This is a genomic window from Vibrio sp. 1402, assembly GCF_033340275.1.
Genome location: NZ_JAWOWE010000013.1, coordinates 1 through 56,286, shown reverse-complemented (window position 1 = coordinate 56,286; position 56,286 = coordinate 1). Strand labels below are relative to the sequence as shown.

The window sequence follows — 56,286 nt, the reverse complement described above, 5'->3', positions numbered from 1 at the left end:
CTCAATCCCCTCACGATACAGTGTTTGAATGTAATTGAGGACTTTCGTGTAGTAATACGAGAACGTGTGACACACAAACGCGGTCGCTATCAGGGTCAGCATCAATCTCCGCTCTATGATTTCTGTGGCTGTTGGCAGTCGATCTAAAAAAGCGACCCCAAAAAAGATCAGTAAAATGTAGGTGCCACTGAACAACAGACCGACCTTAAACTCATTAATTAACACCAGAGTGGCGACAATAGGATATAGCCATAACATTTTGCCTGACGGAGCGTCGTTATACAGAAGTAACAATAACCCTTCGAACATTAAGACAGCACTTAGCCATAAGTCGGCGTATTGATGGTGCCGCTGGACTTTTATTACATAACTGATTGCTAAGCATGCCAAGGCACACAAAGCATGGAAAAAGCTTAAACCCCAGTTATTCTCAAGTGATTGAGCAATGGAACCATAAGTTAAACAGGCAGCGGCGATACTGGAGCATAAAAAGACAATTTTCTTTTTTCTTGTTGAGCGGATGTCCGCCATTTCTTCTAAGCGCGCCCCAGCCAATGTCGACATTATGTATCCTTGCTTAATTAACGTGTACGCTTATTCTAGGCGGTATTTTCGCGATAAATAGAACAACAAAGTTTCCAAATGTGATATCAGTCATTTTTAGTGCAAAGCCATCAGTGTGATTTGGTGCGAGTGTTCAAAGAGGAATGGTGGCGCATGCAGGTTTTCATGACGGTTCTTCATGGCTCTATATGGTTGGACTGATAACTCAAAGTAATGTATCTAGTTAGACACATTTCTATTGATTATCCTGATTCTGTTCGGTGCTCGTTGATTGAGAGTATTGTTCACCAATCTCTGCTCTACGTATCGTCAAGGCATATGTCGTTTCGAAAATGCATTAGAAATATTTTTCCGAAACAGGGCGAAATATTGTTGTCGTTATGACCAATATGCGACTAGAATCCGCGCTAAATCACAACCTCATATCGAGCTTCGTTCGAGTCACTATTTTTAAACTGCTTCACAAAATTGTGAGGCAGTTTTTAGTTGTAGGAAAGGTTACAAGCATGCCTAAAAGCCAAAACATCAACCAACGAATGTCCATCGTGGCATTAGCTTGGCCAATTCTTGTCGAAATTTTGCTACGGACGGCTTTAGGAACCAGTGACGTGTTCATGCTGAGTGGCTACTCAGACAAAGCCGTATCCGCTGTTGGTGTGATCACGCAGATTACCTTCTTTTTAATCATCGTTTCGACGTTTGTCAGTAGCGGTACGGGGATTTTGATTGCCCAATACAATGGCGCTGGACGCGAGCAAGAGTCAGTGAGCGTTGGTGTTGCGAGTATTGCGTTGTCTGTGCTCGTCGGTGTGCTATTGAGTGTGATTGCCGTGCTTGGTGCGATATATCTACTCCCGTATTACGGCTTGGAAGCGCAAGTCGAGCAGTACGCTCATGAATATCTGCTGATAAGCGGTGCGATGACGTTTAACGTTACGATTGGCGTTGTTTTTACAACTATTCTGCGTAGTCATGGTTATTCACGTTCCCCAATGGTGGTGAATTTGATCTCGGGTGTGTTCAACATCATTGGTAACTATATTGCGCTTTACCAGCCATTCGGTTTACCTGTGTATGGTGTGCAAGGCGTGGCAATAGCAACCGTCGTCAGCCAAGTCATCGGTACGTTAATGTTATGGTTTATTCTCGCTCGCAGTAGCATTGAACTACCAATGTCGACTATGAAACAAGTACCGGCAGAGATTTACAAAAAAATCTTAAAAATCGGCGGTATGAACGCGGGTGAAGTGCTGTCTTACAACGTGGCGCAAATCTGCATTGTGTACTTTGTGGTGCAAATGGGGACGGCATCGTTAGCGGCTTTCACTTATGCGCAAAACATTGCCCGTTTCTCGTTTGCTTTCGCGCTGGCAATTGGTCAGGCTGCGCAAATTCAGACCGGTTACTACATCGGTAAAGGTTGGGTGAGTAGCATTTTAAAACGCGTACAAATCTACTTCTTAGTGGGGTTTGTGGCATCAACGGCGGCAACCACACTGATTTACCTGTTTAGAGAAGAGATTCTACGCGTGTTTACCGATCAACCGGAAATACTCGCATTGGCAAGCTCGTTAGTCATGGGCTCAATTTTGCTCGAAGCCGGACGTGTGTTTAACCTGATTTTTATCGCGGGGCTCAAAGGCGCGGGTGACATCAAGTTCCCAGTGCAAATGGGGATTTTGAGTATGTGGGGATTAGGCGTGCTTTTCTCTTACATCTTTGGCATCCACTTGGGTTATGGCGTTTTAGGGGCTTGGATGGCAATCGCACTCGATGAATGGGTACGTGGTATCATCATGGCAAGACGTTGGCGCTCTCAGGTGTGGACCAAGTTTAAGGTGAGCTAACGGTTTTCGGTATTGCGCATCACGCTTATTCTGTTGTTAGAAAACAAAAAAGGCACTGTTAGTCAGTGCCTTTTTGTTATTTAAAATCGGGAAGACGTTAGAATTCGCACTCAGCTTTGAACACCATGCGCTCTTTGCTGTATGGATGATCCAGCTCTAGCATCTCAGCATGCAGGTGCAAGCGATTCGCTTTTTCGCCGTATAAACCATCACCAACCATCGGCATGTTTAACCCCATGTGATGAGCACTGTGTACACGTAGTTGGTGAGTTCTCCCTGTTTTCGGATACATGTATACCTTGCTGCGTCCATCTTTGACTTCAATCAGTTGCCAGTAGGTTTCTGCATGTTTCCCGTGTTCAAAACACACCAGTTGACGTGGGCGGTCGTCGGGGTCACCACGCATTGGCAGTGAAATTTCCCCTTCAGGCTCGTTTAATACGCCTTCGAGCAGTGCCATATAACGTTTTTTTACGTCGCGAGCCATAAACTGTTTCTGCAGACTTTTGTTCGCGCGCTTGGTTAAGGCAAACACTAAGATGCCAGAGGTCGCCATGTCGAGGCGATGAATCACAAACGGCCCTTCCACATCAGGGTACATCGCTTGTAGGCGCGTATAAGCAGAGTCCTTGATAGTTTTACCAGGCACTGAAAGTAAGCCCGAGGGCTTGTTGACGACGACCATAGCGTCGTCTTGGTAGATTATCTCTAGTTCTTTGTCTTCTGCCCAATTCTCCGCCAATGGATTAGGTTCGACATCCAGCCCTTGCATCATATGGCCCAAAATCGGCTGACATTTGCTGTTGCACGATGGGTAGAATTTTTTGTGTTGGCGAACTTCAGACTTTGGCGACACACCCCACCAAAATTCTGCCAGCGCCAGCGGTTTGAATCCGTGTTTAAACGCGTATTGAAGCAGTTTTGGCGCAGCACATTCCCCCGCACCTGCTGGTGGAACTGGGTTTGTGGTGTCCGCAAAAATGTCCACCAAGTCGCGTGTTTTGCCATGGTTGTTTAGGAAGCGGTATTGTTTATGCAATTTGTGCTGCAAAGCGTTGGAGAGCGTTTTGCGCTGTTCTTTCAGATGAGCAAGTTGCTGCTCTAACTCAGCCAAGCGCGCTTCTTTGATTGCAAGCTTTTCATCCCACGCTTGCTTTAAGTATTTGAGAACATTTTTCTCGGCGACACTTTGCTTACCCAACTCATCCAACAAGATTTTGAGATCATCGGCATTGAGCGTTTGCTCGCCCTGTTGGCGCTGTCGTTTGCGTGCGGCGCGGCCGTCAATCATCACTTGGCGCTGTGTTTGCTCCTCTTGCTGATAAGCGGCTCGGTCGGCTTGGATTTGCGCTTTAAGATCCGCCAATTCCGGATTCGCAGCACAGGTTTTGTACTCCGCATTGGCGGCGTTGATGGCATCCGTTTCTGCGCGGAAGAATCCTTCATCGGTCAGCATGTCGTACACAGGAGGGACAAATCCTGGAATCAAGTTTTGGTCAGCAATTTTGCCAGAAAATGCACTTAAAAAGCCGAGCTCGCCTTGAGGGCTTTTTACCAGCAATACGCCAAACATTTTGCCTCGCCCCGTTTCTTCATTAACCAAACCAAAATCGTGTTCGAAGTCGGTTTGCGCTAATAAATGCTGTTCCAATTGCTTTGCGGCTATAACGCAAAGAGGATGCGGCGTGTAGTAGAACGGAAACGTAAACTGCGTTGGCAATTCATAGCCAGAAATATCAGCAGTAAAACGAGTAAAATAATGTTCAGGCGAGTGCATGGTGGGTATCCGCGAGAGTAAAAAATCGAGCGAGGATTGTACCTGTTTGAGTCAGGATTGCCATGTCGGTGTTGGCACTCGCTCTTGGATTAAGAACAAGAGCGAGTGGGGAAGAGCTTATTGCAGTTTTTGTAATGCAAGCTTCCACTGTGCCGGTTTGTCGTAGTAGGTCGAGTGCGGCAAGGTCAAGTACTCGCCATTTACTTCTGCAATCATGGTTGGATAACCACCAACGTGTAACTGGCGCATCAACTGTCGGCTAGAGTGAATTCTCTCGTTTAGCTCGGCTTCGCTTAACGTCATGTTTTGCTCCCACGCATCACTTGCTAAACCTAGCGATTCTGCAATGGCTTTGAGTGTCGATGCTTCATTCACTTTTAACCCGAGTTGATAATGCGCAGATTGGATGGTCTTTAGCATGTGCCATGGATTCAGCCCCATTTTCTCCGCACTCAAGATCGCTTGTGTGGGTAGATAAGAATCAAGAACAAACGCATCTTCGCTTTTCACGCGTTGTAGATATGCTTCACCAAACGTTGCTCCGGTTTCGGTTGCGATACGAGCGTCACTGTTGATGATGTGCTGACGAAATTCAGGCTCAATTGCGCGCTTCTCAATCATGCCGCCGGGATGAAGCTCCACCTTAAATTGAGAGGTGTCCATCAAGGCTTCGATGAGTGGTGATGCCCCGTAGCACCAACCACACATGGGATCGAAGAAGTAATGCACGGTTACCATGACATTTCACCAGTATGCACTTTTGCACCGATTTCTAGCGCGATTGGCAATTGAGCTTCTGGGTATTTCGCTGACATGGTGTCAATGAGTTGAGCGCTGTTATTGCTGTGTTTTTTCGCTTGCTGAAAATCCTGCAAGTATTGTTGCGAGTAGCGAATGGTGTCTGCGTTCAGCTTTGTGCCTGCTTTCATGTGACCAGGAATGACCACTTGAGGTTTAAGCGCAAGCATCTCGCTAAGTTGCTGCTCCCAAGCATTGATGGCGGTTTGGTCTGCGGCATCTGCCATCCACAAATGTACGTTTGAGTACACGGCTACGTTACCTAGAATCGCTTTGTTATCTGGAATCCATAGGTAAGGGCGGTGTGCTGATGTGCCATGGTTACCACGGATTTCAATCTTATGACCTTCTAGCTCTAATGATGCTTTATCGTACGCGACAGGGATCACTGGTTTTACCGGTGCGTTTGCGCCAAGCTTTGGTCCCCAGTACGCCAGCTTTCCAGCCAATTTCTCTTTAATAATTTTTTGAACCGCAGGCGTTGTGATGATCTGCGCATCAGGGAACTGTTGGTGTAAGGCCTCTGCGCCAAAGTAGTAATCTGGGTCCGCTTGACTGATAAAAATGGTTTTAAGTGTTTTGCCTGAGTCCAGAACTTTAGCGGCAATGCGCATCGCGTCAGCTTTGGTGAATCCAGTGTCGATAACCATGGCGTCAGTCTCACCGTATACCAAGGTTGAGTTTACGTGGAAGCTGTTACCGTCGGCGTTGTAAACCTCAAGAGTAAGGGGAGAGTGGTTTGCCGCTAGGACAGGGTTTGCCATTAAAACGGATGCAGCAATCAAAGTGAATTTTTTCATAATAAGCTCCTAAAGAATTTGGGGCCAAGCGACGATGGCTTGGGAACGGGAGCTATATTAGGAAATTGATACGCTCGGAAAAATACACAATAATGTGCATCACTATTTCTTATTTCGAGCAAATGTATGGACAGAGTAACGGCAGCAAAAGTGTTTGTGGATGTGGTGTATTCTGGCAGTTTTACCGCGACCGCAGAGCGGTTAGACATGTCTCGGCCAATGGTAACTCGTTATGTAGAGGCGATGGAGAACTGGCTGCAAACTCGTTTGTTACACCGCACCACGCGCAAGGTGTCCCTCACCACCGCAGGGGAGCGCAGCTTGCCTCAGATTGAGCGCTGGTTAAAACAGGCCGATACATTAACGTCGAACATTGCCGTTGATGGTGAGCTGTCCGGAAAAATCCGTCTTGCGTCTAGTACTTCATTTGGATTCTCACAGTTGATCCCAGCAGTAAACAGTTTTATGCAAAAGCACCCCAAAGTGCATATCGACATAGATCTGCAAGACTCAGTGAGTGATCTAACCGAGCAACGCATCGATCTGGCAATCCGAATTGCGTCAGATCCCGATCCTTCTTTGATTGGTAAGCCGATTGCGGTGTGTGAATCGGTGTTGGTGGCATCGCCACAATACTTGCAAACTCACCACGCGATCGCGCATCCGCGAGATTTATCTTCACACGACTGTTTGGGTTACAAAAACTTTGAGCGTCACGTGTGGCATTTGTCTCAGGGCGACCAGTTCGAATCGGTGGGAATTGAGTGTCGCCTAACCAGCAATGAGGCCACGGCGTTATTGCATGGCGCGTTACAAGGCATGGGTATTTCGATGCTGCCAACCTATTTGAGCAATATCTATCTGCAATCGGGTCAGCTTGAGTCGGTGTTGCCGAATTGGAAGCCAAATGATCTCAACATTTACGCGCTGTATTCATCACGTAAACACTTGTCTCCTGCGGTGAGAGCCTTCATCGATCACAGTGAAGATTACTTTAAACTGCACCCTTGGTAATCGCGAAGGCGTCGTTGTCCCGACTTGAGATTCATACAAGATCCTGTACCTTACATGGATATATTTTTCGCAGCGTCATTTAGAGTTTTAGTTAATGTCACAAGTTCGCATCAAATTTATTGCTTCCGATATGGATGGCACTTTGCTTGACCAATACGGTCGTTTGGATCCAGAGTTTTTCGACCTGTTTTTGCAACTGGAAGAGCAAGGTATTTTGTTCTCCGCTGCGTCTGGTCGTCAGTATTACAGCCTGCGAGACACGTTCGCGCCAATCAAAGATAGAGTGTTGTATGTGGCCGAAAATGGCACCTTGGTGATGTACCAAGACAAAGAGCTCTACAGTTGCGCCATTCCTAAAGCGGAAGTGGCGGAGATTGTGAAAGCGGCTCGTGAAATTGATGGAGCGAACATCGTATTGTGTGGCAAGCGCTCGGCGTACATCGAAACGCATGATCAGCAATCACTGGAAGAGTTTCAAAAGTACTACCATCGCTGTGAAACGGTGACGGATTTGCTTGAGGTCGAAGACGAGTTCATCAAGGTAGCGATTTGTCACTTTGACGGTTCGGAAGAGCTCCTGTTCCCGACCATGAACGCGAAGTTTGGTGCAACGCATAAAGTTGTAGTGAGCGCAAAAATTTGGCTGGATGTGATGAATGCCGAGGCATCTAAAGGCGCGGCCATTAAGCATCTTCAAGATACAATGAATTTTACTCCGGCCGAAACCATGACGTTTGGTGATTACCTCAACGACCTCGAAATGCTGCAAGTCAGTGAGCATTCGTACGCGGTTGCCAATGCGCATGAAGAGATTAAGAAAATCGCTCGTTATTCTGCGCCAAGCAACCAAGAGGCTGGGGTACTCAAAGTGATTAAAGAGAAAGTGTTAGCGAAGTAACGCCCTCCTTTCGATGTTACTTTCTTGTTAACGTAAAAAGCCCCGCAGTACATGCGGGGCTTTGTTTTTTTTGTGTGTGATGGGAGGGGGGAGTAATGTTCCCGTTTTTTAGCGCACGTAGTTGGCAGTTGCGCTGACTAAAAAGTGCTGCAACTTTCCATCCGATTTTGGTACCCACAAGTCGTTGTGGTATTGGTAGATACGGCCATTGACGGTCACAGACAAGGTGTTATCACCCGTTTGTTCCATGCGAATAAACTGATCCGAAGTGACCAAAAACGGCTCTTGTTCTTCAATGCTCTGACCCGTTGCCAATACGAAGTAACCGAATCGGTTACCAGCATCCGGATCGGTTGAGTAGATTCGATGGCCAACGAGGCTGTAGTCGTCGTTGAGTGCCTGCTCAAGCGTTTTTTGCCCGATGGTTTCGTGCGATGGAATAAATACCCAAGCCAACACACCTGCCGCAATGACTGCCAGTAGAAGCAGTACTTGCATGAACTTTCTCATCATATATACCGTTTAACGTTGAAATTTCATTTTGTACATGCGCTTATCCGCTATGCTGATAAGAAAGTCAACATTGTCACTGTCTTTAGGGTATTGCGCTAAGCCCATGCTTGTTGAAAGTGTTGAGACTTTATCGGAGTTTAATATTTGTGCATCAAAGACGGTATTTATCTGCTCACGTACGTTCTCTTCATTGAGATGTTCACCTTCAAGGATAACCGCGAACTCATCTCCTCCCATGCGATAAACAGTAAAATCATTGAGTGCCATAGAATTAAGCCGCCTAGCGATTTCCCGCAGTACAGTGTCGCCAACTTGGTGTCCGTGTGTGTCGTTGACTTCTTTAAAACCATTTAAATCTAGAATCCAGAGAGAAAAGGGCCTTTTTTCTTGAGTAAATTTGTTTAGGGTAATGAATAGTGCATTGCGGTTCCCTAGGTTCGTTAAAGGGTCGCTGAGCGCCAATTTTCTATGAAAATGGGATTCACGATAAAAGAAATAAGTTAGAGAGATAATCGACAAAACGAACGTCGCAAACAACATATATTGTGCTTGCATTAAGCGCTGGGTTTGACCTTTTTGTGCTTCATAAGCTTTACTGCTTAGGCGGAAGTTTTGATTAACGAAGTCTATTAAGCCTAAATATAGTGTTTGAGTTGAACGATAAAATGCAGCAGCAGCTTGGCTGTCACCTGTTCTAGCTTCTACTAGTTGTTTTTCTAGCTCTTTGAACTCTTCAAAAAGATTAATGAAGTAAAGGTGCATGTTGTTCCGAGAAAAGAACTTATTGGCTTTCGTGCTACTGGTCAATAAGTCAAAGCGGCTCCACGCTAACTCGTATTGAAGCTCTGCACCATCAATATTCAATACGTTTTCATCTAACCGTCTGGCCTCGCCGACAAGTTCTGATAGTTCTTTGGAGAGTTGGAATAAAAACCAAGTCGCTTGTTTTTGTTCGTTATTAAAATTTTGTGAGAGTGAACGTGTTTGCTGTAAAAGCACGACATTCGCGAGAAGCAAAGAAACGGCAAACACCACCAGCAGCATTTTGCTGGTGGTAGAATATTGCAATATTCTTTGTTTCTTAGAATAGGGTTCTGATAACTTCATTCTTATTATTTTTCTTTTATTTCATTTACTTGCCATACCATTTGCGCATGATATTTATTGTAGTTTAGCTCTGGATAGAGATTGAGTGGATATATCACCCAGAAAGGGCCTTTATTCCTGACTTTTATGTAATTCTGATCTTGTTGATAAGCCAGTATTGGTTGATATCGAAGAATATCTTGTCGGGACAATGTCGAGTGATAGTCGTTTAAGCTGCTGATATCAACCTGCTCTGGTACCTTTCCGTAGACGTGTGTAAGAAGCGTGCTGAGTTTAACGCCTAAAAACTCTGACGAAGCAGGAAGCCAAGGCAATGTCATCGTGTAGCTAGTGGTAGGTAAAGCTTGGATCTCTTCCAGTTCCAGTATGACACTAGGCTGCTGGCTACTACTAAATACGATCGTATTTGCAGACAAGAATGGCGCAACAAAAAACAGACCTAGCGCGACTATCTTTTTCATCATATGCCCTTTTGAGTTTTATTCTTTTTTCTTAGCTAGGACAAAGGTGCTAGCGGTAATTTATTTATAATTATAGAGCCAACCGGATGAGATTTTATAATACGTTATGTTTCAAAAATAACTGTCGGTTTACGTCACGTCAAGGTTATTAAGTTGCTTCTTAATTAAAAGCTCAGAGTATTGGGATGATGGTAGAGTTTCGTAATGATTTCGCGGTATTTAATTGGTTTTTAGTGCAACTTTGTTTCATTTTTAATAAAGATACTGTGTCGGAAATGAGAATTTAATAAGGCGAGAAATGGACGTCGAATTTGTTCTTAAGTTACATTATTTTACATATTTAAATCATCGATATTCAGATATGTATTTGTTAGTACGTAAAGAAAATAAAGTCACCTAGTTTTGGTGACTTTATTTTTTATTTCATGAGCTTACTTAAATTAACTATGCAAACAAATATTTTGCATGGAAGTTGAGGTGCTCTTCAATAAAGCTTGAGATGAAGTAATAGCTATGGTCATAGCCTGGTTGCATTCTCAAGGTTAGGTTTGAATCGTGTATTTTTGCCGCAGCAATCAGCGCTTCCGGTCTAAGCTGCTCATTTAAGAAGCCATCAGCATCACCTTGATCAACCAAAATTGGTAATGGTGATTGTTGTTGTTTTAGAAGTTCACTTGCATCGTATTGCTTCCAGCTTTCAAGCTCCTTGCCTAAGTAAGCAGTAAAGGCTTTTTGTCCCCAAGGGCATTGCATTGGGTTACTGATTGGACTGAACGCTGAAATAGAACGGTACTGTTCTGAATTTTTCAGACCAATGGTGAGCGCTCCGTGGCCGCCCATACTGTGACCGGAAATTGACTTCACGTCAGAGACTGGGAAGTTACTTTCGATGATCGCAGGCAACTCCTCAGTCACATAGTCGTACATACAGTAATGCAGTGACCAAGGTGCTTGCGTCGCATTAAGGTAAAAGCCAGCTCCTTTTCCTAGGTCATAGCTTTCGTCGTCAGCGATACCTTCGCCTCTCGGACTTGTGTCTGGTGCAATGATCGCAATGCCAAGCTCGGCCGCCATACGAAATGCGCCCGCTTTCTGCATAAAGTTCTCATCGGTACACGTTAAACCAGAGAGCCAGTATAGCGCGGGTACGGGATTTGATTTCGTTGCGTTAGGTGGCAAGAATATCGCGAAGCGCATGGTGCAGTTTAGGGCATTGGATTCGTGTGTATATTGCTTGTGCCAACCGCCAAACACTTTGGCTTGGCTTACATTTTCAATGGTCATGAATAAACTCTCTAATTAGCAGAAGGAATTCAGGCTCCCCAAAAGGAGAGCCTGAGGCAGCATTATTGATCCATATGGATAACTGTTCGGATGCTCTTACCTTCATGCATCAGATCAAACGCTTTGTTGACGTCTGCTAATCCCATTGTGTGGGTAATGAACTCCTGTAAGCCGAATTCACCAGCCATGTAACGGTTTACGATTTCTGGAAGCTCAGAGCGACCTTTAACGCCACCGAAAGCGCTGCCACGCCATACACGACCAGTTACCAGTTGGAATGGACGAGTTGAGATCTCTTGACCTGCACCAGCAACACCAATGATGACTGACTCACCCCAACCTTTGTGACAGCACTCAAGTGCTTGGCGCATCACGTTTACGTTACCGATACATTCGAATGAGTAGTCAACACCACCGTCTGTCATTTCAACAATCACTTCTTGAATTGGCTTGTCGAATTTTTGTGGGTTGATTACGTCAGTTGCACCAAGTTGTTTCGCTAGGTCGAATTTGCTTTCGTTGATGTCTACACCGATGATGCGGCTGGCACCAGCCATGCGAGCACCGATGATTGCAGAAAGACCGATACCGCCGAGACCAAAGATTGCCACTGTGTCGCCTTTTTCAACTTTAGCTGTGTTTAATACCGCACCCATACCAGTGGTTACGCCACAACCTAGAAGACAAACTTCTTCAAGTGGTGCTTCTTTGTTTACTTTCGCTAGTGAGATTTCTGGAAGAACCGTGTACTCAGAGAAAGTAGAACAACCCATGTAGTGGAAGATAGTTTCGCCGTTGATAGAGAATCGGCTTGTGCCATCTGGCATTAGGCCTTTACCTTGCGTTTCACGAACGGCCTGACATAGGTTCGTTTTGCCAGATTTACAGAACTTACACTCACCACATTCAGCAGTGTAAAGTGGGATAACGTGGTCGCCAACTTCAACGCTTGTTACGCCTTCGCCAACCATTTCAACGATACCGCCACCTTCGTGACCAAGGATTGAAGGGAAGATACCTTCTGGATCGTCACCTGATAGTGTGAATGCGTCAGTGTGACAAACACCAGTTGCTACGATGCGTACTAGCACTTCGCCGGCTTTTGGAAGTTGTACATCAACTTCTTCCATTTTAAGCGGCTCACCTGCAGCCCAAGCGACCATTGCTTTTGATTTTATGTGAGTTTGACCAGGTTTGATTTCAAGCGACATTGGATGTTTCCTTTATATTTTCAGTATATGGAGTGACGTAATAAGCGTAGTTAAGGTTTGCTTACCGCGCTTCGTCGTTTTGTTGGTGCTCATTTTAGGTGTTTCAGTAAAAATGATAATCCGTCCATTTTGAAAATGATTTTTACATATGCGTAATAATGATAAGGTGAGCGTGTAAAAAGAGTGCGATGCCTCCTTAAAGCGGAAGGGAAATGGAAAAGGTGATTGACCTGAAGTTAGATAGAGGGGCTAAAGTAGAAAACTGTCAAACCATCAGCTAAGTAAGAGTGATTATGAATAAGACGGATCTGAGTGCCTATTTAACCAAGCTAGGCTTGCCTAGTGAATTGCCCGCCGATTTGGAGTCATTGCACAGAATTCACGTGGCGCAGCATCGTTGCCTGCCGTTTGAGAATTTTGACATCGCATTGCAGCGAGGCGTCTCTGTTGAGATTGAAGATATTATTCAAAAAACCGTGTACCACTCTCGCGGTGGTTACTGCTTTGAATTAAATGGTTTAATGCTTGATGTGCTCAACACTCTTGGGTTTGAAGCGCGAAGTTTGCTAGGGCGTGTACATGTGTCTGGTACACCAACAGGTCGTAGTCATCAAATCACGTTAGTGACGTTAGAGGAACAAACATGGATTGTCGATGTGGGTTTTGGCTCCAATACCCCTCGAGCGCCATTGCCATTTATCCTTGACCAAGTGATTCAGACGGATTTACAAACCTTCCGTTTTGTCAAAGATGCTCAGTTTGGTTATTTCCTCCAAGTGCTTTCAACCGATGGAACGGACACGTGGAACAATCTATACAGCTTTGACCTAGAGTTTGTGTTTGCTGGTGACATTGCATGTAGCAACTTCTTTACCTCGACTTCGCCTAATTCACGTTTTACTAGCGCAAGAGTCGCTGCTAGAGCGACAGAAAGTGGGTTGGTGACGCTGCTTAACTACACACTCAGATGCACCAATCATGAAGCGCTAACAGAAATAGAGCTAGAGCCAGGTCAAACCTACCTGGATGCGTTGAAAGAATATTTTGGCATTGAGCTTGATGCGCAATACGACGATCTTCGTCCGTTACCTGACGCGTAAAGTTTTCCAGTTTTCAAAGCGTAGCGCGACGAGAACAATGTAATCACTATTTGTCTAGAAGAGGTCGACAGGAATACAGCATGGCGAATTGGGAAGGAGTCAGCGAGTTTGTTGCCGTAGCGGAAACTAACAGCTTTACAGCTGCCGCGGCTAAACTGAAAACGTCAGTGGCACAAATCAGTCGCCGCGTATCGGCACTTGAAGAGCGTCTTGCGGTTAAGTTACTGCATCGCACGACGCGAAAAGTTTCTCTGTCTGAAGCTGGACAGCTTTATTATCAGCAGTGCAAACACTTGGTCGAAGGGCTAGAACTAGCTGAGCTTGCTGTAACGCAAATGCAAACCGAACCGCGAGGTTTGCTGCGTGTGACAGCGCCTGTGACCTATGGGGAAATGAACCTCGCACCGCTCTTGCATCAGTTTTTGGAGAAGTACCCGCGTGTGGATCTCGATTTAGTTCTGACCAATCAAAAACTGGATTTGATAGAGCAAGGGGTAGACGTGGCGATTCGTCTTGGCCGCCTGCAAGACTCCAGCATGATCGCAAAGCGTCTTTCGTCGCGTCAAAATTACGTGTGTGCTAGCCCTATGTATTTGGAGCGATTTGGCGAGCCTCACACATTATCCGAACTGGCTCGACATCAGTGCCTAGTTGGTTCGGTCGATTATTGGCATTTTAAGGAAAATAAACGCGATAAGTCTTTGCGTGTGTCGGGGAGGATTAAATGCAATAGTGGTTTTGCGCTAATGGGCGCCGCCAAACGTGGTTTGGGTTTAGTGCAGTTGCCAGACTATTACGTTCAAGAAGCTCTAGATAACGGTGAGCTAGTCGAGGTGCTGACCGATTACCGAGACGACCGTGAAGGCATTTGGGCACTGTATCCACAAAGCCGAAATTTATCGCCCAAAGTGAGGTTGTTGATCGACTTTTTAGCGCAGGAACTAGCGGATTAGAGTTTTCATGAACTTTAATACAACTGAAGTCGCTAAAACGCCCGGTGATGCCGGGCGTTTTTATTGGGATAAGCGCTTGAACTGGAAATAAATGAACCACTATTGGTTGGATTCCGCGTCTTCACGTTTAATCACTTTGTGCCCATCTTCAGACACGCCTTGCTTCCAATAGCTGCTGATGTAGATATTCTCGCGATCGACTTCTTTCTCATTGCGGAAATATTGGCGCAGCGCGCGCATTGAATCGAACTCACACGCACACCATACCGAAGCGTTACCGTCTAACCACTCGAGTTCGCGAACGCTATCAGCCAAGGTTTGCTGTTCAGTTAGCCAAATCAACTCCATACCGGCTGGCGTGTTTAGGGGTTGAATGTCGGCTGGAGACATCACGCTGATCACAGCGTAGCCTTTGGCCTCTTCTGGCAGCGTACGAATTTTCGCAGAAAGTGCTGGAAGTGCTGTCATATCGGCAGCCATGAAGAACCAATCCGCCTCAGTATTTAAGTTGGAGATGCTACCTGGCCCAACAATGCTGATCGTGTCGCCTTTTTGCGCGGCCATTGCCCAACGCGCTGCAAATCCGCATTGCAGATCTTGCGTTACGTGTCGGACGAAATCCACTTCGATTGAACTGGTTTCTGGATGAAAGCGTCGGATAGTGTAGGTGCGCATGATTGGTCGGTCGTCTTCTGGCAGGATGCTCAGATCCGCGCCGCCCATATCGTTAAACAGTAATTTGATGTAACTGCCTTCGCAGTCACGAGGAAAGTGGCTCAGCGCCTCACCTTGCAAGGTAATGCGCTGCATGTTTGGAGTGATGGTTTCTGTGTCTGTGACAACAAGCGTTTTAGGTTGAGGCTTCTTTTTCATTGTTACTTTACTCGATAATTATTCTCTTTCTCATTTAAAGATTATCAAGTTCCCTAACAAGAGGGTAGCGTCTTTAAACAAATTTACACTGTGAATTAACGCCAAAGCCTCAAGCAAAATGCAGTATCTGTCCTTTCCCAATTACGTAAAGTGAGTCGTTTTTTAACCCAAAATAGACTTATATCATTGGAATCGTAGACAACAGCAACAGCGCAGCCATGCTGTAGTTGAACCCCTTAACGCGTTTATCGGTGGTCAACCAACGCTGCAATTGCATACCTGCCGCCGTCCAAAATGTTACCGATGGCAAGTTAGCTAAGCAGAAGATACCGGCGATAAAAGTCAGTTCGAGCCATGCACCGCCACTGCTGTATACCGTAATGGCCGTCAACGCCATCGACCAACCTTTTGGGTTCACCCATTGGAATGCGACAGCCCCTAAAAAAGACATCGGGCGAAAATCGTGTTTTGCTTCTGTTTTGTCGCTGGTGGCGATTTTGTACGTCAAGTACAGCAAATAACTCAAGCTCAATACTTTCAAAATGGAGTGGGTGAGCGGGTAGGCATGGAACAGGCTCATCAAGCCAATGCCCACCAAAATTAACATGGCACCAAAGCCGAAGGTAATGCCCAACATGTGTGGGATAGTGCGTTTAAAGCCGACATTTGCCCCTGAGGTCATCAACATAATGTTATTGGGACCCGGCGTAAAAGTGGAGACAAAAGCGAACAACGCCAAAGCGCCCAGTTGATGATATTCCATAGATTGTTCCTTGAATCAGTTCTCGATAAGTTGAGAACAACTATAAGTAGAACTGAGGTCAATATTGTGCTTTTATTTGATGATTAGAAACTAAATAAGCAATGAAACATCATCATGGATAGATTTGACGAAAGAATATTGCAAGTGCTCAAACGAGACGGAAGAATCTCCAATGTGGAGCTGTCGGAACGCGTTGGTTTATCTCCATCTGCCACCTTACGCCGAGTGCAAGATTTAGAGCGTAAAGGCGTGATCAAAGGCTACCGAGCAGTACTGGATAATCAGCAACTTGGCGTGGGTTTTGTTGCTTATGTGTCGATTGGTTTGGCCTCGCACTCTAAGCAGGCACAGCTGGGTTTCGAAGAGCATGTACGTTTTGTAAACGAGGTGGTGGAATGTCACAACATTACGGGATCTAACGAATATCTCATACGCGTAGAGACGCAAGATCTCGCCGCTTATAAAGCGTTCCATGCTGATGTGTTGGGTGAGTGCGAACACGTCAAGTCGATCACAACGATGGTGGTGATGGACACACCAAAAGACGAGCGATAGCCAAACGAGAGTGACAGTTTTTGTGGCACATGAATTTGAAGTGACTCGAAAGAGTCAGTCGAGTATGAGATAAGTACACAACAAATGCTGGAAAGCAGATGGCACTCTTACAATTTCCACCTTTATTCTCACCTTCGAAATAATCTCATCCTGCTAGTTTTGCTTAAACCGCTTGTGTTCATGAGCGGCGAGTCAGCAAATTTAAGGATGAACGATGAAATCACATGTAACACTTCCTCTTTTGAGCTTAAGCGCTGTTGCCGCATTGAGCTCATTTAACGTCAACGCCCACGGCTGGGTAGAATTTCCAAGTGCTCGTCAGAATACGTGTTATTTAGACGGTGGTTTTTGGACCAATGAGATCCCCAACCAAGCGTGTAAAGCGGCTTTTGAAGAATCTGGCGCGTATCCGTTTGTGCAACGCAGTGAAATTGCAGCAAACGTACCAAATTACCGAGATATGGAGCATGTTAAAGCCGTAGTCCGTGACGGCGAACTGTGTTCTGCCGGCGATGCCGCTAAGAAAGGTTTGAACATTCCTTCTCCAAACTGGCAGCGCACCAATGTTACGCCAGATGCAAACAACCAGATTGAATTGGTGTTTTACGGCAAGGCGCCGCACAACCCATCGTACTGGGAATTCTATCTCACCAAGCCGACTTATGATGATTCAAAACCGCTTACTTGGAGTGATTTAGAGCTGATCGACACCGCAGGTGACGTGTATGTTGATGCGGAAAAACGCTACCGTATTCAGGTGACTTTCCCTGCTGATCGTTCCGGCGATGCAGTGCTTTATACTCGTTGGCAGCGCATTGATGTGGCTGGTGAAGGTTTCTACAACTGTAGTGACATTACGTTAAACGGAACAGGTACGACGCCGCCGACTGACCCCGTTGATCCAACCGAACCGGGCAATAATCTGACATCTCTAGGCTACTTTGTTCAGCAAGGTTTCGGACCAGTAGAAGCGGGTGACACCATTCGTTTCCGTACGTTTAATGCGACAGGCAATGAAATTGTCGATATTTCACTACCAATCAGTGCAAACAATACGGCGACTTGGGCGGCAGAAATTGCTGATCAATTTAACGCGCAGCAAACGGGCGATTGGTATGTGGGTATTTGGCATCAAGAGATGAATCACTACATGTTCGACAGTAACAACGTGAATGCGAATCAAGTATTAGCGCCAAGTGCAGACTTCAGTTATGCGTTGTCACTGCTCAAAGCGGATGTCACGCCACCAGTTGAACCAACCAATTTGTGGGACAAGACAGCCGTTTACAACCAAGGTGATGTGGTGACGCACAACGGCAAAGAATGGACTGCCCAGTGGTGGACGTCTGGTGAGGAACCTGGCACAACGGGTCAATGGGGTGTATGGCGTTAAGCCATTTATTCTGGCTCTGAACAATAAAACCCTTCTCATGTGAGAAGGGTTTGTTTTTTCAGTCTAAAACGACCACTTTGGTTGAGTGGCTGTCTTGAAAATCAGAGCACATATCGTTATTCGCTTGCTCTCCACTCGTTCCAGTTGAGCATCGCGTAGTCTGCCAGTTTGAGCATCGGAATGTCTTCGTGCGTATCACCGTAGGCATAAACAGACGCAAATTCGTCGAGCGAAAACGTGGCCCTAACGCGCGAGACTTTTTTTTCTAAACTGCAATCACCTTGCTGGTAAAAGCCACTCAGTTTTGGCTGTTCTGAGATCAGTTCACTGCACAGCAAGTGGTAACCGTTCGCCTCACACCAAGGCTTGAGATACGCATTGAGTGATGCCGACACCACTACGATGGTATCGCCTCGGTGTTGATGCCAAGCCAGCCTGTCCATCGCTTCTGGCCGTAAGTACAGCGGGATCACTTCATGGGCAAACTGAGTGCCAATCGCTTCAATTTTCTGCGTTTCTTTCCCTGAAAATGCAATAAAACTGCTGAGAGGGCGCATAACACGAGCGGGTAACACTCCGAGTTTGTACAGCGCATAAAATGGCATGATAGCGACCTTTCCTACTCGTTTGCGCAGGCCATAAGCAGAATAGTGGAGGAAAAGGCTAAACATATCCTCTCGGGTGATGGTGCCATCAAAATCAAACAGTGCCAGTGACGGCTTAGTAGTATCGAGCAAACTCAGCGCCTATTTTTGGGTTTAAGATCGTTTTGTGTTTATTGATAAAACACCGCCAACCAGATGGTTTCTTGCGTTGGGTCAGTCCAGCTCACTTTGTGTTTGGTATGAGCTGGAATCGTAACGTGATCGCCTGCCTCAAGTCGTTGCACTACACCTGATTCAAAAGTCAGCTCTCCAGCTCCTTTAAGAACCAAGACCCATTCATGTTCTTCTTGATCGTACCAGCCACTTTCGGGCGAGGTTTGCCCCGTTGAGACAATGCGTTCTATACGCAGGTTTTTGTGGGTCAGCAGGTCTTCGAACACTTCCTCGTCGAGGTTATTCGGTAAGTCTTTAAACAGGTTCATGGCCTTTCCTTAGAGAATGATCAGTCCAAAAGGCGCAAGCAATTGCTCTTGTTGCCAATCACAAATTTTAACACCAAACAGAGAAACGCGGCGAACATCCAGCCCGTCTAGTTCGACATGAGTCAGATCACATTGCTCAACGTTAAAGGTTCCCCATTGTTCTGGCGAGAATTCGCAGCGAGATAAATCCGAGCCTTTGAGAGTTGCCCCTGCGAGGTTCGCACCGTTCCAACGGTTTTCAAAGAGGTCACATTTTTCTAGTAACACTCGTTCGAAGTTACAGTAGGTGAGGTTGCAGCCAGTAATAAAAGCAGAACAGAAAAACATGGTGTTACTGACGCGATTAGCAAAGTTCGCACCTTGGAAGTTTGCCCCTTTGAGATCGCACTTACGTAGCTCCAAGCCCATACAATTTGCGCCGTTAAACAGGCTCATCGCCAACATACAGTTCGTAAAGCTAGCGTCTTTTAAGTTCGCGAAGCGAAAACTACACCCTTCTAGCGCTTTGGATTCGATAAAGCGACAGTCGATGAACTTAGCATCGCGCAGATCGGCATGGTCGAAACAGCACATATAAAAGTGGCAGTTTTTAAAGGTAGCATTCTGAAAATCGTGATGAGAAAAGTTTTCTCGTTCAAAAATGAGATCGGTTTTTAACATGTCTTCTCCTTAGCTGCGAGCAGACTAGCACTCCAAGTGACTGATTTTCCAGAAAAATAACTTCTTGTATTTCAGTGCTTTACAAACCCCTCAAATCGCGATTTTAAGGGGGCAAACGAGCGTTTTAAGTGGGTTGTTTTTTGAAAATAGAAGACGTAGAGGACGAAAAAAGTTTTTGCTGGCTACGAGCCTTAACGAGAGGATTCGCATTTATGGGTATGCATGGCAACTCACACGCACAGTTTGCATTACAGAATTGTATCCTATTTGCATAATTTGTTGATCAATATGGCGTTTCTCCATACAAAAAACCTATATTTTTCACAAATTGATTTCCATCAAAATAGTAGGGTTTCTATGTGCTAGATTGCGCACAGCTCAAAAAGATATAGATACCCGTGTGCTTCAAGGCGCTGAGTTTACTTGAAATCTCAGATCAGTTAGCAGGCACCCCTTTGGGTACGACATAACGAAGCCCTACGAAAGGAAATAAAAATGAAAAAAACAATCTGCAGTCTAGCAGTGGTTGCTGCACTCGTGTCACCAAGTGTTTTCGCTCATAAACAAGGTGACTTCGTTCTTCGTGTTGGTGCGGCGTCTGTCGTTCCAAATGACAGCAGTGATAAGATTCTTGGTTCTCAAGAAGAGTTAGAAGTTGACTCAAATACGCAGCTTGGTTTGACGTTTGGCTACATGTTCACAGACAACATCAGTTTAGAGCTTCTAGCAGCAACACCATTCAGCCATGACATTTCGACAGATTTGGTTGGTAGTGATATCGCGAAAACCAAACATTTACCACCAACGCTAATGGTGCAGTACTATTTTGGCGAGTCTCAAAGTAAGTTCCGTCCATACGTTGGTGCAGGTCTGAACTACACCATATTCTTTGATGAAGATTTCAATAGTACGGGTAAAGGCGCTGACCTGTCAGATTTGAAATTAGATGATTCATTCGGTCTAGCAGCGAATATTGGTGTGGATTACATGATCAACGATCAATGGTTCCTCAACGCCGCTGCGTGGTACGCAAACATTGAGACAGAAGCAACTTATAAAGCAGGTGGAGTGAAGCAAAAAACCGACGTCAAAATTAACCCTTGGGTATTTATGATCAGCGGCGGTTACAAGTTCTAAGAAAAACCAGTAGTTACACGCACATTACTATTATTGGCATGACTTTGGGGGTGGTTACGGGGACTGCCCCTCTTTTTTATCCTCGTTTTGATTGCACATCATTTACTCCACTTAGCAACATGCAAAATTGGATCTTTACCTTGCAGATCATTTTATTGTCGGAAGATCGAAAAGTCCTACACTGATCACATAATTGAACAAGTGGACAATATAAATGAGCGACGACATCGCAAAGCATTCTTCCTCCAGATCTAAGTTGGTAAAAACTCTTTTCTTTACTCTCTGTGTTATCGCATTTGGTGCGATGTATTGGTCTTGGCAGTATTCAGACAGTCACCCAAGCACGGAAGATGCCTACGTTAGGGCAAAAATTTTGTCGTTAGCGCCTCAGGTAAAAGGCCAAGTGGTTTCTGTGGATGTCAAAGACTTCCAATCTTTGAACAAAGGTGACCTACTGCTGAAGATAGATTCACGCCCATATTTGTTGGCAGTGAAGCAAGCAAAAGCGGCATACCAATTGGCGGTCCAGCAACATGACGTTGCCGATAAGCAGGTAACTGAAGCTGTTGCGGGCTTAGATGCGGCGCGCTCTAACCTGATAGAAGCGCAAGTAGAGTACAAACGTACGGATTCCCTAGTGAAACGCAAACTGGCGTCGGACCAAGATTTAGATACGGCGAAAAACAAACTCGCCAATGCCCAAGCGAGCCTAGAGCAAGCGCGCGCGACGGTAGAAAAAGCCATTGCGAACCGTGGTGAAGAAGGCGCAGAGGCTGCGGTCGTTCAACAAGCGGCAGCACAGTTAGCGCAAGCGGAGCTGAACTTGAGCTACACCGACATTACGTCACCAGTGGATGGCATTGCCGGTGAAATCAATACGCACGTAGGCTCGGTCGTTAGCGTGGGTCAAACGCTGTTCCCTGTGATTTTAAAAGGCAGCTATTGGGTACGCGCGAATTTCAAAGAAACCGATCTTACGCATATCAAACCTGGCATGCATGCGGATGTGGTGATTGATATGTACCCAGACGTGGTGTGGAAAGCAACGGTAGAACAGCTGTCGCCTGCGAGTGGTACATCGTTCTCTTTGATGCCACCAGAAAACGCAACGGGTAACTGGGTTAAAATCAAACAGCGTTTCCCTGTACGTTTGGCATTAGAAGTACCGGCCGATGCGCCGCAACTTCGCGTGGGTGCGAGCTCAGAAGTCACCATTGATTTGCAAAGTAGCGTGCAATGAGCCATCAAATTACGGCAGACAAACGGGGGATTGCCACCGTCGCCGTGATGCTTTCTGCCATCATGGTGTTAATCGATATGACCGTTGCGAACGTGTCGCTATCGCACATGATGGGCGCGTTGGGCGCAACGGCAGACCAAATTACTTGGGTGCTGACGGGTTACAGCATGGCGGAAGCGATCTTCATTCCGATGACCAGTTTCTGGGTGTCGCGCTTTGGTGAACGCAAAGTCATGCTGGTTGCCGTGGTCGGTTTTGTGATTGCCAGTGCGCTTTGTGGGCAAGCACAGTCTCTTGAAGAGATGGTGCTATTTCGCATTATCCAAGGCGCTTTCGGCGCGTCGGTGATTCCATTGGCGCAGTCGACGTTAGTGCAGATCTATCCGTATGAGCAAAAAGGCAAAGCGATGGCGATTTTCTCCATCGGCATTTTGCTTGGTCCTATTTTGGGCCCAGTTGTAGGTGGTGTGATCACCGACAACATTAACTGGCGCTGGATTTTTTACATCAACTTGCCATTCGGTTTGATCTGTACCTCTTTGATTTATCGCTATATCCATATCGACAACAAATCCAAACCTAACTTTGACTGGTGGATCATCGGTTACATGGCGTTAGGTGTGGGCGCGTTGCAGTTTGTGTTGGATAAAGGGAATGAAGACGACTGGCTCGACTCACGTATGATTCAGACCGCGATATTGCTCGCAGTCATGGGATTGGTGATGTGGATCTATCGCAGTTGGAAAACCAAAAGTCCAATAGCGCCATTGTGGCTACTGAAAGACCGAAACCTTATGGTCTCGTCATTGATGATTGCCGTGGTGTCGATGGCGATGTTTGGTCTGACGACTCAACAACCAATGCTGTTGGAAAGCTTGCTGGATTATCCGGTCTCAACCACTGGTTTATTAATGGCACCGCGTGGGTTGGCGTCAGCGGCGATGTTGATTTTGGTGATTAAGCTCAATCCGCAATTCGATCCCAGAATCAAAATAGTCTTTGGCTTAAGCTGCATCGGGATTGGTAGTTATTTGATGACGCAATACTCACTGCAGATCGATACATTTTGGATTGTGATGCCGAGTATGATTCAGGGGATGGGGCTTGGTTTAACCTTCTCGACGCTGTCCACCTTGGCGTATTTAACGATTCCGAAAGAGCAATCTGTCGCGGCGGCAAGTATTTACAATCTGTTCCGTACTATTGGTAGTTCGTTTGGTATCTCTATCGCCACCACGTTCCAATATCGTGATAGTCAGCAGCAATGGCATGCGCTGGGAGAGGGTATTAATCCTTATAATCCTAACTTGCATGACTGGGCGGCCAATCAGGGGCTTTCTATTACCGACCCGGTTGCGTTAGACCAATACCAACAGATGTTGCAGCAGCAATCGCAAATGGTCGCGTTTGTGCACACCTTCCAGCTTGTGGGAGTGATGTTCGTGATCATGATGCCGATGCTGGTTTTCATTCGGTCGCGTGAATAACATGAAGTTCCGGTGAATCGTGTAAGAGAACGCCTCTCAAGTTGTGTCAGCTTGAGAGGCGTTTTTTATTGGACAGTGCCAGTGAAAGAAGGACGTTTACTCAAACGTCACTTCGTCAAAATGCGGATTGGTTTTGAGCGCGCGCATTGCGACTAATTGTTCAGTCGGGAAGGCGGTGTGCTCACCATCCATATCTAAAAACAAGCACTCTTGTCGCTGCATGTCGTAGCCTGTGTCGAATGCGTTGCCCTGATGAGTTTCACCATTTTTTAGTGTGATCTCGATAGGGAGCTTAAACATACAGGCGATTTCAATAAAATCGTATTGGCTGCAAGTCACCATAGTTTTCTCCTTTCAAACCGACGCAGTATTCAGAAGGTTTGAGAACCGTATCCTTAAATAGAAGACGTTTGATTGAAACTGAATCTTCATCTTACACCTCATTTTGGTCACGAAATAGACATACACGCACGTTTTAATAAACCTACTGTTGAGCGTTCGCAAGCGAGACAAAACTACGATATGTCTGAAACGATACTTAAGCGCACATACCTAACGAGTGAACAAAAGACACAAAAGCCAAGTTCACTGATTCCGCCTCAAACCTACCATGCGCAGTTGGCGCACCGTATTCACTACTCGCCTCAATTTGAAAACGGCCGCGTTAAAAACGAGATGCCAAATGTCCCTAGTCCGCAATCATTCTGGCAGGTGTGTTGGAGTTATCTTGGTGGTAGAACGCCGTTGAGTCCTAACGAACATCTGCCACATTCCCCAATTCAACCTACGCAGTTTGCGCAGCGAAGTGAATCGATGCGCCTTACTTGGCTGGGCCATTCCACTATGCTGGTGGAGGTCGATGGCATTCGAATTCTGACTGATCCGGTATTTGATTACGCTTCTCCGTTCATCGCAAAAGCGTGGTTTGAACGCAATATTCTCAATACCCATGCCAGAGATTGTTTGCCGATTCCTGAAATTATCGTGATTTCGCACGATCATTACGACCATTTAGAAGCATCGACCATACGTTTCTACGCCGATAAACCCGTGACGTTTTATGTGCCCTTAGGGGTTGGCAAGCATCTGATAAAGTGGGGCGTTTGCGCAGACAACATCGTGGAATTCGATTGGTGGGATAGCGTACACTATGCTGGAATCGAACTGATTTGTACGCCTGCTAACCATAATTCGGGTCGTACTTATTTCGATAAAAACGCGACCCTGTGGGCTTCTTGGGTCATCAAAGGCAAAGAAGAGACGCTCTATTTTAGTGGCGATTCAGCTTACGATTCGCACTTTTCCGAGATCGCACAGCGATGTGGACCAATCGACATTGCCTGTTTGGAAGTGGCTGCTGATGTGAAAGGCCAAGGTTATCCGGTCGAAAACTGGGGGCACATGCAGGCTCATCATACCGTGCAAGCGTTTCGCGATTTAAATGCGAAAAAACTGCTGCCAGTACATTGGGCTACATACGAGCTGTTTACTCACCGCTGGGACGAACCGATTTTAGATTTGCTTGCCCATTGTCAAAAAGAACATATAACGCTGCTGACGCCAATGCCGGGGGAGAGTTTTTACGTTCATAAAAAACAGATAAATAAACAATGGTGGCGAGAAAAAGAAACAGGTGAGCCAGCTAGAATTTTGACTTAATAATATGTTCTTACTTCAATAATTATTTTAGAAGTTAACCTTGTTATTTTCAGAATATAACAAGGTTTTTTACTCGCTTACTCATCAATCACTTGAGGTTTTAACTCGACGACATTTCCTTCCGGATCATGAATATAGAGTGAGCGACCGAATCCTTGTGCTCCGTAGCGTTTCGCAAACTCTTCGGTTTCAATGCCGTTCGAACGCAGATATTCCAGTAATTCATCCTCGGAAAAAGGCGCCAATTGCAGGCAAAAATGGTCAATATTACGACCATTTTGAACTGGTGGCTTACCGCCGAGTTGGCCTAATTCGCTGTCTACCGTCACAACATCAATCAATGCGTTACCTGCCCTAAGTTGAGTTAAACCAAGTTCCGTTACTTCGCGTTCGACAGGGCAGCCCAAAATGTCTCGATAGAAATGCAACATAGCATCGAGGTTACAGGTCCTTAATACAACATGATCAAGCGCTTTGATGGCGATTGGATTTTTGGTGGGCATACTTCACTCCTTTTTGCATTGTGTTGAGGTAAGTATAAAGTGACCTTAAAAGTGGTGAGAGAAATGATCAAATTCCAGATGTTTTTTTGCTAGAGCGAGTGCAGAAACACTGCAACTCAAAGCAAACAAAAAAAGGCTAGCGTATTGCTAGCCTTTTGGAATATGGATGGGGCTATTACTCGTAATCAGAAGCGTAAGTTTCTTCGTAAGTGTGTGAGTAAAGCTCGAATAGGTTGCCGAATGGGTCTTCTAGGTAAACCATTTTCGCAGGCTTATTATCGTCTTCTGGGTGGTAACGCATGATGTCCATGCGAACTTTGCCACCTAGTGCTTCGGTGCGTTTGATAGCACCTTCAAAATCGTCTGTCTGCAAACAGAAATGGAAGATACCGATGCGAGAAAAATCCACTTCATGGCGCTCTTGACGCTCTTTCATTTCGAATAACTCAAGGCCGATGCCATCACTTGTCACAAGGTGCGCAATGTTGAAGCCTTTAAAGCCTTCCCCAAAGACCGCAATACACATTCTGCCAATTGCCGTTTCGCGTTCTTCAATTACTTTCGTGTTGCCCATAACGACTTTTAGACCTAGCGCTTGCGTGTAAAACTCAACCGCTTTGTCCATATCTCCGACCATAATACCGACATGATTCATTTTCATTTGTTTGCTCCCAACATGTGTGTTTGAACGTTGTCTTGTTTCGATGTGGGAGAGTATATGGCGTGATGTTGATTACATGAAATTATCATAAATTATAAAAATGATAATTTTATTTAATGCTATGCATGTTGGGATTGAGTTAGTGAGCTAAGGCCTCAACAGCTTGCCTCACCGAGGTGAAATGAATCTTGATAATACACCGTTGCGCGAGGCTGAATTCATGCGATTGGATTAATGACGTAACCTCTTCTACGGACAGCGTTCGTTCTTTTGGATGTAAAAGAGTGGTGTTCGAACCATTGTTTTTCAATTCGAACGTGTTGCCATTTGAGTCAATAACGTAATCATCTTGCCCAAAAATGAGGGCTTCGCATTCAGAGTCTAAGTCGGACTGGGAATGCGTATAGATCAGCTCATCGTCGCCGTCTAGTTTTAGCAAGCATGGCCAGCATACTGCGTGGTCTCTCATGGTTAACTCATTATTCATTGTTATTTAGAAACTTGACCCAGGTTGTTGCAAAAATGCTAACTCTTCAGGTGTGCTTTCTCTACCCAAGATGGCGTTGCGATGTGGGTAACGTCCAAACTGGTCGATGATGGCTTTGTGTTTTAGCTCAAAATCGTAGTTATTTTCAAGCCCTGATGCGCGAAACAATTTCTCAGCTTCGACATGAATGAGGCGAGATTCGCTGTGCATAAACGGCATGTACAAAAAGCTTAGCTGCTCAGGCGCTAATTCTTTATCGTGACCTAACCGAATTGCCTCTTGAGCCAGTGCTAATGCGAGTTGGTCTTGTGCAAACGCTTTTGGGGTGTTGCGATACACATTACGTGAAAACTGGTCGAGGACGATGATTTCGGCCAATCGTCCTTGTGTGCTGTCACGCCAATTAAACAGTTCACAACGAGCCGCTTGTTCCAATACCGAGGCAAATCGTGACGCAATATGTTTGTCCAGTTCTGGGTTGTTTTCAAACCAGTTTTGAGGCGTTAGCTCCTCGAACCAGAACTTGATAATTTGTTGATGCATGGCGCTTCCTTTTGTTGTGCCTTAATAGCAAAAAGCCAGAAGCGTGGCTTCTGGCTCTTGGCGTGTTATCGACCGTAAGTCTCTACGATGTAACGTTCAAAATCGTCACACATTTGTTCGTCAGAGATGGCGTTGCTTGCCAGTTCTTTACTGCCGTCGACGACTTTAATCGCGGCGTTCAGTGAGGCGACCGGTGCTCGCTTTCGCGTCGCAAGTGAGTCGATTTTCTTCTGCTGCACTTCCCATGCCTGTTCTGGCGACAGGTTACACACGTCTGCAAGGTATTTGGCATTGAAGCCTTCGCCAGTCAGGCTGACAATGGTTTCGTTGTGCGACAAGTGATTGCCTGCGTGCCAGTAGTGTTTTGCCAGCAGTGGGCCAATTTCTGGGTTATCCGTCAGGTAACCAAACTTCTCAAGGAAGTATGCACGGGTCTGATACACCGCCATGTGCGCGAGTAGATAACCTTGATACGCACAAGCTGCTTCGTCGGATAGCAAATGTGGAATCGCCATCAGTGGGCGAGGGCTGCATTCCAAACCAAGGATCTGTTTTTCACAATCGCGAGCTAGCTTAGTGATGCGCTCTGGCGTTAACTCGTCATCGCTCAGTTGATACAACGCGCGCTCAAAATATGGCACAACCAAGATGCTACGTTCTTCATAAGCTTTGAATGGCTGACGGCTGTTGATCATTGCTTGAATAATCTCATCAGGAACAGAATTCCCTTCATCATCCAGTGCGTACTGTTTTAGCCAATCGGCATCGGTTAACAGGCTATCACAGAACATCGACTGAGTTTCTGCATAAGCCATTGACGTCGGCGAAAACTCCTGCGAGAAACAAGGCGCGTTCATTTTTACGTTCGCAAAGTGTGCTGCGTGGCCGCCTTCGTGGAACAGCGTGTTAATGCCATCGTAGCCACTGCCCACTTGGTCTGGTTTGGCATTACTGGTGAAGTTCACCTGTGCTGCGACCCATTCGCCTTGATTATAGAAAGAAGGGATAGGGCCGTGGCAGAACCCGTTCGGGTACTTACCTTTGCGATCTAGTAAATCCAGCGTTAGCGTCGCGCCAGAGTAATCAATATTTAGGCGACCAAATGATTCTACCCAGCGTCTCAGAGATTTTGAGAACGGCACGTATGGGTCAAGGTCACGCATAACGTTACCCGCGAATGAGTAAACAAAGTTGTAGCCTGCTAGTGCGCTTGCGCCTTTCTCTTTCGCCAAGTTTTCTAAGCTGTTTAGGTGCGCATCTCGCGTGCGTTGTTCGAAATCTTCCAAAATCTCGAATAGCTGCTCGGAGCTCATCTTTTCCGTTTTTTGCACGGAGTAATCAAAGAAAGTCGCATAACCCAGTGAGCGAGCGAACTGGTTGCGCAGTTTGATCAGTTCAATAAAGCCGTTTTGCAGTAGCCATTGTTCAAGGTTCAGCAACGCTTGATGAGCCGATTGGCGAACTTCTTCATGATTGCTGGTGCGAATGGTTGAGCTTAATACTGGAAGTGAACCTTCTACTTGCTCGCCGTTCTCATCGGTAAATGTTTGTACGTGGTTCTGTTTTTTCTCGAAGAGCTCAGCTTCAAAGGCAATGAGCTGGTTTTTCAACGCTTGTGCTTTTTCGCCCTCGATAGCGTGAGATTCAAACATCGCCAGCCAACCAGATAGACCCGTAATGGTTTGTTGTTTCTCTTGTGGGTCGGTAATTGAGTCCGCGGCTTCAAGCTGTTGTTTGATGGCAGTAATTTGCTCGGCGTTGCTTAAAAAGCTTGTCCATGCCGTTTGTGCTTGCGTCGAGCCATCATGGTCATCGCTGATCCCCATGTAAGTTTCCCAAAAGAAATCTTCTTTGGTGCGGTGAATCGCAAGGTAACATTGATTGAGGTCGTTGAGGTAATCCGTTGCGGTCATTTTGATCCTTCAAATGGTTTCGTTATGTAGACAGTTGATTATTGCACGCTTGGTCGCGAGAAAGGAACGCTAATCTCATTTGTCGATTTTGCATCGCGTAAAGGTGATTTTACTATTTGTTTACATTTGGGTGAGTTAATAGGAGTTATGAGCTTGCAGTGTTAAGACTGGTATGGAGTTTACAGTTTATTAAGTAATTAATCTGCGGTGCGCTATCGATGATCCTTATCAGGTGTAATAAGATTTCCATATCGTGGCGATACAGTTGGAAACGATATGATAAATAAGACAAAAGTTACGTTATTTGCGGTAGGTACGATTTTAGTTGGATGTTCCACAGTCGCGCCGCCAAGAAATGATGCGGTTGAAAGCATTCAACAAAAGTGTTCTGTGATTTTAGGCAATGATGTTGCTGGCGATCAGCGCTGGCAGACGTACAACGGCTTGCTTGTAGAATATGCCGTGCATGGCGTTAAGAGTCAGGCGCAACTGGAACGCTTTGAAGCGTTTGTGCAGCGAGTACAAAATGATGAATCTGGACAGTTAGTTACCGAGCTGATTGAAGTCACCGATTGGGGATGCTCAAACGGCAATTATCTTGAAGAGATGGGCTTGTTTATTCAAGAAGTTCAAAAGTAGAAAACCGAGCGTTAAGTCGCTCGGCTTTTCTGTTTGTGGAGCGCTTTGTGCGCTGGTTAGTCAGGACGTTTACTCCTCTGGATACTCGCCCATACCTTGCGTTTTACCTTCCGCTTTCCAATGCTCTCCAGGGGCAAATGCTTCATCGCATAAATCTACGGTGTAGCCCATTTCTGTGATTTCCTTCAAAGTGAGGTTATCAGCAATATTTGCAACTTCCCCCGATTTATTCCGTAACTCCATGTTGATCTCTCCTCTGTAGGTAGACGAGTGGCATCAATGCACAGTGAAGAATGCATTGGTAACCTTTGTTCTAAGTATATATCCCTCTGTTCAAAATGAAGGATTAAACCCTTTTTTATGTGTGGTTAAGGCGTAATGATTTGAGCTACGCCTGCAATTTGCATCGACAGCATCGCGATAGCACGCTATTTGTGATTTATTGAGTGATTCATTTATAAGTTTGGAAAATCGAAATGGTGATTCTCGACCACTCCTTAGCACAGCAAATTGTTGATCGAACCATGTCCATCATTGGTCACAATGTGAATGTGATGAACTCAGCAGGCATCATTATTGGCAGTGGCGATCCCAAACGCGTTGGGCAAGTGCATGATGGCGCGGTATTGGCGTTGAATCACGGCGATTCGCTAGAGCTGAATGAGCAGCAATGTTTGACGCTACAGGGTGTCAAACCCGGAATCAATATGCTGTTGAAATTACATGGCGACGTGGTCGGTATTGTTGGTGTGACAGGCGAGCCAGAGAAAATCCGAGATTTCGCCAAACTGGTCAAAATGACCGCTGAATTGACAATCGAGCAAGCTGCGCTGGTGGAAAAATTTCAGTGGGACAGACGTCATCGCGAAGAGTTTATTCTGGCTTGGATCAATGGGAAATTGACCGATGAAGAGCTGAAAGATTGGGCGATGCGTCTTTCTATCGATGTTACTCAACCACGGGTGGCAACGGTGATTGAAGTCTCGACGCCGTCGGCCTCAAAAAGCATGAAGAGTGTGCGCAATATTGTTGAACTGCTTGAATACCCAGAGCGTAACAACCTAGTTGCGATTGTCTCGGTGAATGAAATTGTGGTGTTGAAACCGTGTCATTCCGCCAAGCAGTGGGATAGCCAAGTTGAAAGTGAGCGCATTGATAAGTTGATGTCGCGTTTAAGCGATCACGATTCGCATACGTTTCACATTGCGCTAGGGCAGCTGTTTAATGAGCCTAAAGATGTCGCGTTGTCATACCAAAGCGCGAAGCAGGTGTTAGCCATTGGCAAGCAGTTCTACCCAGAGAAACGTAAGTACCTGTTCGATGAACTTCGTTTGCCTGTTTTGTTAGCGCCGTTGGCGGATATTTGGCAAGGTGAACAAATTATTGATGGTGTGAAACGGTTGAAAGAGAAAGACAAATCTGGGCAATTATTGAAAACCCTAGATGCACTGTTTGAATGCAATGGCAATGTAACAGAATGCTCTAAAATGCTGTTTATTCACCGGAACACTCTGCGCTATCGGTTAGAGAAAATCACCGAGATAACAGGGCTACCAACTACCAATTTTGTGGGGTTAGCGGAGCTTTATATTGCGACTCGGCTCTCAAAAATGTCGTGATGTTGTGCATTTGCACAATACGCGTTATTTTTTGACCACATCATTTGTCACTCCGCCTAAAGGAATTCGAAAGCAAACGATTAATAATTCATGCGTCCCTACATGTTGAGTGAGCCAACACGGACTCGCTCAGCAAAATAAGAATAAATGGAGTTATCATGAACCTTATATTAATCCTGCTTGGGGTGATCGCATTTATTGTGCTCACGACCACCAAACTCAAATTACATCCCTTTTTAGCGCTGATCATCGCGGCGTTCCTTGCGGCATTTGCTTACGGCTTACCGGCAGATAGCATTGCCAAAACCATTGCTTCTGGCTTTGGCGGCATCCTTGGTTACATTGGTTTGGTTATCGTTTTAGGTACCATCATTGGTGTTATTTTGGAAAAAAGTGGTGCGGCGATCACCATGGCCGATACGGTCATCAAAGTGTTGGGTGAGCGTTTCCCAACATTGACCATGAGCATCATCGGTTACATCGTTTCTGTTCCAGTATTTTGTGATTCAGGCTTTGTCATTCTGAACTCGCTCAAAGAATCACTCGCTAAGCGTTTAAAAACCTCAAGCGTTGCGATGAGTGTGGCGTTGGCAACTGGCCTATACGCAACGCACACGTTTGTGCCGCCAACTCCTGGCCCGATTGCCGCTGCGGGTAACTTAGGCCTGGAATCTAACCTTGGTTTAGTGATTGGTGTGGGTGTGTTTGTTGCAGCGGTTGCGGCGTTAGCGGGGATGTTGTGGGCGAACCGATTCCAACATGTTGAACCAGATGGCATTGAAGCCGCAGAAGAAATTCAGCAAGACTGGCAAGCACTCAAAGCGTCTTACGGCAAATTGCCAACGGCGAGCCAAGCATTCGCTCCTATTTTTGTTCCTATCTTATTGATCTGTTTTGGCTCTATCGCGAAATTCCCAAGCCTACCGCTGGGCGAAGGTTTTGTGTTTGATGTTCTGACTTTCTTAGGGCAGCCACTAACGGCATTGGTGATTGGCCTGTTCCTTTCTGTTCGCCTACTCAAATCAGACAACAAGATTGAAGAATTTGGCGAGCGAATCAGCCAAGGTATTACGGCTGCTGCGCCTATTCTTTTGATTACCGGTGCGGGTGGTGCATTTGGCGCGGTATTAAAAGCCACGCCGCTAGGTGAATACTTAGGTACGACGCTATCGGCGCTGGGCGTGGGTATTTTCATGCCATTTATCGTTGCGGCTGCGCTAAAGTCGGCGCAAGGATCATCAACGGTTGCATTGGTGACCACATCGGCTTTGGTTGCGCCTATGCTTACGCAATTGGGGCTCGATTCAGAAATGGGCCGCGTATTAACGGTGATGGCGATCGGTGCAGGTGCGATGACGGTTTCTCATGCAAACGACAGTTTCTTCTGGGTAGTTTCGCAGTTTAGCCGCATGTCGGTGGGCTTAGCGTACCGCGCGCAAACCATGGCTACGCTCGTTCAAGGTGTCACGGCAATGGCATTGGTGTACATTTTGAGCCTCGTTCTCTTATAAGTCTCTGGAAGTACGTATGAAAGTGGTAATTGCACCTGATTCATTTAAAGAAAGCTTAACCGCCAAACAAGTGAGCGAGGCGATCAAAACGGGTCTTGCTCGCGTATGGCATGATGCTGAGTTTGTTACGGTTCCGGTCGCAGACGGTGGCGAAGGCACGGTTCAATCTTTGATAGATGCAACTCAAGGCGAACAAGTCTTCACAACAGTGACCGCGCCATTAGGGAATGATGTTGAAGCGTTTTATGGCATCCTCGGCGACGGCGAAACCGCAGTTATTGAAATGGCGGAGGCCAGTGGGCTGCACCTTGTGCCGAGTGACGCTCGCGACCCAAAACTGACCAGCAGCATTGGTACCGGACAGCTGATCAAACACGCGCTAGACAGAGGCATTCAACGCTTAATCATTGGTTTGGGCGGCAGCGCTACCAATGATGGTGGCGTGGGCATGTTGACCGCGTTGGGGGTGGCGTTTCTTGATGAATCTGGTCATGCAATTACCCCAAATGGAGGCGGGTTAGCGGCGCTTGCGTCCATCGATATTTCTGGTCTTGATCCTCGCTTAGCAACTTGCGAAGTGTTGGTAGCGTGCGATGTTGATAACCCACTCTGTGGTGACAAAGGCGCGTCGGCTATCTTTGGCCCGCAAAAGGGAGCGACCGTATCAGACGTTACTCTGCTCGATAACGCATTGCGCAAGTTTGGCGAGTTGACGGAACAAGCGACGGGTAAGCATGTACTGACTCGTGAAGGGGCGGGTGCTGCTGGTGGTATGGGCGCGGCCTTGCTCGGGTACACGCCAGCACGTTTGCAACCGGGAATTGAGATTGTGCTTGAAACGGTCAAACTTGCTCAGCATGTTGCGGATGCGGATATCGTATTTACAGGCGAGGGTCGAATCGATCATCAAACCGCACATGGCAAAACGCCGATGGGCGTTGCTCAGGTCGCCAAGCAGTGTAATTTACCAGTCATTGCATTAGCAGGCTGTGTGGGCGACAACTATCAGGCGGTTTATGAGTGCGGCATTGATGCGGTGTTTGCTTGTGTACCAAGGGCGATGAGCTTACCTGAGGCCATGAAAGAGGCCGACGTCAACGTTGCTAACTTAGCCGAAAACGTCGCGAGAATGTGGCAAATTAAGTCGCACTGAAGGCGATGACGATACGAAAAACTCCACCTTTGCGTGGAGTTTTTTGTTGTTACGTGTTTGCGTGTGTAGGCATAAGTTCATTTAGCAAGAGCGAGTTAACAGGCATGCTTTGCTATCAATTTTGCCAGTGTTTGCATCGCTTGACTCCAATCGGTTTCATGACCAAAGTTTGCCACGCTGAGGCGTACGCAATGCCGATATTGCCCTTGAGTGCCAAATACGGTGCCGGGAAGTAGGCTGATTCTGTGCTTATTGCATGCTTGATACAACGCATAGCTGTCCGTGTCTTCGGGCAGTCGCAACCAAAGTAAGAACGAGCCTTGTACGGCGTTGATCTGGTATCGATTTTTTAGAGGTTCGTATTCATCCAAGTATTGATGAAGCATCTGGATAAATCGTCGCATGTTGTTTTGATAAACCCGACCCATTCGCGCAGTATGCGTTCGATACTTGCCTGACGTTAGAAACGTTGCCACGGCGGATTGCATTAGGTTCAAACTGCCCATGTTTTCACACAGTAGATATTGCTCAATTTGATCTCGATATCGCCCCGCCAACATCCAACCAATTCTCAAACGCGAATCGAGCGTTTTGGATAACGAATTTACGTAAATTACGCGTTGCTTGTCATCGAGCAATCTCAAGCTTGGCAACGGCTTGTCATAGCTTAACCCGCCAAACACATCGTCTTCGATAATAGGAACATTGCCGGACGCCAATAGCAATTGCTGGCGCTTTTCTAACGGCATCATGGCACCAGTAGGATTGGTGAAGTTTGGCGTTACGATGATCGCTTTTATGTCCCATGTCGACATCGCTTTTGCTAAGGCTTCGGGGCACATACCGTCTCGTGGGCAACTCGGGATTTCCACCACTTTGAGGCCGAGTGATTCGAGCATCAATAAGTTACCAAAATAACAAGGAGACTCCACCGCGACGATATCGCCTTTTTGTGTCGTTGCGCGCAGCGCTAGGCTTATTGCTTGTTGAGCGCCGTGCGTTACCATGATCTCATCCAACTTGGCTGGTGTGCCCAAATCTTGCGTGATTTTCGCTAGTTGTTTGATTAAGAGGTGATCACCGGGTGGTAATTGGTAATGGCTCGGTACATGCGTTTGCTGGCGACTGTGGCGGCCGATCTCGGCGTACAAGCTTTTGATCGCGGGGGAGTCAATGTTTGGGTGGGCAGAACCGGTAGGCAAACGCTCTTGGTATTCAGGATAAGTAAGGATTTCTTTGCAGATCGAGAGCAAATCCACGCGAGTCGGATCCGGAATTGAGCGAGAGGTCGGCAAGGCGACTTTAACTCGATAACCCGATTTGGGTACCGAGTAAACCAAGTTTTGTGCTTCCAGCTCTTGATACGCACGAATCACGGTATTTTTACTGACGTTTAATTCTTGGCTCAACAAGCGAATGGAGGGCAGTCGATCATCCGCCTGATAAACGCCACCATTGATGGCTTGTTTGAGGTGTTTTTCCACCACGAGGTACTTATTCCCTTCACCGCTTCCCAATAAATCTGTACCCATAAAAACACTTCCATCTGTCACTTTTTGAAAACACTGTACCTAATTACATTAGCAGTATCTCAAAACATAAAACAAGCGTGAGTGAGGCGATCATGTTAATCCGAGCCATCCCTTTTGTATTTGTCATCCTTTGGGCTTCTGGATTCGTTGGTGCGCGTTTTGGTTTGCAATATGCCGAGCCAGCGACACTACTTTCTATCCGTATGGCATTCAATGTCTTATTGTTTCTGGTTCTTGTGGCGGTATTGCGTAGAAGGTTGCCGACAGGAAAAGATTTTTGGCACAGCTGTGTAGTTGGTGCGTTGATCCACGGTTTCTATCTGGGCGGTACTTATTTCGCTATCGCCTTGGGTATGCCTGCTGGGTTGAGTTCGTTGCTGGTGGGTATTCAACCGATTTTAACCGCGGCTTTACTGGTGGCGTTTGTTCGTGAGGAATTTAAACCCTCGCAATGGTTGGGTTTGGCTCTTGGTTTTGTCGGTATCGCTATGGTGTTGATGGGCAAAATGGAGTGGCAATCCGAGCAGCATAAAGTGTTGGCCATTGGTTTGTGTTTGTTGGCTTTGGTTGGTATCACGCTAGGGACGCTGTATCAGAAAAAACATTGCCAACAAGTGGATATGGTGGGTGGTGCGACGGTGCAATATTTGGCCGCGCTCGTCATGTTTCTGCCCGTTGCGATGCAGTTTGAAACCATGCAAGTGCAGTGGGAACTGGAGTTTATTTTGACTGTGTTGTGGTTGGTCGTCGTGCTCTCTTGTGTAGCTATTCTACTGCTGCTGTACATGGTTAAGAACGGTGCTGCATCGAGCGTAGCTTCTGTATTCTACCTAGTGCCGCCAACGACGGCGATTCAGGCTTGGCTCGCGTTTGGAGAGTCATTTGATTGGATGGGGATTTCTGGTTTCGTACTGGCAGCTACGGCGGTGTATTTGGTGGTTAAAAAGCCGGATCTGACGATAAAGAAATCGATTCAAACAGAATATACCTAAATTGGCTAGGGACATTTGCGTATCAGTGGGTACAATCTGCTTCATCTTAATCCGTGGAGCAGAATGATGAAGGTAAAGCCAGATCGAATGACCGCCATGCGTAGCATCATCGAGCAAGTAAAAGCGGAACTACCAATTTATGAACCAGAAACGTTTGTATGTGGACCAGAAGGGCAGTGCATTGGCTGTCCGAAGAAATTGTTGGAAATGGTCGATTCAGAAGTCACTTATTGGGAGTCAGCCATGGAGCGCGGCATTTTTCCGCAGTTCGATGAGATTCGTCGTTTTGGCAAAATGTGCACGAATGTTCGTCGTGGTCTGGTGCGAAATAATGTGCCTTTACTCAGTAACTAGAGAGTAAAAACCGTCTAATATCTGACACATAGCGTCGTTTTGTTACACTGCTCTTTGGCTGCTGTTCTCAAGTTTGCGTGGTGTTTGTCTCTTCTTACCCCTTAAGCCTTTAATCGTAAGAAATTGGCGATATATTGGCTCGGTCTCACATGGATGTGGGGCTATTGTCTTGGGCTAGTTGAGATAAGAAACGTGAAATCAAAGGGATTTACGCTGATGGAAATCACCATAGTGCTTACCACTTTGGCTTTCATCGCATTAGCTGCTTTACCAGTACTACTCGATATTCATCGCCAAGCATACGCTGCGATGCTGCACAGTTCTCAGTCTTCTTTGGGTACGGCTCTCAAGTTCTTTCATGCTCAATCAGTGATTGATAACGCTTACGGCCAAGAGCACGTTCACTACATTGACCGACATGTCAAAACACGCAAAGGCATGCCAGAAGCGAGTGCCGATAGTATTCGAGCTTTGTTAGAAATCGATCTACCAGCCAGAGGTTATTCGAAAATTGACGTGCCGTGCAAAGGCAGTGATTTTTGCATCATCGGTCAGCAGCACCCAAACAGTGCTCATTTTGTCGCGATTCCTGATTATCAGTTCTTAGATAAATCGGGAGTTGATCGCGTGGTGTACATTTGGCCGCAAGGTTACACACTGGCAGAAGAGGCATGCTATTTCTACTACGTGAATCAAGCCTCTAACGATTCAATTGTTCGAGGGCATGTGACGCAAGGGTGTTAACCCCGAATAAGTGTTGCGAACAACGGTTATCGTGAGTCTACAAATCTGGGCTTTTCGAACGGCTTTGCGCTTTATACAATATCATTTTTTGACTCATCAAGACTTTACCATTTGGCAAGGTCACTTCCCCAAGTTCCCCCTGATGTTCAAATCCAAACCGTTCATACAAAGCAATCGCTGGTGTGTTGGTTGTGTATACGTAGAGTGCGATTTGGTCGTAACCAAATTCCCAACCACGTGCGATCGCGACTGCCAATAGTTTCCGCCCCAATCCTTTGCCTCGGTAGTTTTTGTCGATGTGAATACCAAGAATACCGACGCGAAGGCGTTGCCCTCTTTCGTAACCGCACATCTCAGCTGGGTAGATTTCAACACTACCGATAAGTTTTTGGCGGTCAAACGCGACAAACTGAGGGATGGACTCGTTTTCCACACGTTGCAGGATTCTGCGAAGCGTTGCGTTATCGGGTGCAGGAGAAATCAAAAATTCCCCTTCGGAGTACACTCGATTCCACAACGCGGTGAAGCGCGCGATATCGCTCACCTTGATGGATCTGATTTGCATTCATCTTCCTTGATTAGTGCAGGTTAGTAACGGTTAGGGGATAAGCTCAGATAAACAACGAATTTGGTTAGGAATGGCTTCGGCTGGTGCATCAGCGCCCGTTGGGTTAAACCAAATTGTGTTTACGCCCGCTTTCATCGCAGGGTAAATATCTTTGTGAGGTAAATCGCCAACCATGGTTATTCCACTCACGTTAACCCCTAACTGTTTTGCGATGGCGAGATAAAACTCAGGTAGGTTTTTAGCGATACCGAGGTTGGCAAAACAAAAATAGCCATTTAAGTATTGGTCTAAGTCGACGCGAACAAATGCACGCTGAACCTCTTCCATGTTGGAATCAGATGCACTGGTCGCAATGTAGATGGGATGATTTTGGGAAAGTATTGCCAGTGTTTCTCTGGCTTGAGGAACAGCTTCTACGTGTTCCCAATCGCACATTTTTCCTTGTGCGTGAGGGAAATCTACCATCAAGGTGTTCCCCCAATCGAAAAGATAAATCATGTTCGAATCTCCTTATCCGCACATCATATCGTCTTTTTCTAAAATTAGGGGGTAAATTGCATCGATAAATACGATTTAGGTGGGTTTAGTCGTGAAAGCGCTTAATTGTCGTTATCGTTACAAATGTTTCAGCATAATGCGTGAGTTAGTTTTAAAACCTTGATTATCGTAAAAGCGCTGTGCTGGCTGATTGAATTCCATCACTTCCAATCGAATTTGTGTGGCATTGGCGTCGCGCGCCCATTGCTCACAGGTTTGGAGCAGTTGGCGGCCGATTCCTTGCTGCTTTTGCGCTTCATCGACAACAATTGTTCCCACGCGACAAATTGGGTCTTTGATCAGAAAACTGACGGTGTCGTTTTGGGTGATCATCGCGGTTAAGAAGCCGAGAATTTGCTGTTCGCGTTCGGCAATCAAAAAGAGTCGCTCTTTGTTCTCTAGTGCTTGTGCAAGAAATTCGCGGTCAGCTTCTGAAGGCGCAACAAAGGCTTCTGGCGCATTTGCAAAATGCAGTGAATTAATTTGAAAATTAAGCTGAAAAATTTCGTCTAAATCATCGGGAATCGCTTGTCGGATATGGACTTGCATTCTATCTGCCCCCTGCAATATCGATAAATGATCCTGTGACATAAGAGGCTTCGTCACTTAATAGCCAAGCGATCGCATTTGCCACTTCTTCTACCGTGCCACCGCGTTTAAGAGGAATTTGAGGGCTGAGTCTATCTACTCGGTTTGGTTCTCCGCCGTCGGCATGCATATCAGTGTAAATGAAACCAGGTCGAACGCCATTGACGCGAATATTGCGCTCTGCCAACTCTAGCGAGAGCCCTTTAGTTAAGGTATCCATCGCGCCTTTTGATGTGGCGTAATCGACATACTCAAATGGCGCGCCTGAGCGCGACGCTCCAGAGGAGACATTCACAATTGCACCGCCTGCACTGAATCGCCTCGCCGCTTCTCGACAGCAGAGAAAACAGCTATTCACATTGGTGTTCATTACTTTCTGAAAGCGTTCCAAGCTGATTTCTGACAAAGGCGATTGAGTAAATAGGATGCCAACGTTGTTGACCAAGTGCGTCACTGCACCAAATTCACGTTCTGTTTCATCAAACAAGGAGAGCACTTGCTTCTCATCGGCTACGTCTGCGGCGATGGCAATCGCTTTTCCACCGTTTGCTTGTATTTCTGCCACAACTTGGTCGGCGGCCTCTTGCTGAGTGCGGTAATTAACGCAAACGCGATAGCCTTGCTCGGCCAGCTTTTTTGCCGCTGCGGCTCCAATGCCTCGGCTTGCGCCGGTAATGATGACTACTTTATTCAAAATACGTCCTTATTTATGTAGTGAGTAGATTTTATCGGCGTAGGGTTTGCCACCAATTTGGTATGCGTCTGGAATGACCTCAATGAGTTCGAAACCACATTTTATCAGGACACGCTCTGATGCAATATTGCCTTCAGTGACCGTCGCGGAAAAGTGGTTGATGTTATGTGTCGAGGTTGCCCAGTATAGAAGCGCTTGAAGAGTTTCTGTTCCAAACTGTTGGCCATGAAATTCCGGCAAAAGTAAGTAACCTACCTCTGCCTTACCGTTTTCAATAGCAAAGCCAGTGATGCCGATGGGTTGTTCAGATTGCTTATCGAGTATTACAAGGCAAAGCCAATGCTGGCAATTTGGGGTCCATGGTAATAATCGCGAAGCAAATTTTTCTCTTATTTCTGTTTCGCTGGGACGATCGAAACAGAGCGCAATAACCTCTTGTTCGGAAAGTAATCGTTGAAAGAGTTCCCAGTCACTGGCTTTGATGGGTCTTAATTGGCTTCTGTGCGTCTCGATATAAACTGACATGCGTGTCCTTACTGCATCAATGTGGAGATTCAGTCTCTCATCCTCTTATCTGTTTAATCAAATAGTTGCATTCATAAAAGTGATTTATGTGGTGAATAGTTGGCTGGGTAATGGATTATTGCCATATATTCATCTTTGAGATGCAAATAACAAAATTTCATACTTGAGGCATACAGAGCAACACGGAAATGATGTGGATCAAGAGAGGACTACCCATAAAGTAGTAATTTGCGACCTATAATTACATTTTATTTGGAAGTGTTGCTAATTATGTCAATAAAAAAACGATATGTTGCACTGCTGGTTGCTGCCGGCATTGGTGTGGGCTGGTTAACTTTGGGGGGGAGTGCGGCAGTAATGCATTACACCTCAGATACTGAATTTTGTCTCTCGTGCCACTCTATGGAAACCCCTTACAAAGAGTACCAAGGCTCAGTGCACTTCAGTAATGCGAAAGGCATTCGCGCGGAATGTTCTGACTGTCATATTCCTCAAGAACCAATGGATTACCTGATCACCAAAATTCGCGCGTCGAAAGACATCTACCATGAATTTGTGACAGGTAAGATCGACACGCCAGAGAAATATGAAGCACATCGTAAAGATATGGCTGAAACGGTATGGGCTCAGTTCCGTGAAAATGATTCAGCGACGTGTCGTTCGTGTCATGATTTCGATGCAATGGAAGAGTTTGAGCAATCACGTGATGCGGCGAAGATGCACGCTTACGCGAAAGCAAACGATCAAACGTGTATCGATTGTCATAAAGGTGTGGCGCACTTTGCACCAGAAGCAGAGCTAGACAGCAAGGCATTTGAAACGTTGATGAGCTTCACCACAAAAACATCACCTAATGCCAAGGTTGTTTACCCTGTGACTGAAATCGCAATGGGTGAGATGGGTAAAATTAACCCAACGACGAAGTTGGAAGTAATCAGCTCTAAAGGCGACAACCGCACTGTTAAGTTGAACGCATTCCAAATGAAAGGCGCAGAGCAAGTGCTTTACATGGGAGAAGGTCAACGTGCCATCGTTGCAACGCTAACAGAGCAAGGCCAACAAGCGCTTGAAACTGGTGAATTTGAGGCAGATGTTTACGGCAACGAATGGCGCGCGGTTTCTCTAACTGGCGCTATTGATTCTCCAGTTGTTGACACGCTTGAACCAGTATGGTCATACGCAGAAGAGTTGGACAACGTTTACTGTGCAACTTGTCACGCGAAAATTCCTTCAAATCACTTCACAGTGAATGCATGGGGACCGGTAGCGAAAAGTATGGGTGATCGAACTGATATTTCAGCCGAGAACCTAGAAATTCTAACCAAGTTCTTCCAGCACCACGCGAAAGATGTGGTTGGTCACTAACGATAAATAGAAGGATAAGATTATGACTAATATGACCCGTCGCGGATTTCTAAAAGGCACTGGTATGGCGGCTGGTGCAATGGCATTCACTTCATTTGCACCTATGTCTGTTGCTTCTTCTAATGCTCGCGGCAAAGGCATTCTAACGGCGGGCCGCATGGGCCCAATGCTGTGTGAAGTGCAAGACGGTAAGCTGGTTTCAACCACGAACGCATTGCCACAAACGGTACCAAACAGCCTACAAAGCACCGGTCCTGACCAAGTGCACACTAAAGCGCGTGTTAAGTACCCAATGGTTCGCAAAGGTTACTTGGCAAACCCATCGTCGCCAGAAGGTGTGCGCGGTAGTGATGAGTTTGTGCGTGTGTCTTGGGATGAGGCTTACAAGCTGATCCACGAACAGCACATGCGAATTCGCAAAGAATATGGCCCGGCTTCTGTGTTTGCTGGTTCTTACGGCTGGCGTTCAAGTGGCGTGCTGCACAAAGCACAAACCTTGCTGCAACGTTACATGAGCATGGCGGGCGGTTATTCAGGCCACTTGGGTGACTACTCAACGGGTGCTGCGCAGATCATCATGCCGCACGTTGTGGGCTCTATCGAAGTGTACGAGCAACAAACCACGTACCCAGTGGTACTAGAGCACAGTGATGTGGTTGTGCTTTGGGGCTTAAACCCAATCAACACCCTAAAAATCGCGTGGAGCTCAACAGACTGTGCTGGTCTTGAATTCTTCCATCAATTGAAAAAATCAGGCAAGACGATCATTGCGATTGACCCAATTCGTTCTGAAACCATCGAGTTCTTTGGCGAGAATGCGGAGTGGATTGCTCCTCACCCAATGACCGACGTGGCAATGATGATGGGTATCGCACACACCTTGGTGAAACAAGGTAAGCACGATAAAGCCTTCCTCGATAAATACACCGCAGGTTACGACAAGTTTGAAGCGTACCTGATGGGCGAAGAAGACGGCGTAGAAAAATCAGCAGAATGGGCATCACAAATCTGTGGCGTACCTGCGAAGCAACTTGAGCTACTGGCTGACATCTTCAGTAAAAACCGCACCATGCTGATGGCGGGTTGGGGCATGCAGCGCCAACAATACGGTGAGCAGCGTCACTGGATGCTGGTTACACTGGCAACGATGTTGGGTCAAATCGGTTTACCGGGCGGTGGTTTTGGTTTCTCTTATCACTACTCAAACGGTGGTAACCCTGCTCGTGATGCTGGCGTACTTCCTGCGATTTCGGCATCGCTGGGTGGCGGCTCTTCTGCGGGGAACGACTGGGCGGTGTCTGGCGCGGTGCAAAGCTTCCCTGTGGCGCGTATTGTCGAGGCGTTGGAAAACCCAGGTCAATCCTACCATCATAACGGTCATGAACTGACGTTCCCGGACATCAAGATGATTTGGTGGGCAGGTGGTGCGAACTTTACTCACCACCAAGACACCAACCGTCTGATCAAAGCGTGGCAAAAGCCTGAGCTGATCGTGATTTCAGAGCCTTACTGGACGGCGGCTGCGAAGCACGCGGACATTGTTCTGCCAATCACCACATCGTTCGAGCGTAACGACTTAACGATGACGGGTGACTACAGTAACCAACACTTGGTGCCAATGAAGCAAGTGGTTGAGCCGCAAGGTGAAGCGCGTAATGACTTCGATGTATTCGCGGACATGGCAGAGATGCTAGCTCCGGGTGGCCGTGACGTATACACCGAAGGCAAAACCGAAATGGAATGGCTGTACGGCTTCTACAAGGCGGCGCAACAAGGTGGCCGTGGCTCTCGCGTAGCAATGCCGAACTTCAGCAAGTTCTGGGAAGATAACCAACTGATCGAGATGAAGTGGAACGAGAAGAACGCACAGTTTGTTCGTTACGCAGATTTCCGTGAAGACCCGATCATGAATCCACTCGGTACACCAAGTGGTAAGATCGAAATCTTCTCGAAAACCATTGAAGGCTATCAGTTGGAAGACTGTCCTCCACATCCAACGTGGATGGCACCAACCGAGTACACGGGTACTGCGAAAGATGGCGAGTTGCAGCTAATGACCGCGCACGCAGCGCATCGTCTACACAGCCAATTCAACTACGCGAAGATTCGCGAAGAGTACGCAATTGCAAACCGTGAACCTATTTGGATTCACCCTGAAGATGCGAAAGCGCGTGGTATTAAAACGGGCGATCTAGTTCGTGCGTTTAACAACCGTGGCCAAGTATTGGTTGGTGCAGAAGTGACTGACCGAATCAAGCAAGGTTCAGTGTGTATTCATGAAGGCGGTTGGCCGGATTTGGATCCTAAAACCGGCATTTGTAAGAACGGCGGTTGTAACGTGTTAACGTTGGATATTCCGACCTCTCGACTTGCAAACGGCTGTGCGGCGAACTCGGCACTGGTTCGTATTGAAAAATACACTGGCCCAGAATTAGAACTAACAGCGTTTGAACCACCAAGAAATGGCTAGAAAAAAGTAGCGATTGAAAGCAAGAAGCCAGCGAATCGCTGGCTTCTTTTTATCTAGTCATCGTTCACATTAGCGCGAAGCGAGAGAAACAAACGGCATCTGTTTCTTAATCTGAAATGTCGGGAGTAAAGTAAATACAATCGCGACAAACAAGACCGAGCCTATTAAATCTTCAGGGCGATGCATGCCCAGCCATAAGCGGCTATATGCGACGCTCATTCCCCACATCCACAATGACAGTGCAGAGATATAGCACTTGTTCTGTAAGAACAAACCACCAAAGAAAGCCAAACAAATCGAAACGAAAATCGTATGGCCGGATGGGAAAGAATAGTCTTTCTCGCCTTGCCAATGGCGCGTTCGCCAATCACTGACGTGTTCAGAAATCTGGTTAATTACGTTGGCTTGCTGCTTTGTATCCAACTGATAAAACGCTTCTGGGTGCTCAATCAATTGCTCTGCAGCAAGCAGTTCGGCGTAGGGACGCGGGCTTTCTGTCATCAGTTTTAGCCCCGTTTTGCTGGCAAAACCAATCACCAGTAACAACCCTAGCATTGAGAGTTTTTGTATCCACTCAATGCGACTTGGTTTAAAGCGAAATAAAGAAAGCAGTAGCAGTGTTAACGTAATTAAAAAACCTTTGCTACCAGCAGAATCTGTGAGCAAAGTAAAAGTAATACCCAGACTTTCAGGCACCTGTGAAGTGAGATTGTGATAAGAGCCAAACAGCGACATTGGGATGATGCCAAGAACAAACAAGGCGAGCATCATCAATCCATATTTTTTGGTTTTCATTGAGAGCGTTTTGTTTTTATTGAGGGTTATTCAACCACGTGAAAATAAGGGGCTTATCTTACGTTATCTGGCGTGAAAAACTTATCAACGCTCTGTCAATTTGACGAGAGAATGAAGGTTGAGTGATGAATTGATGACATTTATCCGGAGGGTAAAGGCGCTCATCCTTAAGCGTTGGGGCCTTAATCCATCAGAGAAAGTAAGTACTCTGCTGCTTTGGTTGGGTTTTCTGCATGACAAATGGCAGAAACCAAAGCCAAACCATGCACACCTGTCGCACTCAGGGCAGGAATGTTGGTTTCGTTGATGCCACCAATCGCGACGATTGGTAAGGGCGTGGTGTTCAGCGCCATCTTCAAACCATCAATACCCCAATGTTTTTTGGTGTTGGTTTTGGTTGGCGTCGCGAAGATCGCGCTCAAACCGATGTAATCAATCGGCAGAGAGTCCGCTTCTGCAAGCTGCTCTTCATTTTCGATGGATAAGCCGAGGATTTTGTTTGGTCCAATCAACTCACGAGCGATAGTTGCGGGCATGTCTGATTGCCCGAGGTGAACCCCATCAGCATCGACAGCCAGTGCGACATCTACGCGGTCATTGATGATCAAAGGAACATCGGTATCTTTAAGGATGTCTTTGACGGCTTGAGCACGTTCGATAAACGCACGCACATCGCCGTGTTTTTCGCGGACTTGTACCATGGTCACGCCACCTTCCACGGCTTTTCTCACGACACGTTTTAGTGTGGCTAAATCTTGTTGGTCGTCGGTGACCAAATACAAACGATAGGCGTTCATTGTGTTTCCTTTCGCCTCCCACTTTCGTTGGAGTGAGAGGCGTTTAAAGCATTGAGAAGCGATTTATCTCACTTGTAATTTAAGGCGTGTTGCCAGTGTTTCTTCATCCAGTTGGTAAAGCTCATCCAAAAGATGCATTTGCAAGCTACCTGGCCCTCGCGCTTGCTCAGCCGCAATTTCACCCACAACGCCAAGCACCGCTGCCGCAGCAAGGCCCGTTTCGTCGCCGATTGCTGCGAAAGCGCCAGTCAGTGCCGTTAGTGTGCAGCCCATGCCCGTTACGTAAGGCATCATCTCGTGACCATTATTCAGCTGGACGGTTTGCTCTTTTGTCACGATGTAGTCAGTTTCGCCGGAGATCACCACGCTCGCTCCGTATTCTTCAACTAAGAAGTGAGCCGCCCCAAGGGCTGCATCACTACTGTCGAGTGCATCTACACCTTTGCTTTGTGCTTGCTCACCAGCGAGAGCAATGCTTTCGGACGCATTACCACGAATGATTAACTTGTTTGCAAGGCGTGCGATTTCACGTGATGTCTCTGTACGTAGTGAGCTTGCTCCGCAACCGACTGGGTCGAGTATAACGATTTTACCATTGGCATTGGCTTGCTCTACGGCATAGCTCATACGAGGTGTCCAAACGCTGTCTAAGGTACCAATGTTGATAACCAGTGAGCCCGCGAACGACATCATCTCTGCCATTTCCTGCTTGGAGTGCGCCATGATTGGAGAAGCGCCGATAGCCAATAGCGCGTTTGCCGTGTTGTTCATCACCACGTAGTTAGTGATGTTGACGACTAATGGCTTTTGCTGGCGTACTGCGGTTAATGCTTGGGTGATTTGTTCAATTAACATGAGACTCTCCGATTAATCTTGCTGAGCATTCAGACCTTGTTGCCAGAATGCTACTTCCATACGCGTTGCAGTTTTGAATACCTGAATCAGGTTTTGACCACGCTGACTATTGATGTCGATTTCCGCCAATAACTGGTTAAAGTGTTCTGCACCTTTTGCGACACCAGATTGGAACTCCTCACCACCGTAGAGATTAATCCAACTTGCGTATGGATTGCCTTCGATTACTGTCTTTTCATCTTCAATCAGCATCTTACCGATAACGGCATAACCGATAGAGCATGGCGCTAGTGCCGCGTATAGATCAACAAGATCGCCCGTCATGCCAGCATCCAATACATAACGGGTGTAAGCTACTGTGCCGAAATCTTCTGGCTCGTTTTCTAAGTTGGATTCCGTCAGTCCCCATTGCTCACAGTAAGTCACGTGGTGGGCGATTTCAGAATCTAGCAATGCATGTACGCTTGGTAGGGCACGGCGCATGTCATCCAAAGTACGCGCTTTGTAGATCGCTAATGCGTAAGCTCGTGCGTACTGTTTTAGGAAAAGAAAATCCTGTTTTAGGTAATGTAGAAAACAAGGCTGAGCCAGAGTGCCTTGCGCCAATTGCTGCACGAAAGCATGCTCAGTGTATTCTTGCCAATCTTGGTGGCAAGCGTCGATCAAATCTTGGTATTTCATTATGGGTACCTCGTTATCAAAAGACCCTAGGCTTAGATCCTAAGGCCAGTAGAATTAGTCAAAGCTCGGTACGTAATCTTTCGCTTTTGGCAGTGTTTCGATGATGTTTTGTGAATACATGAACTCGGCATAATCATCGTAGCGTTTCAGATCTACTGCAGATGGACGAAGAGCGAAACGAGTTAGTGTGTCATTCCAAGCGCGCTGGTTAAGCTCGTTGTTGAGGGTGTCTGGTGAATAAGCCACAAACTCTTTCCAAGATTCTTTTGGATGGTTAACGATGTAAGTGGTCGCTTGCTCCAGTGCTTTGTTGAATGCCTTGATGGCTTCTTTGTCGTAGGTTTTTGCATTGGCTACGAAGACTAACTCGTCATACGCTGGCACGCCGTGTTCTTCAGGGAAGAAGGCTTTAGCTTTATAACCTTCTAGTGCAAGTTGGTTGGTTTCGAAGTTACGTAGACCACCCCAAATCGCATCCACCTTGCCAGACGCAAGAGACGAAGATAGCGCCCAACCTACGTTGATGATTTGTACGTCAGAAAACTTCACATTCTCTTGAGCTAACATAGTGCCGATTGTTGCTTCTTCGTTGCCTGCGATCGCAATACCGATCTTCTTACCTTTTAAGTCGCCAAGGTTTTCATTCTTACCGTTGTCCAACACCATCAGCGTGTTGAGTGGCGTAGCAATCAAAGTCGCAGAGCGGATTAATGGCAAACCCGCCGCGACATCGATAGTTAGGCTTGGCTGGTAAGAAATCGCCATGTCGACCTTGCCAGCAGCGACCAACTTAGGTGGCGTACTTGGATCTGCAGGCTCTTGAATGTTGACCTTCAAACCTTGTTCTTTGAAGTAACCGCGCTCTTTGGCAATCACGATAGGACCATGGTTTGGATTGACGAACCAATCCAACATCAGTGTCATCTCTTTTTCAGCTGCAAGCACGTTGGTTGATACCACTGAAGCGAGTAGAGCAGCAGCGCTCACAAGTTTGTTTTTATTCACGGGGTTCTTCCTTTTCTTTCCCAATTTTCTTTGGTTATTTTCTGTAATTACTTGCTTTCCCAAGGGATGGCTTTTTTCAATAATTTATCGGTGATGAAGTAGAGTGAGATAGACAGTACGGCGAGGATAAACAGCGCCGCAAACATCTCGTCAATGATCATGCGAGCATTAGCTTGGAGCATCAGATAACCCAAGCCTTCACTTGAACCTACCCACTCACCGACCACTGCTCCAATCGGCGCAATAACGACGGCAACACGAATGCCTGAGGCTAAAGTTGGTAGGGCGGCTGGCAATTGAATATGACGAAGTAACTGCCATTTAGACGCGCCCATGGTCTTGGCAAGGTCGAGGTAACCTGTTGGCGTATTGCGCAAGCCGTCATAGCAACATGTCGTGACAGGGAAAAAGATGATGATCGCCGCCATGACTACTTTTGATGCAATGCCGTAACCCAGCCAAAGCATGAGCACTGGCGCGATGGCGAACACAGGGATCGCTTGGCTAGCAATCAGAATAGGCAATAACCAACGCTTCAGCGGCTCGAACATCAGCATTTGCAATGCGAACAGCAAACCCATCGATAATCCAAGCGCCAAGCCAAATAAGATCTCTTGCGCGGTAACCCAAGTATGTTTGAGCAGGACATCGTAACGAGTGACCAATCTATCCAGCACTTCAATTGGTGAAGGTAAGATGAAGTTTGGCATGTCGAATATCACCACGACCAACTGCCACAATCCCAAGATCACCGCTGTGCTGATAACTAAGCGCAGAGCCGGATGGGTCACGCGTTCTTTTTTACTAATACGTGCCGAAACGGAGTTGTACTGAGTCATATCACTCATAGTCTTTCTCCAATTGATCCAAAATCGCCTGTTGAAGCGCGGCGCACTCTCCATCGAGAACTCGTGGCGGCTTGGAATCCGGAACAACCAAGTGCTGAGCTTGTGCAGGCGTGCCTTGCAATACATAGAGTTGATGAGCTAATCGCACCGCTTCTTGTGGGTCGTGGGTAATCAGAACAACCGTCTTATCTTTCAGTAATTCGGCAGACAAGGTTTGCAACTTATGGCGCGTAACCGCATCCAACGCAGAGAAAGGCTCATCCATCAGAACTAGAGGCTTGTCTTGCATCAGAGTGCGAGCAAGGGCAACACGTTGTCTCATGCCGCCAGAGAGCTGAGCTGGCTTAGCATCCGCGTAATCGGCGAGTCCCACTTGGCTTAGTAAAGTCAGTGCACGTTGTCTATTTTGCTCTGGTGCTTGCTCTTGAGAAAATCGAGAACTGAGGCAGACGTTATCCAGCACGTTAAACCACGGTAGCAATAAATCCTGCTGAGCCATGTAAGCGATACGGTCATGCAGTGCAGCGCCATCTGTTGTGATGAGTTCGCCATGCCAGTCAACTTGGTCATCCAGTAGGCCAGCTAAGTAACGCAATATTGTGGTTTTCCCGCAGCCACTTCGTCCGAGTAATACCGTCCATTTACCGACGGGAATGGTCATGTTCATTCCTGCTAAAGTCGGTGTTTGGCTATCTTTGTATCGCAGGCTAGCATCGGAAAGCTGAATGCCAATCGCGTTAGCGAACATAAGTATGACCCGCAAAAAAGTGGTTCACAGGGCCGTGACCTTTACCGACATCCAATTCATCAGCGTGCGCGATAGCTTGGCTGATGTACTGCTTACCAAGGTGCACCGCTTTGTGCAGATTGTTGCCTTGTCCAAGATAAGATGCGATGGCAGAAGACAGCGTGCAGCCTGTGCCATGGGTGTTTTTGGTTGGAAATCGCTTGGCGCTAATTAACTCGGCACTGTCTTGCATGATAAGCAGATCGTTGCTGTTTTCATTTTCTTCAAGGTGACCGCCTTTGAGCAGAATAGCTTTGGCGCCAAGCGCACGAAGGTCGGTAATCATATCGTTCATTTCAGATTCTGACTGAGGCATTGGCTTACCCGTCAATGCTGCGCCTTCGGGTAGGTTAGGGGTAATGATGTCTGCGAGCGGAATCAATTCTTCTTTTAAAGTGCTGATTGCCGACTGTTCCAGTAATAGATCGCCGCTAGTGGCCACCATTACAGGGTCAATCACGAGGTGTTTTGGCTGGTATTGTTTAATTTTGTCAGCAACGACTTTGATGATGTTGGAATCGGCCAGCATGCCCACTTTGACTGCAACGATGTTGAGGTCGGTAAATACTGCATCAAGTTGGCTCTCTACATGGTCGAGAGGAATGGGGAAAATCGCAGAAACGCCTTGGGTATTTTGCGAAGTAATCGCCGTGATTACCGAGCAAGCAAAACTGCCGGTTGCGGACATCGCTTTGATGTCGGCTTGAATACCTGCACCGCCACCACTGTCTGAGCCCGCGATGGTCAATACGATAGGGGTAGGCAAGGCTGGCGTGTGATGTGAATGAGGTTGTGATTGCTGCGTCATGGTCGCTCCTACTACAAGACGTATAGGAACTGACTTTGACCATTGCAGATAGATCGATTTTTCGATCGCTATCGCTTACCTAAGAGGGGCGACGAAAGGCAAAGTGTGCATAGTTCCCTACGTCAGTGCTAACTGAATCAGGTTCAACGGGTCTCGAATTTCGATCTCAGCCAACACTTGTCGTGTGGCCCCCCGACTATTTCGTTCGGATGATAGCAGGACCATTGCGGAAGGGATACGTTTTTTGAGCGTAATTATAATGAGTATTCAATTATGCGAGGTGAGTGATAAAGTAAGCACCTAAATGGTTTGCTGGGTGGAATTTACTAGTGCAACGCTCTGGTGAATGAGCAGAACCTGGAATATTTAATAAATAATCGTGGTCTCGTTAAGCAAGGATTAGCATAAAACAAGGTTAAAAAACTGTTAAAATTTAACGTGTTGCCAATTTAACTTTGTTGAACTTTTTCACAGTTAATTAGGATGGCTAAGACGATCATCGAGCAAGGAGACTTCATGCTTAATTCTGTAACAGCGAAGTCAGTGATCGATCATGCGCTCTTTTTGGGGGCTGATTTCGCTGAACTATTCGTTGAACATCACCAAACCAACACTGTCCAGCTCGCATCTGGTGAAGTGGATAAGGTTAACTCGGGTATCGATTTTGGTATCGGTATTCGTCTTTTTTTCGGTCATAAGGTGCTTTACGGTTACACCAACAGCACAGATGAAGCCGAACTAAAGCGCGTAACCTCGCTGCTTGCTGCAAAAGACAAGCGTGAGCAAATCGCGTCAGCGGGTTCTTTGAATTTGAACCGCTACCCAATCCAACATGGTTGCCGCATGCCGCTAAGTAAGGATGCTAACCTAGATTCAAAAATCGCGTTTCTATTGAAAGTTGACCAAGCCGCACGTGCTGAGAGTGAGCATATCAGCCAGTTTATTGGCAGCGTGCTTCAGCGTGAACAACAAGTGTCTATCTTCAACTCAGAAGGTCTACACGTTGACGATACTCGCCACTACATTCGTGTTGCTGGTAACACTGTCGCGCAAAAAGGTAATGAGCAGTCTTCTGGTATGGAAGGTCCTGGCGCTCTTGCTGGTTGGGAATTCAGTGAACAGCTTGATGCCAAAGAGCTAGGTCAAACTATCGCGCAGCAAGCGTTAGTAAAACTTGGCGCAGATGCTTGTCCATCGGGTGAAATGCCGGTGGTGATTGGTAACGGCTTTGGCGGCGTTATCTTCCATGAAGCATGTGGTCACTTGCTAGAAACCACTTCAGTTGCGAAGAAAGCTTCAGTATTCCACGACAAGATGGGCGAAATGGTTGCTCACACCGCAGTGAATGCGGTCGATGATGGCACCATGACCAACGAATGGGGCTCGATTCATGTTGATGACGAAGGTATGAAGACTCAGCGCACTCAATTGATCAAAGACGGTAAGCTAACCAGCTTCATGGTCGATAAAATGGGTGGCATGAAGACAGGTTACGAGCCAACGGGTTCTGGTCGTCGTCAAAACTACAAGTTCGCACCAACCTCGCGTATGCGTAACACCTTTATCGAAGAAGGCGAGCATTCACTTGATGATATGCTGGCAGGCATCGAACGTGGCATCTATGCGAAGAAGATGGGCGGCGGCTCGGTTCAACCGGGCACGGGTGAGTTTAACTTTGCTGTTCGTGAAGCTTATCTCATTGAAAATGGCAAAATCACCAAGCCTCTGAAAACAGCAACGCTGATCAGCACAGGTCCAAAAGTGTTGAAAGAAATCAGCATGGTTGGTAAGGACATGGCGCTTGCGCCGGGCATGTGTGGTTCCGTGAGTGGCTCAGTGCCAACAACAGTCGGTCAGCCAACGCTGAAAGTCGATAATATTCTGGTAGGAGGCGGTAACTAATGAGCCAAGAACAACAACTTCTTAATGCGGTTGATTACGTCCTATCAGAAGCAAAACGCCAAGGTGCAGAAGCGGACGTCATTGTAAACCGCAACAGCAGCTTTTCTCTGAAAGCGAACCAAGGAAAGCTGGATGAGTACAAAGTAAGCTCAAGCCAAGTTCTGGGTGTTCGTGTTGTGAAAGATGCGCGTGTTGCAACGAGCTATTCTGAGTCGTTAGAGCAACCAAGCTTAGATTTGATGCTGACTAACGCACTGCAAAGCGCTCGCTTTTCCAAGCAAGATGAACATCAGACAATTAGTTGCGTGAACAGCCAAATTGCGACTGATGTTGCTGAGATTTCACAAGAAGATACGACTTCTGTTGATGAAAAAATTGAGCTGTCTCTCGCACTTGAGCAAGGCGTAGTCGCTCTACCTCACGCTTCTAGCGCACCTTACAATGGTTACAGCGATGGCGAAACACAACTAATCATTGCCAATACTCAAGGCACATTGTGTCAACACTTCGAGCGCTCGTTCACTTGTTACGCTTATACCTTGTTTGAAAAAGACGGCAAACAGTCAATGGCGGGGAGAATGTCACTTGGTCGCCGTTTTGATGAGTTGAATCCAGCTTACTGTATAGAAGGCGGTTACAACCTTGCTCGAGATCTTCTTGAAGGTGCACCGGTTGCGACGGGTAACTACCCTGCTATCTTCCATATCAATGCGCTAGCAAGTCTATTCGGTGCTTTCGGCAGTGCTTTCTCTGGCGTAAGCGCGATGAAAGGCATTACGCCACTGGGTGACAAGCTTGGTCAACGTGTTGCGAGTGATTTAATTACCTTTACTGATACGGCTTACATGCCAAATGGTATGGCAATCGCAAGTTTTGATAGTGAAGGCTTTGCTACTCAAGACAACGTGATGATTGCTAATGGTGAGTTGAAAACCTTGCTACACAACAGCCAGACCGCAAGTTACTTGGGCGCGGTCTCGACAGCAAGTGCCGCTCGCGATGCAAAATCGAGCCTAGACGTATCAGCGAATCACAAAGTGATTACGACAGGTAACAGCAGTGCGTCAGAAGTAAAAGCGGGTGAGTACCTAGAGTTAGTCGAACTTCAAGGTGTCCATTCTGGTGCGGATGCAGTGAGTGGTGATTTCTCATTTGGCGCGAGTGGTTTCTTGTGCCGTGATGGTGAGCGCGTTCAACCAGTGCGTGGTATCACTGTAGCGGGTAACTTCTACAAGATGCTGCAAGAAGTTGAGGCAGTGGGTGATACTCAGCTAATTAACGATAGCCGAACTTTCTTCTCGCCAGACGTTCGTTTTGCTCGTTTGAGCATTGGTGGTAAGTAAACTTAGCATTACTATAGAAACAAAAAGAGGACTCAATGGAGTCCTCTTTCTTTTATCGAATGATTAACTCGTGAGAATTAAAATTCGCGAATGTCCAACTCATTGTGGATCAATACCACACACTGAGAAGCGAACAGCATCTTAGGACCTAAGCTGATCTTCTCTGTGCCAAGGCGCTTCAAGCTGTTAAAAGACTTCTTCGGCATCGGAATATGGTCGGTTAGCAAGAAACATGGGTTTCCACCGATTTCTGCATCACGAACAAATTCGCCTTTTTTATCCAACATATATAGTTGGTGATCTTCTGCCAGTTCTTGCACTAGGCGTTCAAAACTGACGGTACGAACGGTGATACCAGGTTCGACTTCACGAAGTTGCTCTTTGCCCATACCAACCGAAGCATCCAAAGCGCGAGCCACCGCTGCAATCAAGGTTGACTCATGGAAGCCGCCAATGTTGGTGATGTCGTTAGAGCGAATAGTAATGGTGCGTGAGAAATCTTTTGTGCTTTCTAAAACCAAGTGAACAACCACATCTTCACGGTGTGATTGAGCAACGAACATAGTGTTCATCATGGTATGAGCAAGAATCTCTGTATGCGCTTCATTACCAACACCTTCTAACAGTGCTTTGCTGGTGGTTGGCGCCGCGCGAGCTCGTAAAACAAAAGAGCGCATGAATTTAGCCTCTATATAGGAAGAGTGAATGCGCGGAAGTATATACCCAAGCAGGGAAGGGATGCGAGTTTAATAGCAAATGTGAACTTACTTACAAAGCTTCGATTGTCGTGCGGAGTGTGCTGGTTAGAATAGAGGCAACCTGTTAGGAGCGGTATATGGAAATCAAAAAAATAAACAAACAAGTCTATAGAAAGAAGGTCAACCTAGTGATTGGTGGCTTTGTTGCCTTGCTTGCTATCTCTTCTCTTGCTTTTAGTACGCTATTAATTGTTTTGTTCGGTAATACAGATGTAGTACCTGAACAGTCGACGGGGAACTTTCACTGGAACTTAATTGGTGTTGTACTTGCATTAGCCACTTCACTGTCTTTGTTAAACCAATTCAAAACACGCCCTTATATGGAAGAAGTGTTGTATGTCTGGAAACTCAAGCAGCTGCACAACAAGATCTTTCGTAAACTAAAAAGCATTAAAGCAGCCGCGAACAATGGCGATGTAAAAGCGCTGACGATCCTTAAGTTCTACTATACGACTCAAAGTCAGGTGTTTGAGCTAGACAACAACACACTGACGATGAGCAGTGTAAATAAAGAATTGGAGGCTATCGAGCAAATCGAAGCGGCGCAATCAATGAGTCTCGATATCACAGGCTTTGAAGAGTCTTGGCTAGACACATATTGATTGCCTATTTGCTACTTGAAGTTAACAACTGAGTGCTAAAAATAAGCGTTTGAGTGAGATTTAATCATTCGACGCTTTTTTTTGATTTTTTTTCTGAAAAGGGGTTGCCAAGAAAAATCATCTCCCTATAATGCGCCTCCGTTGTCAGGGCAAAGCGGAAACGCAAAAGCGGTTGGCAAGAAGGCGAAAGAAAACTTCTAAAAATTAATTTAAAAAAGTGTTTGACACTGAAAATTAATTCCTTAGAATACGCCTCCGCTTCGATAGCAAAGCTTACGAAGCAAGCTCTTTAACAATATAGACCTATCAATCTGTGTGGGCACTCGTTGATGATAATCCAATTAGATATTTCTTTCTTAACGGAAAGCGGTATCAAATTAGGTTTCAATGAAACGAAGTGACCATTGAATCGAAAGATTCAGCACAGTCAATTCAAACATTACTTATGTAATGTTCAGTATTCATTGAGCCGAACAAAATCTTAAATTGAAGAGTTTGATCATGGCTCAGATTGAACGCTGGCGGC

At 46.4% G+C, this 56,286-nt stretch carries 59 protein-coding genes and 1 riboswitch (1 of these 60 only partly in view); of the genes, 23 read left to right on the top strand and 36 right to left on the bottom strand.

The window, feature by feature from the left end; genetic code table 11:
- Positions 1-564: the 5' end (the start) of a GGDEF domain-containing protein gene (locus R7044_RS19990; protein WP_225455771.1), read on the bottom strand. The gene continues 585 nt to the left of window position 1, outside the view; only the first 564 of its 1,149 coding nucleotides appear in the window; the start codon lies at positions 562-564; the stop codon falls past the left edge of the window.
- Between the two features lie 506 nt (positions 565-1,070).
- Here R7044_RS19990 and R7044_RS19985 point away from each other — a divergent pair.
- The gene (locus tag R7044_RS19985; protein WP_017633826.1) at positions 1,071-2,411 is read left to right on the top strand and encodes an MATE family efflux transporter; all 1,341 of its coding nucleotides are present in this window, start codon (positions 1,071-1,073) and stop codon (positions 2,409-2,411) included.
- 97 nt (positions 2,412-2,508) lie between these two features.
- On the opposite strand, the gene R7044_RS19980 is transcribed toward R7044_RS19985, so the two are convergent.
- The 3 genes from R7044_RS19980 to R7044_RS19970 form a co-directional block, all read right to left on the bottom strand.
- The gene (locus R7044_RS19980) at positions 2,509-4,188 is read right to left on the bottom strand and encodes an RluA family pseudouridine synthase (protein ID WP_033907214.1); all 1,680 of its coding nucleotides are present in this window, start codon (positions 4,186-4,188) and stop codon (positions 2,509-2,511) included.
- Between the two features lie 117 nt (positions 4,189-4,305).
- Positions 4,306-4,926, bottom strand: coding sequence for a DsbA family protein (locus R7044_RS19975; protein ID WP_033907213.1), 621 nt, complete (start codon positions 4,924-4,926; stop codon positions 4,306-4,308).
- The gene (locus R7044_RS19970) at positions 4,920-5,786 is read right to left on the bottom strand and encodes an MBL fold metallo-hydrolase (RefSeq protein ID WP_033907212.1); all 867 of its coding nucleotides are present in this window, start codon (positions 5,784-5,786) and stop codon (positions 4,920-4,922) included. The genes R7044_RS19975 and R7044_RS19970 overlap by 7 nt, the downstream gene beginning before the upstream one ends.
- 126 nt (positions 5,787-5,912) lie before the next feature.
- Here R7044_RS19970 and R7044_RS19965 point away from each other — a divergent pair, with 126 nt between their 5' ends.
- Positions 5,913-6,800, top strand: coding sequence for a LysR family transcriptional regulator (locus R7044_RS19965; RefSeq protein ID WP_020841638.1), 888 nt, complete (start codon positions 5,913-5,915; stop codon positions 6,798-6,800).
- Positions 6,801-6,894: 94 nt separating this feature from the next.
- Positions 6,895-7,698: a Cof-type HAD-IIB family hydrolase gene (locus R7044_RS19960; RefSeq protein WP_025516303.1), complete on the top strand. Its 804-nt coding sequence runs from the start codon at positions 6,895-6,897 to the stop codon at positions 7,696-7,698.
- A gap of 108 nt (positions 7,699-7,806) precedes the next feature.
- Here the strand turns inward: R7044_RS19960 and R7044_RS19955 are convergent, their stop codons facing one another.
- The 5 genes from R7044_RS19955 to R7044_RS19935 all read right to left on the bottom strand — a co-directional run bounded on the left by R7044_RS19955 (position 7,807) and on the right by R7044_RS19935 (position 12,274).
- A complete protein-coding gene (locus R7044_RS19955; RefSeq protein WP_005464976.1) occupies positions 7,807-8,196 on the bottom strand; it encodes a hypothetical protein in 390 nt (129 codons plus the stop codon).
- A 24-nt stretch (positions 8,197-8,220) separates the two neighbouring features.
- The gene (locus tag R7044_RS19950) at positions 8,221-9,318 is read right to left on the bottom strand and encodes a GGDEF domain-containing protein (RefSeq protein WP_005383270.1); all 1,098 of its coding nucleotides are present in this window, start codon (positions 9,316-9,318) and stop codon (positions 8,221-8,223) included.
- 5 nt (positions 9,319-9,323) lie between these two features.
- Positions 9,324-9,779 carry a hypothetical protein gene (locus tag R7044_RS19945; protein WP_005374384.1) on the bottom strand — a complete coding sequence of 152 codons (456 nt, stop codon included), beginning with the start codon at positions 9,777-9,779 and terminating at the stop codon, positions 9,324-9,326.
- Positions 9,780-10,223: 444 nt separating this feature from the next.
- Complete coding sequence (gene fghA / locus R7044_RS19940; RefSeq protein ID WP_005374382.1) at positions 10,224-11,063, bottom strand: S-formylglutathione hydrolase; 840 nt, start codon at positions 11,061-11,063, stop codon at positions 10,224-10,226.
- Between the two features lie 62 nt (positions 11,064-11,125).
- Positions 11,126-12,274, bottom strand: coding sequence for an S-(hydroxymethyl)glutathione dehydrogenase/class III alcohol dehydrogenase (locus R7044_RS19935; RefSeq protein WP_017633834.1), 1,149 nt, complete (start codon positions 12,272-12,274; stop codon positions 11,126-11,128).
- 293 nt (positions 12,275-12,567) lie between these two features.
- On the opposite strand from R7044_RS19935, the gene R7044_RS19930 reads away from it, so the two are divergent.
- Entirely contained in the window at positions 12,568-13,374 is an 807-nt protein-coding gene (locus R7044_RS19930) for an arylamine N-acetyltransferase family protein (protein WP_054576499.1), read from the top strand.
- Positions 13,375-13,454: 80 nt separating this feature from the next.
- The gene (locus R7044_RS19925; protein WP_017633836.1) at positions 13,455-14,327 is read left to right on the top strand and encodes a LysR family transcriptional regulator; all 873 of its coding nucleotides are present in this window, start codon (positions 13,455-13,457) and stop codon (positions 14,325-14,327) included.
- Between the two features lie 99 nt (positions 14,328-14,426).
- Here R7044_RS19925 and R7044_RS19920 read toward each other — a convergent pair whose 3' ends face one another.
- Together R7044_RS19920 and R7044_RS19915 are read right to left on the bottom strand one after the other, a co-directional pair.
- Positions 14,427-15,200: a siderophore-interacting protein gene (locus R7044_RS19920; protein WP_017821025.1), complete on the bottom strand. Its 774-nt coding sequence runs from the start codon at positions 15,198-15,200 to the stop codon at positions 14,427-14,429.
- Positions 15,201-15,378: 178 nt separating this feature from the next.
- A complete protein-coding gene (locus R7044_RS19915; RefSeq protein WP_054578560.1) occupies positions 15,379-15,963 on the bottom strand; it encodes a LysE family translocator in 585 nt (194 codons plus the stop codon).
- A gap of 114 nt (positions 15,964-16,077) precedes the next feature.
- Between R7044_RS19915 and R7044_RS19910 the strand changes: the two genes are divergently transcribed.
- A complete protein-coding gene (locus tag R7044_RS19910) occupies positions 16,078-16,518 on the top strand; it encodes an Lrp/AsnC family transcriptional regulator (protein WP_005374369.1) in 441 nt (146 codons plus the stop codon).
- A 214-nt stretch (positions 16,519-16,732) separates the two neighbouring features.
- The gene (locus R7044_RS19905) at positions 16,733-17,911 is read left to right on the top strand and encodes a lytic polysaccharide monooxygenase (protein WP_213962260.1); all 1,179 of its coding nucleotides are present in this window, start codon (positions 16,733-16,735) and stop codon (positions 17,909-17,911) included.
- A gap of 116 nt (positions 17,912-18,027) precedes the next feature.
- On the opposite strand, the gene R7044_RS19900 is transcribed toward R7044_RS19905, so the two are convergent.
- Genes R7044_RS19900 through R7044_RS19890 form a run of 3 tightly spaced genes read right to left on the bottom strand, consistent with a single transcriptional unit; the run spans position 18,028 to position 19,658 of the window.
- A complete protein-coding gene (locus tag R7044_RS19900) occupies positions 18,028-18,648 on the bottom strand; it encodes an HAD-IB family hydrolase (RefSeq protein WP_225455770.1) in 621 nt (206 codons plus the stop codon).
- Between the two features lie 38 nt (positions 18,649-18,686).
- The gene (locus R7044_RS19895) at positions 18,687-18,998 is read right to left on the bottom strand and encodes a cupin domain-containing protein (protein ID WP_005383281.1); all 312 of its coding nucleotides are present in this window, start codon (positions 18,996-18,998) and stop codon (positions 18,687-18,689) included.
- A gap of 9 nt (positions 18,999-19,007) precedes the next feature.
- Positions 19,008-19,658 carry a Qnr family pentapeptide repeat protein gene (locus R7044_RS19890; protein WP_005374358.1) on the bottom strand — a complete coding sequence of 217 codons (651 nt, stop codon included), beginning with the start codon at positions 19,656-19,658 and terminating at the stop codon, positions 19,008-19,010.
- Positions 19,659-20,153: 495 nt separating this feature from the next.
- On the opposite strand from R7044_RS19890, the gene ompW reads away from it, so the two are divergent.
- The 3 genes from ompW (at position 20,154) to R7044_RS19875 (ending at position 23,522) form a co-directional block, all read left to right on the top strand.
- Positions 20,154-20,795 carry an outer membrane protein OmpW gene (gene ompW, locus R7044_RS19885; protein ID WP_017634373.1) on the top strand — a complete coding sequence of 214 codons (642 nt, stop codon included), beginning with the start codon at positions 20,154-20,156 and terminating at the stop codon, positions 20,793-20,795.
- A gap of 214 nt (positions 20,796-21,009) precedes the next feature.
- Positions 21,010-22,035 (top strand): HlyD family secretion protein, encoded by a 1,026-nt coding sequence (locus R7044_RS19880; RefSeq protein WP_225455769.1) that lies wholly within the window; start codon positions 21,010-21,012, stop codon positions 22,033-22,035.
- Entirely contained in the window at positions 22,032-23,522 is a 1,491-nt protein-coding gene (locus R7044_RS19875; RefSeq protein WP_033907201.1) for an MDR family MFS transporter, read from the top strand. Before R7044_RS19880 ends, R7044_RS19875 begins: the two co-directional genes overlap by 4 nt.
- Before the next feature lie 96 nt (positions 23,523-23,618).
- Here R7044_RS19875 and R7044_RS19870 read toward each other — a convergent pair whose 3' ends face one another.
- A complete protein-coding gene (locus R7044_RS19870; protein ID WP_005374351.1) occupies positions 23,619-23,864 on the bottom strand; it encodes a Rho-binding antiterminator in 246 nt (81 codons plus the stop codon).
- A gap of 180 nt (positions 23,865-24,044) precedes the next feature.
- Between R7044_RS19870 and R7044_RS19865 the strand changes: the two genes are divergently transcribed.
- Positions 24,045-25,181, top strand: coding sequence for an MBL fold metallo-hydrolase (locus tag R7044_RS19865; protein ID WP_225455781.1), 1,137 nt, complete (start codon positions 24,045-24,047; stop codon positions 25,179-25,181).
- A gap of 77 nt (positions 25,182-25,258) precedes the next feature.
- On the opposite strand, the gene R7044_RS19860 is transcribed toward R7044_RS19865, so the two are convergent.
- From R7044_RS19860 to R7044_RS19840, 5 genes are all read right to left on the bottom strand, one after another.
- Positions 25,259-25,684 carry a VOC family protein gene (locus R7044_RS19860; protein WP_017821017.1) on the bottom strand — a complete coding sequence of 142 codons (426 nt, stop codon included), beginning with the start codon at positions 25,682-25,684 and terminating at the stop codon, positions 25,259-25,261.
- Between the two features lie 175 nt (positions 25,685-25,859).
- Positions 25,860-26,345 carry a VOC family protein gene (locus tag R7044_RS19855; protein WP_005374344.1) on the bottom strand — a complete coding sequence of 162 codons (486 nt, stop codon included), beginning with the start codon at positions 26,343-26,345 and terminating at the stop codon, positions 25,860-25,862.
- A gap of 139 nt (positions 26,346-26,484) precedes the next feature.
- The gene (locus R7044_RS19850) at positions 26,485-26,814 is read right to left on the bottom strand and encodes a DUF4144 domain-containing protein (RefSeq protein ID WP_033907198.1); all 330 of its coding nucleotides are present in this window, start codon (positions 26,812-26,814) and stop codon (positions 26,485-26,487) included.
- A gap of 24 nt (positions 26,815-26,838) precedes the next feature.
- A complete protein-coding gene (locus R7044_RS19845; protein WP_225455768.1) occupies positions 26,839-27,375 on the bottom strand; it encodes a DUF924 family protein in 537 nt (178 codons plus the stop codon).
- 65 nt (positions 27,376-27,440) lie between these two features.
- Positions 27,441-29,288 carry a M3 family metallopeptidase gene (locus tag R7044_RS19840; protein ID WP_225455767.1) on the bottom strand — a complete coding sequence of 616 codons (1,848 nt, stop codon included), beginning with the start codon at positions 29,286-29,288 and terminating at the stop codon, positions 27,441-27,443.
- Between the two features lie 276 nt (positions 29,289-29,564).
- Here R7044_RS19840 and R7044_RS19835 point away from each other — a divergent pair, with 276 nt between their 5' ends.
- Entirely contained in the window at positions 29,565-29,927 is a 363-nt protein-coding gene (locus R7044_RS19835) for a hypothetical protein (protein ID WP_225455766.1), read from the top strand.
- 69 nt (positions 29,928-29,996) lie between these two features.
- On the opposite strand, the gene R7044_RS19830 is transcribed toward R7044_RS19835, so the two are convergent.
- The gene (locus tag R7044_RS19830; RefSeq protein ID WP_005374332.1) at positions 29,997-30,170 is read right to left on the bottom strand and encodes a hypothetical protein; all 174 of its coding nucleotides are present in this window, start codon (positions 30,168-30,170) and stop codon (positions 29,997-29,999) included.
- 233 nt (positions 30,171-30,403) lie between these two features.
- On the opposite strand from R7044_RS19830, the gene R7044_RS19825 reads away from it, so the two are divergent.
- The 3 genes from R7044_RS19825 to R7044_RS19815 all read left to right on the top strand — a co-directional run bounded on the left by R7044_RS19825 (position 30,404) and on the right by R7044_RS19815 (position 34,210).
- Positions 30,404-31,546, top strand: coding sequence for a sugar diacid recognition domain-containing protein (locus tag R7044_RS19825; RefSeq protein WP_206970533.1), 1,143 nt, complete (start codon positions 30,404-30,406; stop codon positions 31,544-31,546).
- 158 nt (positions 31,547-31,704) lie between these two features.
- Positions 31,705-33,057: a GntP family permease gene (locus R7044_RS19820; protein ID WP_054575250.1), complete on the top strand. Its 1,353-nt coding sequence runs from the start codon at positions 31,705-31,707 to the stop codon at positions 33,055-33,057.
- A gap of 16 nt (positions 33,058-33,073) precedes the next feature.
- On the top strand, positions 33,074-34,210 hold the full coding sequence (locus R7044_RS19815; RefSeq protein WP_042522351.1) for a glycerate kinase: 1,137 nt from the start codon (positions 33,074-33,076) through the stop codon (positions 34,208-34,210).
- Between the two features lie 95 nt (positions 34,211-34,305).
- Here the strand turns inward: R7044_RS19815 and R7044_RS19810 are convergent, their stop codons facing one another.
- On the bottom strand, positions 34,306-35,742 hold the full coding sequence (locus R7044_RS19810; protein ID WP_205391298.1) for a PLP-dependent aminotransferase family protein: 1,437 nt from the start codon (positions 35,740-35,742) through the stop codon (positions 34,306-34,308).
- Positions 35,743-35,834: 92 nt separating this feature from the next.
- Here R7044_RS19810 and R7044_RS19805 point away from each other — a divergent pair, with 92 nt between their 5' ends.
- From R7044_RS19805 to R7044_RS19795, 3 genes are all read left to right on the top strand, one after another.
- Positions 35,835-36,734 (top strand): DMT family transporter, encoded by a 900-nt coding sequence (locus R7044_RS19805; protein WP_017634359.1) that lies wholly within the window; start codon positions 35,835-35,837, stop codon positions 36,732-36,734.
- 66 nt (positions 36,735-36,800) lie between these two features.
- Positions 36,801-37,088, top strand: a complete 288-nt coding sequence (locus R7044_RS19800; RefSeq protein WP_205391420.1) for a hypothetical protein — start codon at positions 36,801-36,803, stop codon at positions 37,086-37,088.
- Between the two features lie 153 nt (positions 37,089-37,241).
- On the top strand, positions 37,242-37,832 hold the full coding sequence (locus tag R7044_RS19795) for a type II secretion system protein (protein ID WP_225455765.1): 591 nt from the start codon (positions 37,242-37,244) through the stop codon (positions 37,830-37,832).
- A gap of 37 nt (positions 37,833-37,869) precedes the next feature.
- On the opposite strand, the gene R7044_RS19790 is transcribed toward R7044_RS19795, so the two are convergent.
- The 5 genes from R7044_RS19790 to R7044_RS19770 all read right to left on the bottom strand — a co-directional run bounded on the left by R7044_RS19790 (position 37,870) and on the right by R7044_RS19770 (position 40,744).
- The gene (locus tag R7044_RS19790; protein ID WP_047102510.1) at positions 37,870-38,397 is read right to left on the bottom strand and encodes a GNAT family N-acetyltransferase; all 528 of its coding nucleotides are present in this window, start codon (positions 38,395-38,397) and stop codon (positions 37,870-37,872) included.
- Positions 38,398-38,430: 33 nt separating this feature from the next.
- Complete coding sequence (locus tag R7044_RS19785; protein WP_017821009.1) at positions 38,431-38,898, bottom strand: HAD family hydrolase; 468 nt, start codon at positions 38,896-38,898, stop codon at positions 38,431-38,433.
- Between the two features lie 117 nt (positions 38,899-39,015).
- On the bottom strand, positions 39,016-39,486 hold the full coding sequence (locus R7044_RS19780; protein WP_205391297.1) for a GNAT family N-acetyltransferase: 471 nt from the start codon (positions 39,484-39,486) through the stop codon (positions 39,016-39,018).
- Position 39,487: 1 nt separating this feature from the next.
- On the bottom strand, positions 39,488-40,219 hold the full coding sequence (locus R7044_RS19775; protein WP_017821007.1) for a glucose 1-dehydrogenase: 732 nt from the start codon (positions 40,217-40,219) through the stop codon (positions 39,488-39,490).
- Between the two features lie 9 nt (positions 40,220-40,228).
- Complete coding sequence (locus tag R7044_RS19770) at positions 40,229-40,744, bottom strand: GNAT family N-acetyltransferase (protein WP_005374306.1); 516 nt, start codon at positions 40,742-40,744, stop codon at positions 40,229-40,231.
- A 270-nt stretch (positions 40,745-41,014) separates the two neighbouring features.
- Here R7044_RS19770 and R7044_RS19765 point away from each other — a divergent pair, with 270 nt between their 5' ends.
- Positions 41,015-42,109: a NapC/NirT family cytochrome c gene (locus tag R7044_RS19765; protein WP_033907191.1), complete on the top strand. Its 1,095-nt coding sequence runs from the start codon at positions 41,015-41,017 to the stop codon at positions 42,107-42,109.
- A gap of 22 nt (positions 42,110-42,131) precedes the next feature.
- Complete coding sequence (locus R7044_RS19760) at positions 42,132-44,579, top strand: trimethylamine-N-oxide reductase 2 (protein WP_033907190.1); 2,448 nt, start codon at positions 42,132-42,134, stop codon at positions 44,577-44,579.
- Positions 44,580-44,648: 69 nt separating this feature from the next.
- Here R7044_RS19760 and R7044_RS19755 read toward each other — a convergent pair whose 3' ends face one another.
- The 8 genes from R7044_RS19755 to thiD form a co-directional block, all read right to left on the bottom strand.
- Positions 44,649-45,374 carry a phosphatase PAP2 family protein gene (locus R7044_RS19755; protein ID WP_025768774.1) on the bottom strand — a complete coding sequence of 242 codons (726 nt, stop codon included), beginning with the start codon at positions 45,372-45,374 and terminating at the stop codon, positions 44,649-44,651.
- Between the two features lie 182 nt (positions 45,375-45,556).
- Positions 45,557-46,171, bottom strand: a complete 615-nt coding sequence (gene thiE, locus R7044_RS19750; RefSeq protein ID WP_054575244.1) for a thiamine phosphate synthase — start codon at positions 46,169-46,171, stop codon at positions 45,557-45,559.
- A gap of 63 nt (positions 46,172-46,234) precedes the next feature.
- On the bottom strand, positions 46,235-47,026 hold the full coding sequence (gene thiM / locus R7044_RS19745; RefSeq protein WP_054575243.1) for a hydroxyethylthiazole kinase: 792 nt from the start codon (positions 47,024-47,026) through the stop codon (positions 46,235-46,237).
- Positions 47,027-47,038: 12 nt separating this feature from the next.
- Positions 47,039-47,707, bottom strand: coding sequence for a thiaminase II (gene tenA / locus R7044_RS19740; RefSeq protein ID WP_054575242.1), 669 nt, complete (start codon positions 47,705-47,707; stop codon positions 47,039-47,041).
- A gap of 54 nt (positions 47,708-47,761) precedes the next feature.
- Positions 47,762-48,712: an ABC transporter substrate-binding protein gene (locus tag R7044_RS19735; RefSeq protein ID WP_054575241.1), complete on the bottom strand. Its 951-nt coding sequence runs from the start codon at positions 48,710-48,712 to the stop codon at positions 47,762-47,764.
- 47 nt (positions 48,713-48,759) lie between these two features.
- Positions 48,760-49,560, bottom strand: coding sequence for an ABC transporter permease (locus R7044_RS19730; RefSeq protein WP_213886347.1), 801 nt, complete (start codon positions 49,558-49,560; stop codon positions 48,760-48,762).
- Positions 49,553-50,308, bottom strand: coding sequence for an ABC transporter ATP-binding protein (locus tag R7044_RS19725; RefSeq protein WP_205391294.1), 756 nt, complete (start codon positions 50,306-50,308; stop codon positions 49,553-49,555). Before R7044_RS19725 ends, R7044_RS19730 begins: the two co-directional genes overlap by 8 nt.
- Positions 50,298-51,155: a bifunctional hydroxymethylpyrimidine kinase/phosphomethylpyrimidine kinase gene (gene thiD / locus R7044_RS19720; RefSeq protein ID WP_005383329.1), complete on the bottom strand. Its 858-nt coding sequence runs from the start codon at positions 51,153-51,155 to the stop codon at positions 50,298-50,300. Before thiD ends, R7044_RS19725 begins: the two co-directional genes overlap by 11 nt.
- A gap of 97 nt (positions 51,156-51,252) precedes the next feature.
- Positions 51,253-51,360: riboswitch (TPP riboswitch) on the bottom strand.
- Between the two features lie 311 nt (positions 51,361-51,671).
- On the opposite strand from thiD, the gene R7044_RS19715 reads away from it, so the two are divergent.
- Positions 51,672-53,057, top strand: a complete 1,386-nt coding sequence (locus R7044_RS19715; protein WP_047102519.1) for a TldD/PmbA family protein — start codon at positions 51,672-51,674, stop codon at positions 53,055-53,057.
- Entirely contained in the window at positions 53,057-54,400 is a 1,344-nt protein-coding gene (locus R7044_RS19710) for a TldD/PmbA family protein (RefSeq protein ID WP_171342374.1), read from the top strand. Before R7044_RS19715 ends, R7044_RS19710 begins: the two co-directional genes overlap by 1 nt.
- A gap of 77 nt (positions 54,401-54,477) precedes the next feature.
- Here R7044_RS19710 and trmY read toward each other — a convergent pair whose 3' ends face one another.
- Positions 54,478-55,077, bottom strand: a complete 600-nt coding sequence (gene trmY, locus R7044_RS19705; RefSeq protein WP_005374282.1) for a tRNA (pseudouridine(54)-N(1))-methyltransferase TrmY — start codon at positions 55,075-55,077, stop codon at positions 54,478-54,480.
- A gap of 158 nt (positions 55,078-55,235) precedes the next feature.
- Between trmY and R7044_RS19700 the strand changes: the two genes are divergently transcribed.
- On the top strand, positions 55,236-55,760 hold the full coding sequence (locus R7044_RS19700) for a DUF3087 domain-containing protein (protein WP_170889896.1): 525 nt from the start codon (positions 55,236-55,238) through the stop codon (positions 55,758-55,760).
- Positions 55,761-56,286 lie beyond the last annotated feature (526 nt).

Bases quoted from the DNA above. Each gene is read 5' to 3' on its own strand.
- R7044_RS19920 (WP_017821025.1), bottom strand. From the start codon at position 15,200: ATGAAAAAGAAGCCTCAACCTAAAACGCTTGTTGTCACAGACACAGAA.
- R7044_RS19810 (WP_205391298.1), bottom strand. From the start codon at position 35,742: ATGGGTACAGATTTATTGGGAAGCGGTGAAGGGAATAAGTACCTCGTG.
- R7044_RS19910 (WP_005374369.1), top strand. From the start codon at position 16,078: ATGGATAGATTTGACGAAAGAATATTGCAAGTGCTCAAACGAGACGGA.
- R7044_RS19965 (WP_020841638.1), top strand. From the start codon at position 5,913: ATGGACAGAGTAACGGCAGCAAAAGTGTTTGTGGATGTGGTGTATTCT.
- R7044_RS19820 (WP_054575250.1), top strand. From the start codon at position 31,705: ATGAACCTTATATTAATCCTGCTTGGGGTGATCGCATTTATTGTGCTC.
- R7044_RS19795 (WP_225455765.1), top strand. From the start codon at position 37,242: ATGTGGGGCTATTGTCTTGGGCTAGTTGAGATAAGAAACGTGAAATCA.
- R7044_RS19725 (WP_205391294.1), bottom strand. From the start codon at position 50,308: ATGTTCGCTAACGCGATTGGCATTCAGCTTTCCGATGCTAGCCTGCGA.
- R7044_RS19985 (WP_017633826.1), top strand. From the start codon at position 1,071: ATGCCTAAAAGCCAAAACATCAACCAACGAATGTCCATCGTGGCATTA.
- fghA (WP_005374382.1), bottom strand. From the start codon at position 11,063: ATGACCATTGAAAATGTAAGCCAAGCCAAAGTGTTTGGCGGTTGGCAC.
- R7044_RS19865 (WP_225455781.1), top strand. From the start codon at position 24,045: ATGTCTGAAACGATACTTAAGCGCACATACCTAACGAGTGAACAAAAG.
- R7044_RS19960 (WP_025516303.1), top strand. From the start codon at position 6,895: ATGTCACAAGTTCGCATCAAATTTATTGCTTCCGATATGGATGGCACT.
- R7044_RS19755 (WP_025768774.1), bottom strand. From the start codon at position 45,374: ATGAAAACCAAAAAATATGGATTGATGATGCTCGCCTTGTTTGTTCTT.
- R7044_RS19765 (WP_033907191.1), top strand. From the start codon at position 41,015: ATGTCAATAAAAAAACGATATGTTGCACTGCTGGTTGCTGCCGGCATT.
- R7044_RS19890 (WP_005374358.1), bottom strand. From the start codon at position 19,658: ATGTTAAAAACCGATCTCATTTTTGAACGAGAAAACTTTTCTCATCAC.
- R7044_RS19945 (WP_005374384.1), bottom strand. From the start codon at position 9,779: ATGAAAAAGATAGTCGCGCTAGGTCTGTTTTTTGTTGCGCCATTCTTG.
- R7044_RS19970 (WP_033907212.1), bottom strand. From the start codon at position 5,786: ATGAAAAAATTCACTTTGATTGCTGCATCCGTTTTAATGGCAAACCCT.
- R7044_RS19850 (WP_033907198.1), bottom strand. From the start codon at position 26,814: ATGAGAGACCACGCAGTATGCTGGCCATGCTTGCTAAAACTAGACGGC.
- R7044_RS19955 (WP_005464976.1), bottom strand. From the start codon at position 8,196: ATGCAAGTACTGCTTCTACTGGCAGTCATTGCGGCAGGTGTGTTGGCT.
- R7044_RS19935 (WP_017633834.1), bottom strand. From the start codon at position 12,274: ATGTCGCTTGAAATCAAACCTGGTCAAACTCACATAAAATCAAAAGCA.
- R7044_RS19860 (WP_017821017.1), bottom strand. From the start codon at position 25,684: ATGCCCACCAAAAATCCAATCGCCATCAAAGCGCTTGATCATGTTGTA.
- R7044_RS19710 (WP_171342374.1), top strand. From the start codon at position 53,057: ATGAGCCAAGAACAACAACTTCTTAATGCGGTTGATTACGTCCTATCA.
- R7044_RS19730 (WP_213886347.1), bottom strand. From the start codon at position 49,560: ATGAGTGATATGACTCAGTACAACTCCGTTTCGGCACGTATTAGTAAA.
- R7044_RS19715 (WP_047102519.1), top strand. From the start codon at position 51,672: ATGCTTAATTCTGTAACAGCGAAGTCAGTGATCGATCATGCGCTCTTT.
- R7044_RS19800 (WP_205391420.1), top strand. From the start codon at position 36,801: ATGAAGGTAAAGCCAGATCGAATGACCGCCATGCGTAGCATCATCGAG.
- R7044_RS19930 (WP_054576499.1), top strand. From the start codon at position 12,568: ATGAATAAGACGGATCTGAGTGCCTATTTAACCAAGCTAGGCTTGCCT.
- R7044_RS19770 (WP_005374306.1), bottom strand. From the start codon at position 40,744: ATGTCAGTTTATATCGAGACGCACAGAAGCCAATTAAGACCCATCAAA.
- R7044_RS19785 (WP_017821009.1), bottom strand. From the start codon at position 38,898: ATGATTTATCTTTTCGATTGGGGGAACACCTTGATGGTAGATTTCCCT.
- R7044_RS19875 (WP_033907201.1), top strand. From the start codon at position 22,032: ATGAGCCATCAAATTACGGCAGACAAACGGGGGATTGCCACCGTCGCC.
- R7044_RS19805 (WP_017634359.1), top strand. From the start codon at position 35,835: ATGTTAATCCGAGCCATCCCTTTTGTATTTGTCATCCTTTGGGCTTCT.
- R7044_RS19855 (WP_005374344.1), bottom strand. From the start codon at position 26,345: ATGAAAATGAATCATGTCGGTATTATGGTCGGAGATATGGACAAAGCG.
- R7044_RS19780 (WP_205391297.1), bottom strand. From the start codon at position 39,486: ATGCAAGTCCATATCCGACAAGCGATTCCCGATGATTTAGACGAAATT.
- R7044_RS19835 (WP_225455766.1), top strand. From the start codon at position 29,565: ATGATAAATAAGACAAAAGTTACGTTATTTGCGGTAGGTACGATTTTA.
- R7044_RS19925 (WP_017633836.1), top strand. From the start codon at position 13,455: ATGGCGAATTGGGAAGGAGTCAGCGAGTTTGTTGCCGTAGCGGAAACT.
- R7044_RS19980 (WP_033907214.1), bottom strand. From the start codon at position 4,188: ATGCACTCGCCTGAACATTATTTTACTCGTTTTACTGCTGATATTTCT.
- R7044_RS19790 (WP_047102510.1), bottom strand. From the start codon at position 38,397: ATGCAAATCAGATCCATCAAGGTGAGCGATATCGCGCGCTTCACCGCG.
- R7044_RS19895 (WP_005383281.1), bottom strand. From the start codon at position 18,998: ATGAACCTGTTTAAAGACTTACCGAATAACCTCGACGAGGAAGTGTTC.
- thiM (WP_054575243.1), bottom strand. From the start codon at position 47,026: ATGTTAATTGAACAAATCACCCAAGCATTAACCGCAGTACGCCAGCAA.
- tenA (WP_054575242.1), bottom strand. From the start codon at position 47,707: ATGAAATACCAAGATTTGATCGACGCTTGCCACCAAGATTGGCAAGAA.
- R7044_RS19975 (WP_033907213.1), bottom strand. From the start codon at position 4,926: ATGGTAACCGTGCATTACTTCTTCGATCCCATGTGTGGTTGGTGCTAC.
- R7044_RS19825 (WP_206970533.1), top strand. From the start codon at position 30,404: ATGGTGATTCTCGACCACTCCTTAGCACAGCAAATTGTTGATCGAACC.
- R7044_RS19915 (WP_054578560.1), bottom strand. From the start codon at position 15,963: ATGGAATATCATCAACTGGGCGCTTTGGCGTTGTTCGCTTTTGTCTCC.
- ompW (WP_017634373.1), top strand. From the start codon at position 20,154: ATGAAAAAAACAATCTGCAGTCTAGCAGTGGTTGCTGCACTCGTGTCA.
- R7044_RS19845 (WP_225455768.1), bottom strand. From the start codon at position 27,375: ATGCATCAACAAATTATCAAGTTCTGGTTCGAGGAGCTAACGCCTCAA.
- R7044_RS19830 (WP_005374332.1), bottom strand. From the start codon at position 30,170: ATGGAGTTACGGAATAAATCGGGGGAAGTTGCAAATATTGCTGATAAC.
- R7044_RS19700 (WP_170889896.1), top strand. From the start codon at position 55,236: ATGGAAATCAAAAAAATAAACAAACAAGTCTATAGAAAGAAGGTCAAC.
- R7044_RS19870 (WP_005374351.1), bottom strand. From the start codon at position 23,864: ATGGTGACTTGCAGCCAATACGATTTTATTGAAATCGCCTGTATGTTT.
- R7044_RS19880 (WP_225455769.1), top strand. From the start codon at position 21,010: ATGAGCGACGACATCGCAAAGCATTCTTCCTCCAGATCTAAGTTGGTA.
- R7044_RS19950 (WP_005383270.1), bottom strand. From the start codon at position 9,318: ATGAAGTTATCAGAACCCTATTCTAAGAAACAAAGAATATTGCAATAT.
- trmY (WP_005374282.1), bottom strand. From the start codon at position 55,077: ATGCGCTCTTTTGTTTTACGAGCTCGCGCGGCGCCAACCACCAGCAAA.
- R7044_RS19840 (WP_225455767.1), bottom strand. From the start codon at position 29,288: ATGACCGCAACGGATTACCTCAACGACCTCAATCAATGTTACCTTGCG.
- R7044_RS19760 (WP_033907190.1), top strand. From the start codon at position 42,132: ATGACTAATATGACCCGTCGCGGATTTCTAAAAGGCACTGGTATGGCG.
- R7044_RS19815 (WP_042522351.1), top strand. From the start codon at position 33,074: ATGAAAGTGGTAATTGCACCTGATTCATTTAAAGAAAGCTTAACCGCC.
- thiD (WP_005383329.1), bottom strand. From the start codon at position 51,155: ATGACGCAGCAATCACAACCTCATTCACATCACACGCCAGCCTTGCCT.
- thiE (WP_054575244.1), bottom strand. From the start codon at position 46,171: ATGAACGCCTATCGTTTGTATTTGGTCACCGACGACCAACAAGATTTA.
- R7044_RS19905 (WP_213962260.1), top strand. From the start codon at position 16,733: ATGAAATCACATGTAACACTTCCTCTTTTGAGCTTAAGCGCTGTTGCC.